Below are 57,671 nucleotides of genomic sequence, written 5' to 3' on the forward strand. Positions count from 1 at the left end.
GGCGGGCCGCGTGATCGGCGGCAGCCCAGGGATGTTGATGACGTTCGGCGGCGGCACCGGCGGAAGTCCAGCATCGGGTGGCGGCGGCGGCGCGTCCGGCGGGGGGACGTACACCGGCTCCGGGACCACTCCGGTGCTGGTGTTGATCGTGATGATCGATCCGGGAATGGTCTTGCCATTCGGGGTGGTGCCCACCACCGATCCCTTGGAGGCGTAACTGTTGACCGGCGTCGGCTGATCGGCGACGCGGAACCCGGCGTCCTCCAACTTCTTACGCGCCGCGTCGAGTTTCAGCCCGGTCACCGACGGCACCTCGCCGCCCGGCCCGCCGTCGACGTAACGCGGATCGGTGGGCGGCATCGTGACCTCACCGAAGTCCTCGGCGATCGGCTCCATCGCCAGAAACCAGGTCTGGGCGGGCCCCTGACCGCCGTACAGCGTGCCGGAACCGCACTTTCGCAGCGGGTACGAACACAGGCCCGACGGCGAGGAGGAGTCGTCGAAGATGTAGTTGGCCGCCGCGTACTGGTTGGTGAATCCGAGGAATGCCGACGACCGGTGCGACTCGGTGGTGCCGGTCTTGCCCGACATGGGCAGGGTCCAACCGACCGAACCGGCCGCCGCGGCGGCCGTGCCGCTGGTGTGGTCCTTGCCCAGCGCGTTGGCCAGGGTGTTCGCCAAACCTTCGGGCACGGCCTGCTCACACTTGGGCGTATCCAGCGCCACCTCGCGACCGTTGCGATCGAAGATCTTGTCGATCGGTGTCGGCGGGCACCACACCCCACCGGAGGCCAGCGTCGCCGCCACATTCGACAGTTCAAGCGGGTTGAGCTCCAGCGGCCCCAGCGTGAAGGAACCGAGGTTCTGCTTCTTGACGTAGTCGGCGATGCTGTCGTTGCTGTCGGGATCATAGGCGCGCGCGGTGCCCGGTTCGGCGTAGGACCGCAGCCCCAACCGCACCGCCATGTCGACCGCGCGCGGTACGCCGATCTGCGCGATCAGATTCGCGAACGCCGTGTTGGGGGACTTCGCGAGAGCGTCGGTGACGTTCATCTTGCCGGCATAACCAGCTCCCGCGTTCCTCACACACCACGTCTCAGCCGGGCAGCCGTCGGTGTCGCTGCTGCCCAGACCCTTGCCGCGGAACGTCTGCGGCACGTCGAGTTGGGCGTTGATGCCCATGCCCATCTCCAGGGCGGCCGCGGTGGTGAAGATCTTGAAGATCGACCCGGCCCCGTCGCCGACGAGGGAGAACGGCTGCGGCTGCACGGTCTCGTTGGCGTCGAGGTTCAGACCGAACGTGCGGTTGTCGCCCATCGCGACCACGCGGTGCGCGTCCTTCCCCGGCTTGATGACACTCATGACGCTCGCGACGCCGTCGGCCTCGGGGTCAGCGACGGTGTCGATCGCGTTCTTCACGCTGTCCTGCACCTTCGGGTCGAGCGTGGTGCGGATCAGGTAACCGTTGCGGGCGACCTCCTCCTTGGAGAGCCCGGCGCGGGCGAGGTACTGCAGCGCGTACTCGCAGAAGAACGCACGGTCGCCCGCGGCGATGCAGCCCTGCGGCAGCGGCTTGGCCTTGGGCAGCACCCCCAACGGCTGCGCCTTGGCGGCGCGCAGTTCATCGGCTTTCTCGGGCAGGTTGTCGATCAAGGTGTCCAGCACGACGTTGCGCCGCGCCAGCGCGCCCTCGGGATTGGTGTACGGGTTGAGCGCACTGGTCGACTGCACGATGCCGGCCAGCATCGCGGCCTGCTGCCAGTTCAGGTCGCCGGCGTTGACCCCGAAGTAGGTCTTGGCCGCGTCCTGCACGCCGAAGGAGCCGTTGCCGAAGGACACCAGATTCAGATAGCGGGTCAGGATCTCGGGCTTGGACAGCTCCGTGTCCAGGGCCAGGGCCATCCGTATCTCGCGCAGCTTGCGGGCCGGGCTGGCCTCGATGGCGGCCCGGCGTTCGGCATCGGTCTGGGCGGTGACCAGCAGGTTGTAGTTCTTGATGTACTGCTGCTCGATGGTCGAGCCGCCCCGGGTTTCGGTGTTGCCCTTCAGGTAGCCGACGAGACCGGTCAGAGTGCCCTGGACGTCCACACCGCTGTGTTCGCTGAAGCGCTTGTCCTCGATGGACACGATCGCGAGCTTCATGGTGTCGGCGATGCGGTCGCCGGGCACCACCCAGCGGCGCTGCGCATACAGCCAGGCGATGGGCTGGCCGGCGGCGTCGACCATGGTGGTCACGATGGGCGCATCGCCCTTGAGCAGTTGCGTAGCGTCGTGCTCTGTGGTCGTGGAGACCCGCATGACGATGACGCCCGCCACGCCCGCCGCGGGAAACATCAGGGCCGCCGTGAGCACCCCGGCCAGTACGCAGTACAAGGCTAGGTGGGCTAACGTCCTCCGTTTGCCCGAGGGCTCCTCCGGCATGTCCACCAGCCTAGGACTCAACGCAAACCGCCTTTGCCGAATGGGTCAGGTCACCAGCGCCTCACAGGTGATCGGCAGGTCGCGGATCCGTACGCCCGTCGCGTGGTGGATCGCGTTGGCGACCGCGGCGGCCGATCCGACGATGCCGATCTCCCCGGCGCCGCGCGTACCCATCGGGTTGGCGTGCTGGTCGACACTGTCGAGCCAGCAGGCGTCGATGTTGGGGACGTCGGCGTGAGAGCTGAAGTGGTAGGTCGCCAGATCCTGCGTGACGACGTGGCCGAAGCGGTGGTCGCGCACGCTGTCCTCGTGCAGCGCCATGGACAGGCCCATGGTCATGCCGCCGATCAGCTGCGAGCGCAGGGTGGACGGATTGACGACCCTTCCGACGGAGAAGACGCCGAGCATCCGCGGGATTCGGATCTCGCCGGTGAACCAGTTGACGTGGGCTTCGGCGAACTGGGCGCCGAAGGAATACATGCCGTAGTTCTCGACGTCGGTGTTCTCGGGCGCCTCGGCCGTGGTGGCCGCCCCCGGTGCCGGATTGTCCCCGTGCTCGGCGCGGAAGGCCTGGGCCGCGGCGTGGATCGCCGATCCCCAGGAACTGATGCCCGACGACCCGCCCGCCACTGACGCCGATGGCAGCTCGGTGTCGCCGATGTGCAGGTCGACGGTGCCGGGGTCGCAGCCGAGGACGTCGGCCGCGACCTGCGTGAGCGCGGTCCAGGCGCCGGTGCCGATGTCGACCGCGCCGATCTGCACCGTGTAGTGGCCGGGCTTGGTGCATTCGATACGCGCGGCATTGCCGGGCATGTTCATCGCCGGGTACACGGAGGAGGCCACACCCGTGCCGATCAGCCATTCCCCGTTGCTGCGCACACCCGCATCGGGATTCCTGGGTTCCCAATCGAAGCGCTCCGCCCCGGTGCGCAGGCATTCGACGAGCCGGCGGTCCGACCACGGGTTGCCGGTCTCCGGGTCGGTCTCGGGCTCGTTACGGATGCGCAGCTCGATCGGGTCGAGGCCGCACGCTTCGGCCAGTTCGTCCATCGCGACCTCAAGGGCGAACATACCGGGGCATTCGCCGGGCGCGCGCATCCAGAATGGAACGGGCACATCGAGTTTCGCGAGACGGTGGGAGGTGCTGCGGGTTTCGGACCGGTACATCATCCGGGCCGGGACCGCGGTCTGCTCGGCGTACTCCTTGACGGTCGCGGTCTGCTCGACGACGTCGTGGCTGAGCGCGGTGAGCATGCCGTCCCGGCGGGCGCCGAGTCGGACGTGCTGGATGGTCGGCGTGCGGTAGCCGACGACGGCGAACATCTGCTGACGGGTCAGGGCCAGTTTGACCGGTCTGCCCGGAACGCGCTGGGCGGCCATCACCGCCAGGACGTTGTGCGAATGCGGCGCGCCCTTGGAGCCGAAGCCGCCGCCGACGTTCTTGGCAATGACCCGGATGTTCTCCTTGTCCAGGCCGAACAGGGTGGCCAACTGCTCACGCACCGCGTGCACGCCCTGGGTGGAGTCGTACAGCGTCAGGGCAGGTCCGTCGTTGTCCCACAAGGCGATACAGGCATGCGGTTCCATCGGGTTGTTGTGCTCGTGCGGCGTGGTGTAGGTCTGCTCGACCGTGATCTCGGCGTCGCGCAGGGCCTGTTCGACATCACCCTCGGCGGTGTCGGTGGGGTGCCCGGAGTTGACCTCCTCGGGCGCGTAGAGACCGGGGTGGTCACCGCGCAACTCCGTGTCGTGCGTCTCGGTGTCGTACTCCACGTCGATGAGACCCGCGGCGTGGCGCGCGATCTCGGGGCTCTCAGCGATGACCCCGCCGATGATCAGCCCGCGGTAGCTGACGATGTCGTCCTGCAGGATCGTGAGGTCACCGTCGTCGGTGTCCTCCAGGCGCGGCGCGTCGAAGACCGTGAGGATGTGGCGTACGCCGTCGACGGCGTCGGCCCGCGCGGTGTCCATGCGCGTCACGCGACCCTTGGCGATCGTCGCCTGAACCGGCTGCAGGTACAGCGGGGCGTCGAGTCGGTACTCGAACGCGTACGGGGCGGTTCCGGTGACCTTGGCGGGCCCGTCCAGGCGGGTCAGCGGGGTGCCCATCGCGCGCGGTGTCACGGCCGTCATCACTGGTGTCCCTCCACGAGGCGAAGCAGAGTGGCGACGATCGCGCGCCTGGTGAGCTCGACCTTGAATTCGTTGCCCGGCAGCGGGTTCGCCTGCTCCAGTTCCTTGTCGGCGGCCGCCCGGAACGTGTCTTCGCTGGCGGGTCTGCCCTGCAGCGACTGCTCTGCGCGGTGTGCGCGCCAGGGTTTGTGAGCGACGCCGCCGAGCGCCAGCCGCGCCGAGGTGATGGTGCCGTCCTCGGTGACCAGTTCGGCGGCGACCGAGGTCAGCGCGAAGGCATAGGACGCGCGGTCGCGGACCTTGCGGTAGGTGGAGCGTGCACCGTCGAGCGGTGTCGGAATCTCGACCGCCGTGATCAGGGCTCCCGCAGGCAGATTGGTGTCGCGGTCGGGGCGGTCCCCGGGGAGGCGATGGAAGTCGACGAGCGGCAGGCGGTGTTCGCCGGCGGTGTCTGCGTAGACGACGTCGGCGTCGAGCGCGGCCAGTGCGACGGCCACGTCGGAGGGGTGCACGGCCACGCAGTGTTCGGAGGCGCCGAGGATCGCGTGATAGCGGACATATCCGCCAATGGCGGAGCAGCCCTCGCCCGGCGTCCGCTTGTTGCAGGGTGTCGTCACGTCCTGGAAGTAGACGCAGCGGGTGCGCTGCAACAGATTTCCCGCGGTGGTGGCGAGGTTGCGCAGTTGTCCCGAGGCGCCCGCCAGCAGAGCGCGGGACAGCACCGGGTGTCGCGAGCGGACGATCGGGTGCGCGGCGAGGTCGCTGTTGCGGACGTCGGCCCCGATCCGCAGCGTGCCGTCGTCGAGTTGGTCGATGTCGGTCAGGGGCAGATGCCCGACGTCGACCACCAGACTGGGTTCGACGACGCCGAGTTTCATGTGATCGACGAGGTTGGTGCCTCCGGCCAGGAACACCGCATCGGGTCGGTCGGCGACGGTGGTGACGGCGTCCTCGACGCTGGTGGCGCGGTGATAGGCGAAGGGGATCATCGGGCCGCCTCATGGATCGCGGCGACGATGTTCGGGTAGGCCGCACAGCGACACAGGTTGCCGCTCATGCGTTCTCGAATCTCCTCGTCGGTCAGGTCCGGTGGGTTCTCCAGGTGTTCGGTGACGTGGCTGGGCGCACCGTCCTTGACCTCCTCGAGCATGCCCACGGCCGAGCAGATCTGGCCGGGCGTGCAGTAACCGCACTGAAATCCGTCGTGGTCGAGGAACGCCTGCGCGACGGGATGCAGCGCGGTCTGGTCACCGAGTCCGGCGGCGGTGAGGATCTCCGCACCGTCGTGGGCCACCGCCAGGGCCAGGCACGTGGTGGCTCGCCGGCCGTCGATGAGCACCGTGCACGATCCGCACTGACCGTGGTCGCAGCCCTTCTTGGGTGCCGTGACGCCGAGGTGTTCCCTGAGCAGGTCGAGCAGGGTGGTGCGGTTGTCGATCCGGGTCTGGTGTGTGGTGCCGTCTACGACGACCGAGACCTCAGTGAAGTGGGCTGACTCCATTGGTGGGGGTTACCCGGGGAGGGACTGCTGAAACGGTCAGCCGCCCGCTCGCCGCTCCCGCACGATCGCGGCGATCCGCTCGGCGGCCACCAAGGGATCTTCGTGCTCCCAGACCCGCACCACGGTCCAGCCCGCGGCGTCCATCAGTTCATCGGTGTTGCGGTCGCGTGCGCGGTTCCCCTCGACCTTGTTGCGCCAGAACTCGGAATTGGCCCGCGGCGCGGTGTAGTGCTCGGGACAGCCATGCCAGAAGCACCCGTCGACGTAGACCGCGATGCGCAGCGGCCGGAAGACGATGTCGGCGGTCCGTCGAAGACCCGGGATCGGCCGGGCCGCGACCCGGAACCGCAGACCCATCGCGTGCAGCGCCGAGCGCAGCGCCTTCTCCGGGCCGGTGTCGCGGCTGCGGTTGGCGCGCATGGTCTCGCGTGCGATGTGCGACGAGGCCCACGACTCGCCGGTGCTCATAAGGGCCACGGTAACGGTCGGGTGCCCGTCGCCGCATCGTCGCGCACTGCGAGAATCAGGGCATGCCGGCCCAAGACGACGCCCGGGAAACCCAGATGGTCTGGATGTTCAATCTCTCGGTGCCGCCGGACCGGCGACGGGCCGACATCGACGCCTATCTGGAGCTCGACGAGTCGGCCGACCCCATCCCGTTCGAGCTGAAGTCCACGACCGGCAATTCGGTGTCCACGGTGCGCGACTTCGGGCCCGAGCACATCGAGAAGTGGGCACACCTGCACTGGCTGTTCGCGTTCTACGCCAAGGACGCGACGACGCTGCGGCACTGCTACTACGCGTCACCGGCCGACATGGCCGACTGGATCGCCGAGAAGAAGCGCTACGTCCGGCCCGACTTCGTGCTGGCGCAGCGCGCCCCGGGCCGGATCACCGACGACGATCTGACCGAGGTGATCGGTACCGGCAGCGACTTCTCGCTGGCCGACGCCCGGCGCATCATGAAGAACCAGTGGAGCGCGCAGCAGTACCGCGCCGGCGCTGACCTGCCCGGTTCGCGCTACTCGCGGGCCAAGATGCTGGAGCTCCTGCAGGACCGGCTCAGCTACGTGATCCGTCGCGGCGCGACGCTGAACAATCCGCACATCCCCGAGAGCTACCTGATCGAGCACGGCCTGACGCCGATCACCAAGGACCATGCGCTGCACCTGCGGGACCTGGTGCGCGGCTATCTGGCCAACCGGTCGGCGAAGCTCGAGCAGGGTGTGCTGCCGCTTGAGGATCTGGTGGACCCGGTGATCGCCGCTCAGGCCAAGGCGTCTGCCACGGACGACGCCAACGCGTAGGCCATGGGTGGCGGCACGGCGTTGCCGATCTGGCCCAGCCGCATGTAGGTGGCACCGGCGAGCGGCCAGTCCTGCGGAAAGCCCTGCAGCACGGCCACATCGGGCACCGACAACCGGAAATGGCCGTTGGCTGGGACGAAGGCCCTGGCCTCCTCGCGTGTGGGTGCGACACCGTTCGGCCAGATCTGCAGCTGCTCGAACACCCTCTGCGCCGCGACGCTGTTGAGGATGCTGGTGGTGTGCCGCGGGCCGGTCAGGGTGCTGCGGATGGTGGGCGACAGGGTGTCGAACCCGATGTCGGACAGCCCCAGCGCCTCCCGGACGCCGAGGCAGCGCTCCAACCCGGCGGCGTCGGGATCGGTGTGACCGGGCCAGGCGTGTGTCGGCGCGGGCGGCACATACCGTTTGGCATCGGTCTTGCGCGCGAAGCCGACGAAGATGACTCGGCGGCGGATCTGCGGAACCCCGAAATCCTCGCCGCGCAGCGTGAGCATCTGAATGTGATACCGATCCTCGAGCGGTTCGAGGATGTGGGTGCGCACGTAGTCGGCGAACTTCTTCGAGGCCAGCGCGGGCACATTCTCTGCGACGAACGCCTTCGGTCGGACGGTGCGGACGCAGCGGACGAACTCGGGCCACATATCGCGGACGTCATTGGCTCCGGCCTGGCGGCCCGCGATGGAGAACGGTTGGCACGGCGGCCCGCCGTGCACCACGGCCACCTCGTTGCGCCACGGCGTCCACTTGGCCTTGGTGACGTCACCGTCCTGACCGCCGCGCACCTCCCAGTTGGGGCGCGCGCTGCGCAGTGTGTCGGCGGCGTGGGACAGGATCTCGAATGACGCGGCGTGGCTGTAGCCGGCCCGGTCGAAGCCCAGATCCAGCCCGCCGCCGCCACTGAACAGCGACAACGTCGGCAGACCGTTGGCCTCCCGCTGGGGCATCAGGTCCAGTGGGTCGAGCTTCGGGACGTTGATGGCGTGCACCGGCTTGGTCAGGCCGCGCTGCGCGTCGAGCTTGGCGCGCCGGGATTTGACCGCGATGGCGCGGAAGCGGGCCCGCTGGCGGGCGGTCAGATCACGCGGCTGGTGGTGCTGGTTGGTCGACTTGATCCGTGAAGGCACGACGAAATCGGCTGGATCGTCCGGGTCCAGGGCCGATTCTGTCAACGGGAACACTCCTTGGCTGCCATCTGGTCAACACGGTGATCGTAATGCGGGGGACCGACACGTCCCCTGAGGCGAGCCGACGCGCGCCGTCCTTCCTCTAGGAAGCGACCCTGCGGGCCAGGAAGTCGTCGATCAACCCGGCCACCTCGTCGGCCGCGGTCTCCAGCAGGAAATGGCCGCCGTCGAGCAGATGCACTTCGGCGTCCCTGGCGTCGTCGGCGAATGCGCGAGCACCGTCGGGACCGAAGATGGGGTCGTGTCGGCCCCACACCGCGAGCACTGGGACACCGCTTTCGCGCAGGTACTCGTGCAGCGCCGGGTAGAGCGGCGGGTTGGTCGCGTAATCGCGGAACAACGCGAGCTGGACCTCGTCGTTGCCGGGGCGGGCGAGTGCCGCGGCGTCGAGTGTCCAGGTGTCGGGGCTGACCAGGCTCTCGTCGGGAGCGCCCGTGAGGTACTGCCATTTGACGGACTCCAGATCGAGTGCGCCGCGGATCGCCGCCTCGGTCTCCGGGGTCTCCTCGCGGTGGAACTCCCACACCGTCTTCCAGAAGCCCTCCAGGAAGCCGGCCTCGTAACCGTTGCCGTTCTGCGTGACGATCGCCGTGATGGCCTTGGGATGCCGCAATGCCAGACGCCAGCCGATCGGGGCGCCGTAGTCCTGGACATAGATCGCGTACTCGGTGATGCCCAGGTGGTTGATCAGCCCCTCGGTGAGATCCGTGAGTGCGTCGAAGGTGTAGGTGAACTCCTGTGTCGACGGCGCAGCGGACTGTCCGAAGCCCAGATGGTCGGGGGCCACGACGTGGTAGCGACCAGCCAGCCGGGGGATCAGGTCCCGGAACATGAACGAGCTGGTGGGGTAGCCGTGCAGGAGCACAAGCGTGGGGGAGTTCGGATCCCCGGCCTCGCGGTAGAAGAGCCGCTGGCCGTCGACGGTGGCGAAGCGGTGGTGAGTGCGGACGGTCATAACTAACCCCTTTGACGACGTTTATCGGTTAGTAGTCAGTGAAGCACCGTGGGTGTAACCTGTCAAGAATCTTTAGGAGGTTAGTCATGGAGGTGCGTGCCGCCGGTTCTGCCGACGAGGAACTGCTGCTGGACCTGCTCAACACCACGCCTGTCATCGACGGCGTGACCCACGACGGCCTCTCGGAGCTGAAGGTGGCCAGTGCGTGGATGCGCGCGCGGGGTATCGAGCCGTCCGAGCAGGAGCGTGCGGCGCTGGTGTCGGCGCGCGACGCGCTTCAGGCCGTGGTGCGCGGTGTGGCTGCGCCGAGTTCGCTGGCAGCGCTCGTCGGCGGCGTTGCCCTGCGCCCCGTCGCCACCGACGGCGGTCTCGACTGGCACGTTGACGTCGCGGGCTCGGTCGGCGGTGCGGTGCGCGCGGTGCTGGCCTGGGACGCCCTGCGCATCACCAGCCCGGGTCGGCTGCGGCCCTGCGCGAACACCGAATGTCAGCTGTTCCTCATCGACCGCAGCAAGCCCAACACCGCGCGCTGGTGTTCGATGGCGATCTGCGGGAACCGGATGAAGGCGCGGCGGCATTATCGGCGCACGCACGCGTCCGAGTAGTGCTGTGGGGCGACCGGCCATCAACGGCTCTTCGCGCTGATCTCTGGGCGTGTGGACGGGCGACTGGGAGGCCGAGGGGCGCCCTTTGAAATGCCCGCCTAGGAGCGAAATTCGCGAGGTGGTCGCGCCCAGCGCGCACGTGGGTACAGATTTCGGGGCTGGAACTGTACGTAGGTGCGCGCTGGGCGATCTGCGCCGCCATGGGTGCGCGCACGCGGGTGGGGGACGCAGATCCGCGCTCGCGGCGGCCGAGCGTCCGCCGTTGTACGCAGATCGCGGCGTGTCGGCGTGCAGACACGGGCGCTCGCGGAAATGTGGAGGGCCGGTTTGATTCACCGCGATCCGTAACCTGTGCACCGCGGGCCTGCCTCAGTACCGTCATTGTGCGATTCCCCGGCAGTCGATGCCGACACCAAACAGACGGAGCAGCAGGGCTTTCCGCCGGAGACGGCGATGACGCAGAACCGGAGGCGGCAGGCATGAGCGGGTTGAAGTTCCACTGGTTCCTGCCGACCAACGGCGGCGACAGCCGCAACATCGTCGGCACCGGGCAGGGTGTCATGGACGCCGGCGTGACGGAGCGCCCGTCGAGCGTGGCCTACCTCGGGCAGATCGCCCGCAGCGCCGAGCAGCTCGGCTTCGAGGCCGCACTGACACCCACGGGTCAGGACTGCCCGGACGCCTGGGTCACCACCGCGATGATCAGCTCGGTCTCGGAGAGGCTGAAGTTCCTGGTGGCGTTCCGGCCCGGACTGCTGTCACCGTTTCTGGCCGCGCAGATGGCCGCCACCTTCCAGAACCACTCGGGCGGCCGCCTGCTGCTCAATGTCGTCACCGGGGGAGAGGACGACGAGCAGCGCCGGTTCGGCGACTTCACCACCAAGGAGCAGCGCTACGCGCGCACCGACGAATTCCTCGAGATCGTCCGGCTGCTGTGGAGCGGTGAGACCATCACCTACCGCGGTGAGCATCTGTCCGTCGAGGACGCGACGCTGCGCCAGCTGCCGACGCCGGTGCCGCAGATCTACTTCGGCGGATCGTCGGCGCCCGCCGTTCAGGTCGCCGCCAAACGCGCCGACGTCTATCTGACCTGGGGTGAACCACCCGAGCAGGTGGCCGAGAAGATCAACCGGGTGCGGGCGGCGGCAGCCGAGGTCGGCCGCACGCTGCGGTTCGGGGTCCGGTTGCACACCATCGCGCGTGACACCTCCGCGGCCGCGTGGGCTGAGGCCCAGAGGATGCTGGACAGCATCAGCGACGAGCGGATCGCGCAGAACCAGGCCGCGATGAAGCGCTCGGAGTCCGAAGGTCAGCGTCGAATGCTGGCACTCAACAACGGATCACGCGAGGATCTCGAGATCCATCCCAACCTGTGGGCGGGAATCGGCCTGGTGCGCGGCGGAGCGGGCACGGCGATGGTCGGGTCCTTCAGCGAGATCGCCGATCTGGTAGAGGCCTACCGGGCCGTGGGCATCGAAGAGTTCGTCCTCTCGGGGTATCCGCACCTGGAGGAGGCCTACTGGTTCGGCGAAGGCGTGCTGCCGGAACTCGCACGGCGAGGACTGTGGACGCCACCGGGAACACCGGCCCCGAGCGCCGGGACGCTGAGCCAGACCGCGCCGCAGGTGCGTGTCGCCGAACCCACGGCAGCGTCGTAGGCTGGTCGCCCCTCACCCCGGGAATCGAACGGTGGTGCCGGGCATCAGTTGAACCACCTCGCCGCGGCACTCGACCTCAACCCCGGCCGCGTCACGCGGGTCCACGCTGATGATCACGCCCTTGCCGCTGACCCGCAGGTGCAGGTGAAGGCCGCGGTAGTGAATCGGGATTGCCAGCACACCAAGCGATTCCGGCCAGTGTGGGGCAAGGATCAGCCGGCCCGACCGAGTCTCCAGGCCGGTGAAGCAGCGCTGCATGAGGTCGACGGTGCCGGCCATCGCGGCCAGGTGAACGCCCTCGGACGTGGTGCCGCCCTGGATGTCGGCGACATCGGACTTCAGTGCCTGCTGGAAGAACTCCAGCGCGTGGTCACGGTTGGCCCTGGCCAACACCCAGGTGTGCACGACACCGCTGAGCGTGGACCCGTGTGACGTGCGTGCCAGGTAGTAGTCGACCATCTTCGGGACCTGCTCGGGCAGGAAGTGGTAGCCGAGACGGTCCAGCAGTTCACGCAGTTCGGTGGCCGACATCAGGTACAGCAGCATCAGGGCGTCCGCCTGTTTGGACGCCTTGTATCGGTTGACGTCGTCGTCCTCGGCCTCCAGGATGCGGTCCAGCCGTTGGATGTTGCCGTACTGCCGATGAAGGCGGTCCCAATCCAGTTCCGCCAGCTCGCCGTAACCTTCGAACTGGCTGATGACTCCGTCGTGGAACGGGACGAACATCCTGCGGCTGACCTCGTCCCAGTGGGCCAGTTCCGCACTGCGCAACCCGAGTGACTCCAGCAGGTCCAGACGGTTGGGCAGCGGCAGCAGGCTCAGGGCGTCGAGCGCCCGCATGATCACCCAGACCGCCATGATGTTGGTGTAGGCGTTGTTGTCGATACCGTCATACGGCGCATGCGGATAGCCGGAATGGAATTCGTCGGGTCCGATGACCCCCTTGATCTCGAAGCGTCCACGCTGTTCGTCAAAGGTGGCCAGGCTGACGAAGAATCGCGCGACCTCGATGATCAGCTCTGCGCCGCAGTCGATCAGGTACGCCAGGTCACCGGTCGACTGGTAGAACTTCCAGGCGCTGTAGGCGACGGCGATCCCGATGTGGTGGGCGCGGGCGCTCGCATCGGGATTCCACCGCCCACTGCGGGGATTGAGGTGCAGCCGCTGACTCTCCTCGCGGCCATCACTTCCGGACTGCCACGGGAACATCGCCCCCGAGTGACCGGCCGCGCGTGCGGCCTCCCGTGCCTCGTCCAGGCGCCGGTAGCGGTAGTCCAGCAGGGACCGGGTGATCCGCGGGAACCGCAGGTTCAGGACGGGGAAGATGAACAGTTCATCCCAGAAGATGTGACCGCGGTAGGCCTCGCCGTGCAGCCCGCGCGCGGGCACCCCGACGTCAAGGTCGATGGTGTTCGGCGACACGGTCTGCAGAAGGTGCAGCAGGTGCAGCCGCAGGATCCGCACCTCGTCGGTCAAGTCGTCGAAATCGATCGACATCCGCTCCCACAGATGCGTCCATTCGGTGAGGTGCCCGTCGAGCAGTTCCTCGAAGCGGCCGAGCCTGCCGATCCAGCGCTGCGCGGCCGTGCCGGGCTCTGATATCGCGCTGTCGCGGCCGGTGTAGACCGTGACCACCTTCTCGACGGTCGCGGTGTCGCCGACGGAGAGCCGCACCGAGATGTCGTGACCGATCTCGGCGTCCTGCTGGAACCGGGAAAACGTCGCGGCCGCTGGAACACCGTTGCGCCACAGCCGGTTCCGGGCGGCCATCGCGATGGGGATCGCGGACTGCGTGGTCCGCACGGTCAGCAGCACCGCGTCGTCGGAGATGTCGTGCGTGTACACCGAACCGAGGTGCTCGCTGCTCAGATCCCGATAGCGCTCGACCAGTGAGTTCGTCACGTTGCCGTCCAGTGTGGAGCGGAATTCGACCGTCCCGGACCAGTCCTCGGCGCAGACCGTGGTCTCCAGAGCGGCGACGTGGGGTTGGTGCATCGCGACGAACCGCCGTTGCCGAAGCGAACTCGTCCGGCCCGCGGCGTCTCGGAACCGGACCTCGCGGGTCAGCACCGCGCCGCGCAGGTCGAGGTTCTGCCGGTACGACAGGATGCTGACGGCATCGATGTCGAACCAGTCGCCGTCGTCGATGCGGAAGGTCAATGCGAGCCAGTTCGGCAGGTTGACCAGGCTCTCGTTGTCGATCTCGGTGCCGGACACGTTGTCGACGAGGCGGTTGTACACCCCGGCCGCGTAGGTGCCTGGGTAGTGCACCTGCCCGGCCTTCGACTCCGGTGCGGCGCCGCGAGTGGCGAAGTGGCCGTTGCCGACGGTGCACAACGCCTCGCGCAGCTTCTCCTCCTGCGGCTCATACCCCTCGAAGGTGTAATCCCATGCCGTGCTGGACATCTCCTTCTTGTAGGCCAGCCAGTCGGACCCGCGCCGAATGAACTCACAGACATGATCGGGGCTCAGCAGACGGAAGCGGGCCGCAGTCCTGCGGTCACCGTCCTCCTCGTGCTCGACGACGATTCCGACACCCCCGTAGGCGATCGCGTCGAAGGCGTCCTCGTCGGTGAGGTCGTCACCGATGTAGATCGGCATCATCTGGCCGGCTGGGTCGATGCGGTCGCGGATCCAGTTCAGGGTGGTGCCCTTGTCCCAGTCGAGGTCGGGGCGCAGTTCGACGAGCATTCGCCCGCCGGTCACGCGCAGGCCGCGCTGCACACCGAGGTGGTGGGTGACCGACACGACCTCGGCGATGCGCGCTGGGTCGGCGTCGCGGTAGTGCACCGCGACGGCGAACCGCTTGTGCTCCACATGCACCCCCGGGATCGCCGACAGGGCTTGGCGCAGGGTGTCGGCGGCCGCGGCGAGCACGGGGATGAACTCCGCGGCGGCGTCGTTGCGGTGATAGGTGCCGTCCGGGCCCGTCAACTCGAACCCGTGGCTGCCCGCGTACCAGAGGCCGGGTATGCCGACCCGGCCGCTGATGTCGGCGAGGTCCCGGCCGCTCAGGATGGCGACCGGGCACACCTCGGAGACGAGTTTCAGCGCGTCGGCGGCGCCGTCGACGAGTCCGGCGGCGTCGGGTTCGGAGACGATGGGGGACAGGGTCCCGTCGTAGTCGAGGAACAGGATCGACTCACGGGCGCTGGTGATTCCGACCCACTGCCCGTAGGCGGTCAGCGCATTGGGCAGTTCGGAGATCCGCTTGTCCCCAAGGCGGACGGCGATATCGGCGAAATCGTCGAGGACGACGTCCGCGCCGTGCCGGATCAGCTCCTCGGCGCCGCCGGTGCCGTCGATGCCGATGACCAGAGCGAACCCGGCGTCACGTCCGGCCGCCACGCCGGCCGCGGAGTTCTCGATCACCACGCAGCGCTGCGGCCGTGCCCCGAGTTTCCGGGTGACCTCGAGAAGAGCTGCGGGGTCCGGGTTCTCGGCGGTGCCGCGCCCTCCTTGGGCGCCGTCGACGCATTCTGCGAACAGGCCGTCGACGCCGGCGGTGCGCAGGGCCTGCCGGCACTGCGGATTCGACGAGCAGGCCGCCGCCGCGACCCCTGCGCTCGCAAGCTTGCGGGCCAGTTCGACGGTGGATTCGAACGCGGGCGTGCCGAGGGCCAGGGCGCCGTCGAGGTCGACCAGCACCGCGTCGTGATGACGTGGGTCGATCGTCACCGGAAGTCTCATGCCGGCGTCAGCTGGTGTTCGAGTTCGAGGACCGCCCTGGTGGTCCTGACGACGGTGTCGGGGTTCAGGCTGATCGAATCGATGCCGAGCCGGACCAGGAACTCGGCCATGTCGGGATAGTCCGAAGGTGCCTGTCCGCACAGGCCGGAGTGGATTGCGTTCCGGCGACACCCCGCAACGGCCAACCGGATCATCTCCTTGACCCCCTCGTCCCGCTCGTCGTAGTCGAACGCGACGATCTCGCTGTCCCGATCGACGCCCAGCGTCAGCTGCGTGAGGTCGTTGGAACCGATGGAGAACCCGTCGAAACGCTTGGCGAATTCGTCGATCAGGATCACGTTGTTGGGGATCTCGCACATCGCGTACACCTTGAGGCCGTTCTCACCCCGGCGCAGTCCGAGGTCGGACATCGTCTGCAGCACGCGGTCGGCCTCCGCCACCCGGCGGACGAACGGCAGCATCACGACGACGTTGGTCAGGCCCATCTCGTCGCGCACGCGCCGCATGGCCCGGCACTCGAGTGCGAATCCCTCGGCGTAGGCGGGGTGGGCGTATCGGGACGCGCCCCGGAACCCGATCATCGGGTTGGCCTCGGTGGGCTCGAAGCTCTGGCCTCCGAGCAGGCTGGCGTACTCGTTGGTCTTGAAGTCCGACATCCGCACCACCACGGGTTTGGGCCAGAACGCCGCGGCGATGGTGCCGATTCCCTCGGAGAGGCTCTGCACGAAGTACTCACCGCCGTCGGCGTGGCCGCGGATCAGACCCTCGATGGTGCGGCGCGCCTCGGCGTCGTCGACGCGGTCCGGATGCAGCAGGGCCATCGGGTGGACCTTGATGTACTCGCTGATGACGAACTCCATCCGGGCGAGTCCGACGCCGTCGTTGGGAAGGAACGACGACTTGAACGCGAGATCCGGGTTGCCCAGGTTGAGCATGATCTGCGTGCGGGGGCGGGGCAGGTCGCCGATGTCGGTGCGATCGACGTGGAAGCCCACTTCGCCGCGGTACACCCGGCCCGAATCACCTTCGGCGCACGACACCGTCACCGTCGTGCCGTTGGGCACGCGGACGGTCGCGTCACCGGCTCCCACGACCGCCGGGATGCCGAGTTCACGCGCGATGATCGACGCGTGGCAGGTGCGCCCACCGCGGTCGGTGACGATCGCCGCGGCGGTCTTCATCACCGGCTCCCAGTCGGGTGTGGTGGTGTCCGCGATCAGGACTTCGCCCGGCTGGAACTCCGCCAACTGCTCCAGGTTCTCGATCCGCCGGACGGTGCCCGCGGCGATCTTCTCACCGACCGCCCGCCCCTCGGCGAGGATCTCGCCTCGACCCTCCAGCACGTAGGACTCCAGCGTGGTCGCGCTCTGCTGCGAGACCACGGTCTCGGGCCGGGCCTGCACGATGTAGAGCTGCCCGTCGAGGCCGTCCTTGGCCCACTCCATGTCCATCGGCCGCCCGTAGTGGGCCTCGATGGTGCACGCGTAGCCCGCGAGTTCCAGCACATCGGCGTCGGAGAGGCAGTACCGGGCGCGGTCGGGGTTCGGCGTGGGGATGTTGCGGGTCGTGTTCTTGGTCTCGCCCTCGACGAGGACCATCTTGACGGCCTTGGCTCCGAGCCGGCGGCGCAGCACGGCACGATGGCCGGCCAGGAAAGTCGGCTTGTGCACATAGAACTCGTCGGGATCGACCGCGCCCTGCACGACGTTTTCGCCCAAGCCGTAGGCGCCCGTGATGAACACGGCGTCGCGGAAACCGGATTCGGTGTCCAGGGAGAACATCACCCCCGACGACGAGATGTCGGAGCGCACCATCTTCATCACCGCGATCGACAACGACACCTGGAACTGATCGAAGCCCTGGTCGATGCGGTAGTGAATGGCGCGGTCGGTGAACAGGCTGGCGAAACACCGCCGGCAGGTGTCGAGCAGGCTCTGCTCGCCCCTGATGTTCAGGAAGGAATCCTGCTGGCCGGCGAAGCTGGCGGTCGGCAGGTCCTCGGCGGTGGCCGAACTGCGGACCGCGAGGCTGACGTCCTCGCCGTACTCCTGCTGCAGCGCGCGGTAACCCTGCAGGATCTCGGTGGCCAGGTCGGCCGGCAGCCCGGCTCCGTAGACGATCTCTCTGGCGCGCTTGGCCCTGCGCGACAGCGAGGCGACATCTTCGGGATCGAGGTCGTCGAGTTCGGCGTGAAGACGATCCCAGGCCCCGGCCTCGTCGAGCATGTGTCGATAGGCGGCCGCGGTGATGGCGAACCCGTGCGGAACGCGAACACCGCGTGCGGAGAGCTTCTGGAACATCTCGCCCAGCGAGGCATTCTTGCCGCCGACCAGCGCAACATCGTCGATACCGAAGTCCTCGAAGAATCGAACGTAGCTCGGTCGGCTCATGGAGTGTCCCCTTTCAATTCCTCACCCACGCCAACTCTGCACCTCATTCGTGCTGCCATCCAGGGCCAAATGTCATTTCGGGGTGCCGATCGGCGCGGTGATCGGTCTGCCATAAGGGACTTGCGGCACTGTTGCCGAACCGCGAGCAGGTCCATCGTAGGGATATGGAGCAGTTGTCACCGTTGGACGCGGGCTTCCTGGAGGCCGAGGACTCCGACCCCCATGTCAGCCTGGCGGTGGGTGGGGTGTCCGTTCTGGCCGGTCCGGCGCCGGAGTTCGCTGAACTGCTCGCCGAGATCGCCGACCGCGCGCACGGCATCTCGCGGTTCACCCAGCGAGTGCGCATGCACCCGCTGGACCTCGAACCGCCGGAGTGGGTGCCGGATCCCTGCTTCGACATCGCGCATCACGTGCACCGGGCCGCCCTGCCTGCGCCGGGGGACGACGCCGAGTTCTTCGCGCTGGTCGCAAGGCTCATGGAGGGCAGGCTGGACCGAGAGCGGCCCCTGTGGCGGTGCTGGATCATCGAGGGACTGACCGACGGCCGCTGGGCCGTGCTGGTCAAGATCCATCACTGCATCGCCGACGGCATCGCCACGTCGCAGCTGCTGGGCCGGCTCTTCGACGACGACGGCGGCCCGCGGAGCACATTCGTCAGCGAGATCCGCGCCGCCAAGACACCCGATCCGCCGGCACCGACGTTTCCCCGCCCGAGCCTGAACCCGCTGAAGTGGGCGGGCGAGTTGTGGCAGGTGACCACGTCCGCCGCGGATGCGGTCGAACGCGCCGTGGTGGGCGCCGCGGAGTTGACCGTCGGTGTCCTGTCCGGCGCGCCGGACACCTCGCTGCGCGGTTCGGTCTCCAGGATGCGACGCTTCAGCGCGGCCCGGGTGGCGTTGGCCGATCTCGATCAGGTGTGCACGGGTTTCGGCGTGACGCTCAACGACGTGGCACTCGCGGCCATCACCGCCAGCTACCGGTCGATGCTGCTGGATCGAGGCGAGGTGCCGAGCGCGGCCGCGTTGCGGACGCTCGTCCCGGTTTCGGTGCGGGCCATGGGAGACCTGGGTGTGGCCGACAACCGCGTGGCCGTGATGTTGCCGCTGCTGCCGGTCGATGAGCCTGACCCGGTCACCCGGTTGACGATCGTGCACGAACGACTGACGAGGGTGAAGGGCAGCGGGCAGCGCGAGGGTGTGAGTGCCTTGGTGAAGGCGGCGCAGAACATTCCGTTCGCGTTGACGGCCTGGGCGGTTCGACTGTTGATCAGATTTCCCCAGCGGTCGGTGACCGCGTTGGCGACCAACGTGCCCGGACCCCGCACTCGGCAGCGTCTGATGGGGCGCGAGGTGCTTGAGATGATCCCGATACCGCCGCTCGCACTGCAACTGCGCACGGGCATCGCGATGCTCAGCTATGCCGATCAGTTCTTCTTCGGCGTCCTCGCGGACTACGACAGTGCTCCCGACGTCGACGTGTTGGCTGAAGGGATCGAGGCCGAGGTGGCCAACCTCGCCGGCCTGAGTCGGCAACGAACCAAGCGGCGCGAGCCATCCGGGCGTCCGCCGGCGAGCGCGAGTTGAGCACCGCGCCGAAGATCAGTAGGGGGTCTGTCATGTCTGTCTCGACCGAACACGTTGTCCTCGTCGGTGTCGACGGGTCGCCGTCGTCGAACGCCGCCGTCGAATGGGCCGCCAGGGATGCGGGTCTGCGCGGGGTTCCGCTGGTGCTGACGCACATCACCCCGGAACCTCGAGTGACCCTCGGTGTGGAGATCATCCGGCCGCCCGAGGCGTGGCGCAGGCTCGAGGACGACGCACAGCGCGTCCTGGCGCAGAGCCGTGCCATCGCCGAGCGCGCGGTCGAGGGCGCCAAGCCGATCAAGATCGAGGAGCTCGCGCTCTCCGATGGTGTGGTGTCCGGGTTGGTGGCACTGTCCGAGGACGCCGACATGGTCGTGGTCGGCTGCCGCGGCCTGGGCTCGATCACTGGACGGCTGCTGGGTTCGGTCAGCTCCGCCCTGGTGCGTCACGCCCTGTGCCCCGTCACGATCGTCCACGACGAGCGGCGGGGTTCGGCCGAGAACATGGCCAGGCTGCCCGTGGTGCTGGGCGTGGACGGCTCGCCCGCGTCGACGTCCGCCACGGCGGTGGCGTTCGACGAGGCGTCGCGCCGCGGCGTCGAACTGATCGCCGTGCACGCGTGGGCCGACAACGTCAGCCTCGAATTCGCCGGCACGGAATGGGATGTGCTGCACGAACGGGCCGCGGCGGCCCTGGCCGAACGGTTGGCGGGATGGCGCGAACGGTATCCCGACGTCACCGTGCGGCGCATCGTGGTCCCCGACCGTGCGGCGCGACATCTCATCACGCATTCCCATGACGCCCAGCTGGTTGTCGTCGGCAACCGCGGTCGTGGCGGCTTCGCCGGGATGCTGCTGGGTTCGGTCAGCTCCGCGGTCGTGGAGGCGGCACACTCTCCGGTGATCGTGGTCCGACCGTCCTGATCGCGAGATCCGGTTCGGTCGGTTCCGCGATCTGCGCGAAAAGGTCTTGGACGTGGCCGAATTCGCACACCGCGGTGCCTGGAGTCAGCAGCATGGCGGCCCCGGTCGCCATACCCAGTCGCACCGCCCGGTCCAGGGGCCACCCGCGAACCAGGCCGACCGTGACGCCGGCGACCATGGCGTCGCCCGCACCCACTCCGCTGCCCAGACCGATGTCGGGCGCCTCGAATCGCAGACTGAGGTCAGCGGAGGCGAGCATCGCTCCGCGTGCGCCCAACGACACCAGGACGTGGTCTGTGACCCCGCGGTCGATGAGTCCACGGGCGGCGTCCCACCGCTCGGTCTCGCTCGACAGGTCGCGGTCCATGTAATCCCGGAGTTCGCTGATGCTGGGCTTGAGCAGAAACACCCCAGAGCGGACGTGGCGCAGGCCGGCGCCTGAACCGTCCAGGATCAGCGGCGTGCCCAGATCGCGGCACAGGTCGGCGACCTGCTGGTAGAAGTCGGGCGGGGTGCCGGGCGGGAGACTGCCGCTGGCGACGACGAACCGGGCGCCCTGAGCCACCGATGCCAACCGGCTCAGGCACCGCTGCTGGTCGGCGTCGGACAGTGCCGGACCGGGCAGCACGAATCGGTACTGCAGACCGGTCTCCTGTTCGTCCACGGTGAAGCTCTCGCGGGTGGTCGCGCTGATCGGAATGCGGTCGTGGGGTACCCCCGCCGCGCTGAGGAGCTCACAGATCAACTCCCCGGTCGCGCCTCCGGCGGGGAACACCGCGGTGGCCGCGGTGCCGAGCACTGTCGCGACTCGAGCCACGTTGATGCCACCCCCGCCGGCGTCATAACGGGCGGTGCCGCAACGCAGCTTGTGGGTGGGGCGGACGCGCGCGACGCCGGTCGTGATGTCCACCGCGGGGTTCATCGTCAGGGTGACGATGCGGTCCCGCGCCGCCGTGGTCACGCGGTGACCGTCAGGACGTCGGCCAGGGGACGCCGCCGCGTCAGCGGCGGGGACTCCTCGCCGGCGGGTGCCTGGCCGATCCGAACCAGGACCTGTGGCCACTCCCGGCCGGTCAGCTGCGACACGATGTGGCGGCCCGTGGCCATCTCGGTCAAGTGGGTCAGCGGACAGCTGGCCAGCCCGGCCAGGGTCGCCTCCAGCAGCACCGTCGACAGGGCTGATCCGCACGCCAGGATGTCGCGCCGGGTGTCGTCGTGCGCCGAGAGCACCACGATGGTCGAGCGATCCTCCGGGATCTGCTCACGCCGGTTCGAGTGGATGGTCACGGGAAAGGTGCGTCCCACCCCGACACGGTCGTCCTCGGCGGCGGAGATGAGCGCGCTGTACGGAACCCCCTCCCCGGCGTCGTACGGCGAGGTCCACCACTGCAGGGTGTGGAAGTACTGCGAGTCGTACAGGCGCAGCGCATCGACGAATTCCGTTGCGGCAGTGAGCTGCGGACGATTCGCGTCGTCGATGACGTCGAGCAGTGCGATCGACGTCTCGATCCGGCTGCGAAGCCGTGCCTCGAACCCGTCCCAGTCCTGCACCGGACCGAACGGAAGCCGGTCGCTGCGGCGACGGCGGATGGCCTCTGCGAGCAGTCGTTGGCCGTCGGTCACCGCCACCAGTTCGGTGAATCCGAGCCTCGCGAGGTGATCGAGGTTGTTGGGGTTGGGCAGCAGTTCGACGTGGGCCCGCCATCCCTGCGCGGCCATCGAAACCTGGATGTGGTCCAGTACCGCACCGCAACTGAGCAGCGCCTGACGTCCGCCGTGGTCGGTCTCCACCACGCGGCCGGGGTCTAAGAACAACTGCAGTTCCGTGCCGTCGGCGACCCAGTGCCAGGGCTGACTGTTGTGGTACGACGGGGCGCGGCAGGCCAAGTCCACTGCGTCGCGCAGCACATCGGCGGTCAGTGTCTTCGATGCCATGCGGTGTCCTCCCCCAAGAGGTTCGCCATCGACGATGCCCGACCGCAACGATGCAGGCCAGGGTCCTTGGTCCCCGATCGTCGAGCCTGAGGGCTTTCGTCCCCGAGGCGGAGGACTTTGGCGGACCGAATGGGGTCCGCCGACCGACTGTGGGGCAGCGCCCCGGTGCGTCATGATCGAGGGGTACGCGCGCGTCAACCGCTGGGAGATGAGATGTCCGACCACACAAAACCCATCGTGGTGGGGATCGACGGGAGCGAGGGCAGCCTCGCCGCCGCGCGGTGGGCCGCGGCGCTGGCCGCACGGTTCGATGCACCGCTGCGACTCCTGCATGCGCGTCCGGACACCGGTCACGCCTTGACCGACGCCGCCGCGGCACTTCGCGCCGCGGTGATGGACTATCACGAGGAGCGCGTCGCGCAGACCCTCGCCGAGGCGGCCGACGCGGCCCTGGCGGAGTCCCCAGGGTTGACCGTGACCACCGCGGCGCTCGAGTGCCCGGCCGCCGAAGGCCTGATCGACGCCAGTTGGTACGCACGATTCGTGGTGCTGGGCACCAAGCCGGTCAAACCCATGGCGGCTCTGCTGTTGGGGTCGACGTCACTGGCCGTGGCCACCGGCGCAGGCTGTCCGGTCATCATGGCTCGGGCGGCGGACACGGCCGCGACGGACGCGCCCGTCGTGGTGGGAGTCGACTACTCCGAGACCGGGTCCGTTGCGCTCGAGTACGCGTTCGAGATGGCCGCCCGGTGGGGTGTGGGACTTGAGGCGGTGCACGCCTGGACGCCCCTGGTGCCGGTGGGGGAGGCGGTCCTGTCGACGCTGATCGACTGGGACGCAGTCGAATCCGCTGAACTTCTGCGGTTGACCGAGACCGTCGACAAGGTCGCCCAAAAGTATCCAGAAGTCAAGGCTCAGTGCTTCATGGAGTCCCACCGGCCCGCTGAGGCGCTGATCCGGCACAGCTTCGGCGCGCGGATGGTGGTGGTCGGGTCGCGGGGACGCGGACCGCTGACCGGCACGGTGTTCGGCTCGACCGGCCTGAACATGCTGCAGCACTGCCGGACTCCGTTGATGATCTGCCATGCGGGCCACGCGATGCGGTGACGCCCGCGCCCTGATGACGGAATTGGGCGGGTGCGCGAAATGTCCGCTGCTCGCGAGGTTGCCGTCCTATCATCAGCTATGGTCCGCCCAGCCCTGGCCCTGTCGGCGGCCGTCGGCTCGGCGTGTGCCGTGGCTTTCGGCCCGCCCTCTGCCGTGAACGTCGCGCACGCCGGGCCGCCGCCGCCGTGCACGTTCACTCTGTCGGCGCCACAGGTGGTGCCCTCCGGTGACGGCTCCGTGGTGACCGCCACCGTGTCACCCGACGCCTGCGGACCGCCAGCCGAGCCGGTGATGAGCGTGGCGTGCCTGCAGGCGGCCGGCGTGACCACGTGCGCACCCCACCGCGGCCCGGGGGAGGCGCACATCAGCACCCCGTATGTGGCCGGTTCCACCTACACCGCCACCGGTCGCGGCTGCGGCGCGTGGATCGGTCAGCTGCTGGCGCCGGACTGCCAGCTGCTGGGTCCCCTGACGTTCACGCCGTAGCGGGGATCCCGGACTATCGGCCCAGCTTCTCCCGCACCGCGCCGACGAAAGTCTGAACCGCCGACACCGGCTTGAACGCCCGCGCGGCAGCGGTCAGGGACGCCTGTGCCTCCGGCGTCAGTTCGATATCGGCTGCGGCAACGTTGAATTCGAGCTGCTCGACGCTGGATGCCCCGGGAATGGCGACCACACCGGGCAGCGTGAGCAGCCATGCCAGCGCGACCTGCGCGGGTTTCGCGTCGACGGTGGTCGCGACATCGCGCAGCACATCCAGCAGCGGTTCGATGCGTCGCAGGTTCTCGGTGCCGAACAGGGGATTGGCCGCGCGCACCCCGCCGGGCCGGTGGTGCACGCCGTAGTTGCCGCCCAGCAGGCCCTGCGCCAGCGGGCTGTACGCGATGACGAGGCGGTTGTGCTGCTCGGCGAACGGCACCAGATCGTCGAGCGCGCCGGGCCGCGCCAGCGAGAACTCCACCTGATTGCTGATCACCGGGCGGCCCAGTGCGGCATCGGCCTTGCGCCACCGCTCCAACGAGTAGTTCGACACGCCCGCCGCCCCGATCCGGCCGCTGTCGAGCAGGTCCCGCATGCCCGGCATGATCACCGAATCCGGGACCACCGGGTTGGGCTGGTGGATCTGATACAGCGGAATGCGGTCGACGCCCAACCGCTTGGCGCTCAGCTGTGCGCGCTGCTTGACCACGGCCGGGAACGGCGCGACCGGGAACACCTTGCTGGCCAGCACCACGTCGGCACGCTCGTCGCCGAGTGCTTCGCCGAGGATGCGCTCGCTTCGGCCCAGCCCGTAGATCTCGGCGGTGTCGAACAGCGTGACGCCCAGTTCGCGGGCGCGTTTGACGATGTCACCGGCCGCGCCCGAGGCGTAACTGTCACCGTAGCCCCACTCCCGGGACCCGAACTGCCACGTGCCGAGGCCGATGCGGCTGACCTCGCCCAATCCATCCACGTTGAGGAACTTCATTCTCCCCACCGTACGCGGGTCAGCCGCGGCCGAGCTCGCTGTGCACCAGATCGACTGCACGGGAGGCGCTTTGGGCCGCGCCCTCCATCGTGGTCGGCCAGTCATTGTGGGTCCAGTCGCCGGCCAGCACCAGATTGGGCAGTGCGGTCCGGTTGCCGGGCCGAATGGTGGACATGCCGACGCGTGATGAGAACGTCGCCTTGGGCCAGGGCACCACCGTGAGTTCGACGACGTTCGCGTCGCGGGCCGCGGGGTAGCTGGCGCGCAGGGCCGCGAGCAGTCGATCGCCCACCTCGGCGTTGCCGAGCTCCATCAGGTCATAGCTGGCGCACGTGGTCAACGCGTACAGGTGGTTGCCGTCGTCGCGGGGCCCGTGCATGTGGTCGCGATCGAACACCCATCCGATGTCGCTGTCCAGCAGGGACTCCCACGGCGCGGCCGTCCCCAGTGGGCGGTCCAGCAGCACGTAGGCGTTCATGATCGGGATCGGCTCCAGCTGCTTGGCGGCCAGGCGGACGTCCTCGGATCCGGGCACCTCGTCGAGCAGGGAGCGCAGGTTCCACGACGGCACCGCGAGCACGACGGCGTCGGCGTCGATCGTCGTCCCGTCGGACAGTTCGATGCCCGACGCACGGCCGTCGGTGACGGTGACCCGTGCGGCCCGCGTGCGCAGTCGCACGTCGACACCGCGCTCGGCCATGACGCGACGGGCACCCTCGAGGTAGAGCGCGTCGAGATCGACCGTGGGATAGCCGATCCGCACCGCGGACGGCCCGTGCCGTCGCGCGCGGTCGGCCCCGGTGCGCAGCAGCGCGGCGAAGGCGTGCGCGGACGCCAGCTGCGGCAGCTCATTGAGCAGGCCGATCACCATGGAGTTCAGCAGTATTCGGCGCACCTGTGCGGGGAAGCCCAGGCGGTCGAACCACTCGTCGACCGTGATCTGGTCCAGCGCGTCGTCGAAGCGCACGACATCGCGCACCAGCCGAGCCCAGGCCGGCGCGGCCCGAAGCTGCGTGGCGATGCTCAGCCCCTCCACGCGGCCCGAGGCCATCTTGACGAGGTTGCGGGGATGCAGGCCGAATGTCTCGACATGCCCACCCGGATAGCGCACCCCGAACTGATCGGGGAAGGACAGCAGATGCCGCGTGCCGATCGAATCCAGGAACCGGAAGATGCTCTCGTAGGAGCCGGCGAACACATGCTGGCCGTTCTCGATGGCGTCACCGTGTTTGGTGCTCAGGCCGATCGTGCGCCCGCCGAGCGTGCCGTTGCTCTCCAGCAGTGTGACCCGATAGCCCAGCTCGGCGAGCCAGACCGTGGTCGCCATGCCGGCCAGTCCGCCACCGACCACCGCCACGTGCTGCGCTTCGCCCATGCGCTGATGTTAACCGGCGTTCCTGGATCGTGGGTCAGTAGCTGATCGAGCCGAGGGCGCGGGCCGTGTCGCGCAGCGAGGTGTGCACACCTCCGTACGCACTGGCCGCGGGTAACAGGCGCTTGTCGATCTTGGTGACGGCGGTGTAGTTGACGTCGACGACGTTGGCGATCGGATTCTGCGAGATCTGCGTCAGCAGTTGGTAGGCGTCCAGCCGGTCGAGCCCGTACAGCTCGCCGAGCCAGGTGATCATCTCGACCTGCCCGGCCCGCCAGGCCTCCTCCAGTGGGCGACCCGAACCCACGGCCATCAGGTGGGTGTCGGTCTCGAGGCGGGGCCAGGCCGGCCCGCCGCCCTTGATGAGTTCGACGATCGCGGTGACGTTCATGGCACCCTCCACCGCGGTGCCGCACGATTCACCCTCGCCCTGCCGGTAATGCCCGTCGCCGAGGGAGAACAGCGCGCCGTCGACGTTGACGCGCAGATAGCAGGTCGCGCCCGCGGCCATCTCCGGGGTGTCCATGTTCCCGCCGAAGGCGTCCGGCACCAGCGAGGTGCGGACCTCACGGCGCGCGGGGGCCACGCCGACGGTGCCGAGCATCGGGTTGGCCGGCAGCGCGACCTCGAAATCGCTGCCGCGTGCCGAGAAGCCCAGGGTTCGGGCCGCCGAGTCGTACTCGTAGATCCAGGTGCGCTCCGGCAGCGGGTCCTGCAGCGTGGGGCTGGCCGGGAAACTCGTCAGGCCGCCGAAGAACGGGATCAACGACGACGCACCCCAACTGCGGGCGGGCGTGAGGTCCACGAGGTGCACGGCCAGAGTGTCACCGGGTTCGGCGCCCTCGATCCAGAACGGTCCCGTCTGGGGGTTGAGGTCCTCGGTGTCCAACGCCACGCTCGCGACGTCGTCGACGGAGGTGATGCGCCCGCCGAAGGCGTCCTCGGCCCACAATGTCAGCACCGTGCCGGGTTTGATGCGCATGACGGGTTCGGCGCCGCCGAACGTGAACGCCATCTGCTCGACGGTGGGAACGAAGGTGATGTGGTCCATGTGGCCATCCTGAACCGCATTGTGCCCGCGCGCGACTGGAGCCGGTGCGTCGCGCCGGCCGGGATCGATCAGGGTTGCAGGAACCGCGACAGGCTGTCGTCCATCTCCTCCCACCACGGCGTGTGCGGTTCGGGTCCGACGGTCCCGGTGCACGGGGAGGAGAACGATCGATCGCGGTAGCCGGTGATGCTCTCGTCCTTGAGGTGCTCCCAGGTGGCGAAGTGCTGGCGCACCAGGTCCAGGTCGAAGGTCGGGTAATCGGTGCGCGCCATCAGGTCGCGGACGTAGTCGGTCTGGAAGTCGATCTGCGCCATCACCCCCGACACCGCGCCGAGTCTGGTGCGCCAGGCGGCGATGTCGGCGGCCATCTGGTCGGCGGCCGGTACGGCGGCGCGGCCCAACACGATGTCACGCGCGAAGAACGCCTGCGGATCGAACATGTTGAACGTGTAGTACTGGTCCTGCATGCCCAGATACAGCAGCTTCGGGTTGGCCGCCCACACCACACCCTTGTACAGGCCGTCCGGGTACAGGTTGTTGTCGGTGGTCAGGCGCAGGTCGGGGTCGATGAACGGGAAGTGGTGTTGGTAGCCGGTGCACAGGATCACGGCATCGACGTCGCGGGACGTGCCGTCGGCGAACACCGCGCTGCGGCCGTCGAGGTGACTCAGGGCGGGCACCTCGGTGATGCCCGCGGGCCACCCGAATCCCATCGGGGCATGTCGATACGCGATGGTCACCGACCTCGCCCCGTATTTGAGCGTCTGCAGCGCGATGTCCTCGGCGGAGTAGCTGCTGCCCAGTATCAGCAGGTCCCGGCCGGTGAACTCCGCGGCGTCCCGGAAGTCGTGGGAATGCAGGATCCGGCCCGGAAACGTCTGGAAACCAGGATATTCCGGCATGTTCGGCGTGGAGAAGTGTCCCGTGGCGACCACCACGTGATCGAAGGTCTCGGTGGTGAGGCGACGATCTGTGAGGAACTCCGTGGTGACCGCGAATGTGTCGGTGCGGGGGTCGAAGCTCACGCCGCGCACCGCGGTGTCGAACCGGATGGCCTCGCGCACGCCGCTCTTCTTGGCGCGTCCGACGATGTAGTCGTAGAGCACTTCCCGTGGCGGGAAGGACGGGATCGGCGTGCCGAAGTGCTCGTCGAACGTGTAGTCGGCGAATTCCAGGCACTCCTTGGGGCCGTTGGACCACAGGTAGCGGTACATGCTGCCGTGCACGGGATCTCCATGCGCGTCGAGGCCCGTGCGCCAGGTGTAGTTCCACAGCCCACCCCAGTCGCTCTGCTTCTCGAAACAGACCACGTCGCCGATGTCGGCCCCATCGAGGCGGGCCTGTTCGAACGCATGCAGCAGAGCCAGGCCGCACGGGCCGGCGCCGATGATCGCGGTACGGGTCATGGATTCCTCCTCAGGAACGTGGGCGGGTCTTCTCCGGGTCGTAGAACGGGATGGGGACGACGACGGCGGGCAGTCGTTTGCGGTGGCCGTCGAGCCGGCCCACCTCGACGGCGGTGCCGATCGCGCTGTGCGCAACGGCGATGCGGCACAACGCGATGCTGGCGCCGAGAATGGGGGAGCGTACTGCGCTGGTGATCACCCCGACCTGGGTGCGGCCGATGTGCACGCAGTCACCGTGACCGGCCACCTCGTTGCCCTCGAGGCGCAGCCCCACCAGGACGCGCTGGGGATTCGCCCTGCGATCGACCAGCGCGGCGCGTCCGACGAAGTCGTCGGCCTTGGTCTTCAGCGGCACCGTGAAGCCGATGCCGGCCTCGAACGGATCGGTCTGCTGGTCGAATTCGTGGCCCGCGGCCACCAGTGCGGATTCGACGCGCAGCATCTCCAGTGCCTCGAGTCCCAGCGGCGCAAGGCCGTGCGGCTCACCCGTGGTCCACACTGCGTCCCAGAGGGTTTCGGCGTCGATGGGGTGCACCCACACCTCGTAACCGAGTTCACCCGAATACCCGGTGCGCGACACCACCAGTGGCGGGCCGTCCGGCCCCCCGAGGCGTCCGATCAGGAAGCGGAACCAGCCCAGGCCGCGCAGAGTGGGCTGGGCTGCGGGCGACCAGATGAGGTCGTCGAGCAGATCACGGCTGGCGGGACCCTGGATGGCGATGTTGTGCAGCTGGTCGGAGGAGTCCTTGATCCACACGTTCTCGAGTCCGAGTCGGCGCGCCTGGGTGCGCAGATGCTCACCGTCGTAAGGATCGCCACCGATGAAGCGGAAGTTGTTGTCCCCGAGGCGGAACACGGTGCCGTCGTCGATCACCCCGCCGGTGTCGGTGCACATCGCGGTGTAGACCACCTGGCCGCGAGCCAGCCTGCGGATGTCGCGGGTGACGGTGGACTGCAGCAGGGTTTCGGCGTCGGGTCCGAGCACCTCGAACTTCCGCAGCGCCGAGAGGTCCATGACTGCCACCCGTTCTCGGCAGGCCCAATACTCCTGGTGGGGACCGTGGTTGTCGAAGCTCGCGGGCAGCCAGTACCCCTGATACTCCGCGAACTGGCGCGTCAGTGCCGAGGTGCGCCCGGCGAATCCGCTCTGCTTGGTCAGAACGGGCTCGTCGTCGGGAGTGAGCCGGTGTCCCACCGCCACGGAGAACCTCCTCGTCGAGTCGTACACGCGCACGTGGACATCCGTCGGCACCCAGCCGTTGGACGGGTCGATGTCGTCGGGGCACGCCGAGGAGGCGCACACCAGGTCCGCCGAGGCCCGCAGCAGCACGTAATCGCCGGCCCGTGACCAGGGCTCATCGGAGATCAGCTGGTGGTCGGCGTCGAAGGCGGTGTTGTAGAACAGATTCAGTGCCGCCCACCCGACGCGAGGTGCGACGCCGTAGGGGGCCAACGCGGCATTGAAGTTGTCGGTGCAGTTCACATGTCCCGGATAGCCCATGTCGGCGTAGTACTTCGCGGTGCAGGCGAGCGCGAAGGTGTCGTGGCGGCCCACGGTGTCACGCACCACCTCGAGCAGTGGCCGGGCCCGGCCGTCGTAGAACTTCCCCGTCAGTCCGGGCCGCGGCGTTGCGGCACCGATCAGGGTGCGCGTCATGGTCGCGTCCAGGCCGAACTCGTGGCCGTCGCCCAGTGCCCGGGCGTCGAAGGCCAGCAGGTCCGAACACTGCCGGCCAGCCACATCGAGGATCTGGACGAATTGCCCAGCCCGCACCTCGTAGGACGCCGCGGTGCAGGCGTCGATCCGCGCCTCCCACAGGGGTTCTGCCAGCGGACCCGGCAACTCGGGATGCTCGCGCACGGTGTCGGTGCCGCGCTGGACCTCCACGAACAGGTCCGACGGAGGATTCGGATACTCGGTGTGCACGAGCATCGGCGCCGCCGGGGCCGCGACGAGGACAACCGCGTCGGCGGCGGCGGTGAAGCTCTCCCGCGCGCCGGCGGGGGAGTCGTCACCGAACAAATGGGTGGCCGTCGCCTTGTCCTGGTCCACCCCGTGCTCCGACAGCAGGCCCAGGATCTGTGCGGCGATGTAGCCGTCCTCGTCCTTGCCGCCGACGAGTCCGCGCAACACCGTGGCCGCGGTGTCGGGACGGGCGTCGGCCACCGCGCGCGGGTCCTCGGCCAGCACGGTGAGTTCGGCGCATTGGCGACCGAAGTGGTCGATGACGTCGAAGCGGTCACCACCGCAGACCTTCACCGCGGTGACTCCGCCGGGGCGGACTCGGTACCGTTCGACGTTGTCGCGCAACGGCATCAGGGCGCGAAGGAGCGGTACCCGACGTAGAACGCCAGGGCATGGTCTGGCGTCGAGAACAGGATGCGGGAACCTTTGGGGAAGAAGATCGCGTCCTTGGCGCGGGCGATCTCGACCTGGCCGGTGTCGACGTTCTCCAGCCGGAACTCGCCTTCGAGAACGACCTTCATCTCGTCGTAGTCGTAGTAGTAGTCCAGGGGCGCTTCGGTGTTCTTCAACTCGAAGTACCCCGAACACATCGGCACTTGGTTCGGGTTGGAGTAGACGTCGTCGATATAGCCCAGGGTGCCCGGGTACCGCTCCAGCGGCATCTGCGGAAGTCCCTGCCAGAAGCCGGAAGTCACCAAGAACGGGGGAACCGATACCGTCGTCATACACCCTCCACTAGAGACTCTCAGGATGAAACGGAGTCTGCCGTGGGGAAACTCTCCGTGGGTTTCCTGGAGATTAATCTTGGTAGCGAGCAGGTGTCGGAGGTGGGCCGGGCCACGGCTGGAAGAGGCGCGGTGGGTGCCTGCGGCGCGCGCCAGTTGAGGGGGAGGTCGAGCGCCGCAGGCACGTCTCAGGCGCGGGTGTAGACCACCTTCCCCGCGAACATCGTGAGATCGACCTGAGCCGACGAGAGTTCGTGCGGCGGCAGCCCGAACACGTCTGAGTCCAGCACGACGATGTCTGCCGCGCGGCCCACGGTGAGTGCGCCGGTGACGGCGTCGAGGCCAGCCGCATAGGCGGCTTCGCGGGTGAAGCCCAGCAGGCAGGTCTGAAGGTCCAGGGCCTGCGAAGGCCCCAGCGGACCGGTCGTGGTGTCACCGGGCGGCCGGCGGGTGATGGCCACCTCCATCTGAGGAAGCGGGTTCGGTGTGCTCACCCGCCAGTCACTGCCGAAGGCCAGGCGTGCGCCCGCGCGGGCCAGGTCGCCGAATGGATACTGGCGCTCGAATCGTGCTGTGCCGAGTGCGGGTTGGCACAGCGCCACATTCTGCTCGTCGCGGCACGCCCACAGGGCCTGGGCGTTGGCGATCACCCCGAGTTGGTGGAACCGGGGAATGTCGGACTCTCGAATCACCTGAAGGTGGCAGATCTGATGGCGCAGCCCGTCGGACAGATGGTGAGCGGCCTCGAACGCGTCCAGGGCCGACGTCGTCGCGGCGTCGCCGATCGAATGGACGTGGACACTGAACCCGGCCTCGGCGCAGGTGCGCACGGCGGCTCGAAGCGCTGCATCGTCGAACAGCGCCTTACCGTGTGAATGTGCGCATGAGTACGGCTCATGCAGTGCGGCGGTGAGGTTCTCGACGACTCCGTCGACGAAGATCTTCACCATCGTCGCCTGAACCAGGGGCCCGCCGGCCAGTTCTCGGGCCTCGAGCAGGCCCGCGACCTGTTCGACTCCTCGGTCGGGATCCCAGTGCATGGCCGCGACGACCCGAGACGACAGAGTCCCGGCGGCCTCGGCCTCGACGTAGGCGCGCAGCATCGGTGTCGACAGGCGCGCGTCCTGCCAGCTCACAACCCCCAGCGAGTGCAGGTGGCGCTCGCCGATCCGCAGCGCACCCGCCCACTCGTCTCCGGTGATCTCCGGCAGGTGCCGTTTGACCAGGTTCATCGCAGTCTCGTGGACGGTGCCACTGGGGTTCCCGCCGGCGTCGCGGTCGATCACTCCACCCGCGGGATCCGGTGTGGTCGCGTCGATTCCGGCGATCCTCAGCGCGGCGCTGCTCACCCAGGCGCTGTGGCCGTCGCGGGCGGTCAGGTATGCCGGGCGCCCGCCGACGACGGCGTCGAGTGTCGTGTGGCTGGGGCTGGCACCGGGGAAGGCCGACATGTTCCAGCCGCCACCGCGCACCCACGCATCCGGGGGCAGTGTGTTCGCGGCCGCGGCGATCGCCGGCTCGTAGTCGCCCGGCGCGACATCGTGGAGGTTCACCCACAAGTCGAACAGTGACCCCTCCAGCAGGTGGATGTGGGCGTCGTGGAAGGCGGGGGAGATCAGGCCCGCCGCATCGATCACCTCGGTTCGCGGCGTGCGATGCTGCAGAACCTCCTCGCGGGTGCCGATGGAGGTGATGGTGCCGGCCCGCACCGCGACCCCCTGCGCCCACGGCCGGGCGGGGTCGGCGGTGAACACCTTCCCCAGCAGGATGACGTCGGCGGTCATCCGGCGCGCATTACGTCGAGGGGCAGGGCTGACAACGTCCGTGCGCCGTCGGCCCCGAACACCACGGTGTCGATCATCGGATACAGCACAATGCTTTCGTAGTTGGTCACGGTGCCGGCCTCGAATCTGTCCTGGCTGGCCTCGCCGACAGTGAAGGTCCACTCACCGACCCAGTCGGGCGGGAACGACAGGCCCATCTCGTATCCGCCGTTCCAGTCGTGCAGACCCCACAGGCCAGCGTCGCGCAGATGCTGCTCGATGTGGCCCGTCACCTCGTCCACCCGGACCCCGTCGGCCGCATGCGCGCAGAGGATCCGGAACGCCTCCGCCTCGATCTCGGCGAGCCGGTAGAGTTCGTCGTTGGGCTCCGCGCCGACGACGAACCAGCGTTCGATGTTGGCGTGGTAGCGGCTGACCACCCCGCAGGGATCGGCGCACAGGACGTCCCCGCGCACCAGGGTGCGGTCCGACGAGTAGGCGTGGCCCAGTTCGATGGGGCCGACCACCACTGATTCGTGCAGGGCCGCGGGCTCGCCGCCGGCCGCCGCCATGGCGGCGACCATCACACCCCAGGCATGCTTCTCCGTCATCCCCGGGCGCACCTCGGCCTGCAGCGCGCGCAACCCGACGTCGCAGACCTCGGCGGCACGTTCGATCATGGCGATCTCCGCGGCGGACTTCACCTTTCGGACCGACCGCACGGCCGCACTGGCGTCGACCACGCGACAGCCCTCGAATTCGAGAGCGGCCTGGACCATCTCGCTGGTGGCCCGGTTGGGCACGTGACTGTGGAACTCCAAACCGGCGCGCCCCGTCAGCCACCCGCGTGCTCTCAGATCGGCGATCGCGAAGTCCAGCACCGCCTCGCCGTCGTCGCGACCGGTGAGACGGATGTCGGTGGCCACCGACGTGCGGCGCAGCAGGTAGTCATGGTGCTCGACGTCGTAGACCACGTATTCACCGCTGTCCACGCGCATCACGGTGCACTGATACGGAGGCCACCGCGTCGACGACTGCGCCCGATACCAGCGCGACTGATACCCGTGCAACCAGCACATCGCCTCGGGGGAGCTGAGCACCAACAGGTCCAGCCCAGCGGCCGCGGCGGCCAGCTGAAGCCGCATCCTGCGGGCCTCGTACTCCGCCCGGTCGAACGCATGCTGCGGGGGTTGCGCGTCCTCGCTGGCGTAGGCGGCGGAGATGAACTCCCGCAGTGGAATGTCGGCATCCTCCAGTGGACTCATGCCGACGCTTTGACGCGCGTCCAGGCCTGGTTCCAAGCCGTCAACTGAGTGTCCTGCAGCGAAGCCAGCCAGATCGCCGGATCGGTCAGCACCGACTCGTCGTAGTTGAGGAACGGGTACTTCGAGACCAGCCCGGAGTAGGCCTTCAGGCCCGTCGTGGTGGCGATGGGATAGCCCACGAAATCGACGATCTTCTTCATGTTGTCCGGCCGCAGCAGGTAATCGGCGAAGACCAGGCCGGTCCCGGGATGCTTGGCCGCCGCGGGGATCGCCATGCAGTCGGAGTTGAACGCCAAGGTCTCGCGGCAGAACTCGAATCCGATGTCCTCGGAGAACGGGGTTTCGTTGAGGGCGGTGAAGGTCGCGCCGGTGTAGTTCATCAGCAGGTCGGCTTCACCGTTGGTGAGCTTCTCGCCCGCCGAACTGCCGAAACCGCCGAGGCTTCGGCGCAACTCGATCAGTGAGTCCGCGGCCTTGTTCAGGTCCTCAGGGCTGTCGGTGTCGGTGGGCAGGCCCAGCCGGGCCAGTGCCATGGTCATCGACACCGTCACGTCATCGAAGATGAAGGCGCGTCGATTGAGGGCGGGAGACAGGTCCCACAGGTCATTCCAGGATCCGGTCAAGCCGTCGACCCTGCTCTTGCGGTAGGCCAGACCGATCCCGCCCATCGCGTACGGGCCGGCGAGGTGTTCGGCCTTCGGTTCGAAGGGCGGATCGTTGAACAGTTCGGTGACCTCACCCCAGTTCTTCATGACACCGTGGTCGATGGGGGCCAGCAGATTCGCCTTGGTGGCGCGCGCGAAGAAGTTCGAGGGCATGAAGGTGATGTCGTATGCCGCACCCGCACCGAGCTTCTGGATCATCTCGTCGACGGTCGAGAAGTACGTCTGGTTGATCTTGACGCCGTATTCCTTCTCGAAACCGGCCAGGACATCGTCGGGGACATATCCCGTCGGGGCGTAATAGGCCAGGTCGCCGTCGATCTCGAGTTTCGGGGGCTGCAGGTCGGCAGCCGCAGACCCGCCCTGCCCGCGGGAACAGGCCGCCAGTGTGAGTGCGGCGGCGGCACCGGCGCTCATGAAGAGGAAGTTGCGCCTGCTGGTGGGATTCATCGACTGCTCCTGACGGGGTTGGGGTTGGACGAAGCGGAGACTCGGGTGCGCTGCAGATAGATGCCGATGAGGCCGAGCGCCACGGTGATGCCGACCATGGTGGTGCCGACGGCGTTGATCTCCGGGGTGAGGCCGAACCGGAGCATGCCGTAGATGCGCACCGGCAGCGGTGCGACCTCGGTGCCGGACAGGAACACCGATGTCACGAAGTCACCGAAGGACAGCACGAAGGCCAAGGCCGCGGCGCCGGCCACTGCGGAGCGAAGCTGCGGCACAACGATGCTCACGAACACCCGGACCCGGCCGGCGCCGAGGTCTGCGGCCGCCTCCTCGAGGCGGGGGTCCAATGTGCGCAACCGGTTGCCCACCAGCAGCGTCACGTACACCAGCGTGAAGGTGGCGTGCCCGGCGATGAGGGTGGCCGTCGACAGTGGGATCTGCAGGGTGACGAACAGCGTCATCAGGCCGACAGCCGTCGCCAGCTCCGGGGTGATGAGTGTCGAAAGCGTGACGGCCTCAATAGGTCTGGTGACGCAGCGGGAGCCGTGGACGAACGCATAGGACAGTGCGGTGCCCAGGCACACCGCGATGACGGTGGCCGAGGACGCGACGAGCACGCTGAGTCCCAGTGCCGACATCACCTCGGGATTGCCGAACGCCTGCTCATACCAGCGCAGGCTGAAGCCGGCCAGATCGGACAGCGATTTCGAGGAGTTGAACGAGAACAGGACGATCACCAGCAGCGGCAGATCCAGGAAGACCAGCGTCAACCCGAGCAGCACCGCCAGCCCGAGGGGCATCCGCAGGCGGTCACGCATGGCGACCCCGTTCGCGTCGAACCCGCAGCAGGCCACGCGCACCCGCGGCCAGCAGCCAGCCGAGGCCGATGAACGCCAGCATTCCGGACAGCAGGGTGACCGTCAGTGCCGCGCCGAACGGCAGCGACCCCGCGGTGGCCAGCTGGTCGCGGATCAGGTTGCCCATCATGTAGGTCGAACCGCCCAGGAACTGAGCCACCGCGAAATCGCCGAGGCTGAGCAGGAATACGAGCTGACAACCCGCCACGATGCCGCCGAGGGTGCGGGGGATCACGATGGTGGCGAATGCCCGTGCCGCCGTCGCGTGCAGATCGTGTGCGGCCTCGACCAGGCGCCAGTCGAGACGCTCGACGGCCAGGAACACCGCCAGGATCATGAAGGGCGCGAAGCTGTAGACCAGGCCGAGGTTGAGGGCGTAGGGGTTGCCGATCAGGTTCATCGGCTCCAGGCCGAGCGCGGTCAGCAGCCGGTTGACGGGGCCCTCCCGGCCCAGCAGTTGGACCCAGGCGTAGATCCGGATGAGGTAATCGGCGAGGAAGGGTACGAGCACGGCCAGCAGCAGGGCTGCCTTGTACCGGCCGCCGTAACGCGAGATGGCGTACGCGCAGGGGTAGCCGATCAGCAGGCACAGCACCGTCGCGATGCTCGCGTAGGCGAAGGTCCGCAGCACCACGGGCAGGTACGTGGGCTGGAAGACCATGGCGAAGTTGGAGATGTCGAACCCGAATATCGGCCGCCCGATGATGTCGGGTGTCGCGACGGAGGCGGCGATGATGAGTGCCAACGGAGCCACGTAGAAGCAGGCGATCCACGCCGTGCCCGGCAGCAGGCTCAGCCGCCAACCCGATTTCATCCGCGCTCCCTCGACAAGTCCGACCCAGCGTGCCCGGGAAATGTTTTCCGTATGTTTCCGGCGCGAAAACTTACGGATTCCGTCATTGGATCACGGAATCCGTCGCAATAGGCGCTATTCTGAGAAGATCCATGACCTAGCTTGGGGGAAATGAGGCTACGGTGACCGAACCCGTCGAAGGCTCACTGGACCGCATCTCGTCGGACATCGTCGACGCGCTGCGCTCGGACGGCCGCAAGTCCTACGCCGCGATAGCCAAGGAGATCGGAGTCTCCGAGGCGACCGTTCGTCAACGCTTGCAGCGGCTGGTGGAGCAGGGCCACATGCAGATCGTCGCCGTGACCAATCCCGTTGGACGGGGCCGGTACACGTCGATGCTCCTGGTGAAGACCACGGGCGACGTCGAACGCGTGGCGGCCGCGCTGCGCGAGCTTCCCGAGGTGACGTTCGCGGTCGCGACCGCGGGCACCTACGACCTGGTGGTCGAGGTGATGTGCCGCGACGGCGAACACCTGCTGACCGTGATCAACGGTTCGATCCGCACGATCGACGAGGTGGTGGCGGTCGAGACGCTGGTGTACCTCAAACTGCTCAAGCTGTCGTATCAGTCCGGGGTGTGGCCCACCACGAGCTAGTCGTGCAGGGCGCTCGACCGGAAAACAAGAACAAGGGTCAGTCACGATCACGACAGGGTCGCTGATCGACACACACCGCTGTCCGGTTCGCATAGATTCACCCGGGACCCTCTTGGGAAGGACGCGATGAGCGCACGATCCGACGCGTGGATCAGTGGAGGAAACCAGGTTCGCCACGGTGATCACCAGATCTTCGTCCATGACTCCGGCGCCGATGATCGGCGGACGGTGGTCATGGTGCACGGATACCCGGGGTCCTCGCTGGACTTCGCCGGCGTGGCGGACCTGCTGAAGGCCCGGGTGTTTGCGATGGACCTCCTCGGGTTCGGCCAGTCCGACAAACCCCTGGGCGCGACGTACTCGCTGTTCGCCCAGGCGGATCTCGTGGAGGCACTGCTGCAGCAGGCGGGTATCCGCCGATGCGTGCTGGTCGGCCACGATATGGGCACCAGCGTCGTGGCCGAACTGGTGGCGCGGCACAACCGCGGGGAGTTGTCGTTCGACGTCGAGCAGGTGGTCCTGACCAATGGGTCGATCTTCATCGACATGGCGCAGCTGACCGCGGGCCAGCGCCGGGCCGAGAAGCTCAACGGCAGACCGCTGCCGTTCGGGATGCCCCGTCGGATGATCCGGCGCGGCATACTCGAAAGTGTCGCTCCCGGAACGAATGTCAGCGACGAGGACGTGGACGATCTGGTGAACCAGATCCGCGTGAAGAACGGCTCGCGAGTCCTGACCGCGATCATCGCCTACCTCGGCGAACGGCGACGGCACCAAGAGCAGTGGACCGCCGCATTCGTCGAGTACCCCGGGCCCATGTTGGCGATCTGGGGTACGCGCGATCCTGTCTCGGTGACCGCCATGCCCGTACGGCTGCGCGCACTGCGGCCGCAGACCAGGCTGGTCCTGCTCGACGACGTCGGCCACTGGCCGACACTGGAGTCCCCGCGGCGAGTGGCCGAGGAGATCACAGCGTTCTGTGAACTGGCTTAGCCCACGGAATCGTCATCGGGACACACCCGATCAGTGAGAGTCCCGCTCCAACACGCGCGCCACCACTCCCTGCGGGGGCCGCTGGCGCACGAACTGCGGCCACCAGAACCACCGGCCCATCAGCGCGGCGATCGACGGTGTCATGAACGACCGGATGACCAGGGTGTCGAACAACAGGCCCAGACCGATGGTCGTGCCGACCTGAGCCACCACGGTCATCTCACTGACCATCATCGCCATCATCGTGAACGCGAACACCAGGCCCGCGGCCGTCACCACCGAACCGGTGCCGCCCATCGCACGGATGATGCCGGTGTTGATGCCGGCGTGCACCTCTTCACGAAGTCGCGCCACCAGCAGCAGGTTGTAGTCCGCGCCGACCGCCAGCAGGACGATCACCGCCATGGCCATCACCATGAAGTGCAGTTCGATGCCGATCAGGTGCTGCCACACCAACACCGAGAGCCCGAATGACGCGCCGAGCGACACCACCACGGTGCCGACGATCACCGCCGCGGCCACCAGGGCTCGGGTGATGAGCAGCATGATGATGAAGATCAGGCACAGTGCGGAGATCCCGGCGATCAGCAGGTCCCAGTTGTTGCCCTCCTGCATGTCCTTGAACGCCGCCGCGGTGCCGGCCATGTAGATCTTCGAGCCCTCCAGCGGGGTGCCCTTCATGGCCTCCTTGGCGGCCTGCTTGATCTTGTCGATCAGCTTGATGCCGTCGGGGGTGAGCGGGTCGCCCGCATGGGAGATGATGAACCGCACGGACTTTCCGTCCGGCGAGATGAAGCTGTCCATACCGCGCTTGAAGTCCGGGTTGTTGAAGATCTCCGGCGGCAGATAGAACGTGTCGTCGTTCTTGGCGTCGTTGAACGCCTCACCCATCGCGGTCTGACCGTGCTGCATCTCGGCCATCTGGTCATACAGACTCTTCTGGCTCTGATACATCGTCAGCATCATGGTGCGCATGCGCTGCATGGTCTCGATCTGACTGGGCAACAGCGCGGCCATCTGCGGCATCAGCTCGGCGAGTCGATCCATGTCCGGCAGCACCTGCTGGAACTGGTCGGTCATGGTGTCGAGGCCGTCGAGGGCGTCGAAGATTGACCGCATCGACGAGCACATCGGAATGTTGTAGCAGTGCGGTTCCCAGTACAGGTAGTTGCGCAGCGGACGGACGAAATCGTCGAAATCGGCGATGTGGTCCCGCAACTCGGTGATGTCGTCGGCCATGGTGTGGGTCTTGCCCACCATGCTCTGGGTGGTGGCCGTCATCTCCGTCATCAACTCGACCATGCGGGTCATGGTGTCGATGGTCTTCTGCATGTCCTCGGACTGCTTGAGCATGTCGTCGGTGCGGTCCATGAGGTACTTGCGGTTCATGGTCTGCATGGTTCCGCTCATGCTCATCTGCGCCGGGATGGTGCTGAACTCCAGCGGTTCACCCTGCGGGCGGGTGATGGCCTGCACCTCGCCGACGCCGGGCACGCGTAACACGGTCTTGGCGATCTTCTCGATGACCAGGAAGTCCGCGGAGTTCCGCAGATCGCGGTCGGTCTCGATGAGCAGCAGTTCGGGATTCATCCGGGCCGCCGAGAAGTGCCGTTCGGCCGCGGCGAACCCCTCCATCGCGGGCAGGTCCTTCGGCAGGTAATTGCGGTCGTTGTAGTTGGTGCGGTACCCGGGCAGCGTCAGCAGACCGACCAGCGACAGGGCGATCGTCGCCAACAGCACCGGCCCGGGCCAGCGCACGATGACCGTGCCGATCCGTCGCCAGCCCCGAATCCGCATGGCGCGTTTCGGCTCGAGGATGTTGCGGTAGCGGCTCGCGATCGTGATGATCGCCGGACCCAGGGTCAGCGCCGTCAGGACCACGACCGTCATGCCGAACGCCATCGGCACGCCGAGGGTCTGGAAGTACGGCAGGCGGGTGAAGTGCAGGCACAGCATGGCGCCGGCGATCGTCATGCCGGAGCCGAGTACGACGTGCGCGGTGCCGGCGAACATCGAGTAGTACGCGGTCTCGCGATCTTCGCCGACCGTGCGGGCCTCCTGATATCGCCCGATCAGGAAGATCGCGTAGTCCGTCGCCGACGCCACCGCCAGGGTCACCAGCAGCTGGGTCGCGAAGGTCGAGAGACCGATCAGGTCGTGGTAGCCGAGGAACGCGACGATCCCGCGCGCCGACGACAGCGAGAACACCACCATGACCAGCACGAGAATCGTCGTGATGATCGACCGGTACACCAGCAGCAGCATGGTGATGATGACCGCGAAGATGACGCCCTCGATGACCCGCACACTGCGGTCACCGGCGATCTGCTGATCTGCGGCCAGCGCCGACAGACCCGTCACGTAGACCTTCAGGCCCGGCGGCGGCGTCAAGCCTTCGACCAGCTGCTGGACCGCCTCGACGGACTCGTTGGCCAGGGCCTCGCCCATGTTGCCCGCGAGATACACCTGAACATAGGTGGCTCGGCCGTCCGGACTCTCCGCGCCGGCCTCGGTCAGCGGATCGCCCCAGAAGTCCTGGACATGCTCGACGTGCTGCTTGTCGGCCTCGAGCTTGTCGATCATGTCGTTGTAGAAGTAGTGCGCGGCGTCGTCGAGCGGTCCCTCGCTCTCCAGGACGATCATCGCCGAGGAGTCGGACTTGAACTCGTCGAAGACGTCGCCGACCCGCTTCATCGCGATCACCGACGGGGCGTCGTCGGGGCTCATCGAGACCGAGCGCATCGCGCCGACCTCTTCGAGCGGCGGCACGGTCATGCTGGCCGCACCGATGATCGCGATCCAGCCCAGGATCACCAGCCAGGCGAACTTGCGAATGAACTTCGCGATCGGACTGCGTTTGTGGGTGTCGGTCATGCTCGATCCGCCCAGGTCACAGCCGCCTGCACGGCGCCGTCGGTCGGTCGGAAAAGCGCGTGGCGCGAGTCCGGCACTACTGCGACACCTCCCAGCTACTACGTGACGTCGTGTTCAGTGAACCAGACGCTCGTTCCATTTGGGGACCCACGGTCGCGTAAACGGGGTCAGGGCGTCTCGTCGGAGCAGTCCGGCTTGTGTGTCGAACGCCAGCTTCGGACGCCGTGGCGGGCCACGAACACTCCCACGATCGCCGTCACACACCAGACCGCGATCGCGGTGTAGGCCAACGGCGCCGAGAGGTCGCCGATCGAGGCGCCCAGGGCGGTGTAGACGAACGCGCGGGGCACCGACCCGATGAACGCACCGACGGCCATCTGCCACAGCGGGACCCCGAACGCCCCGAACGCGTAGGACGCCAGGGCGTCGGAGATGCCCGGTACGAAGCGCTGCCCGACGACCGCCCACAGCCCGCCGCGGTCGATCAGCGCGTCGAGGCGATCGGCCCGTTGCGCACCGAGCAGTGCGCGGGCGCTGTCGCGACCGGCCCGGCGGCCGGCGAGGCTGGCCACGATGGCCGTCCCGACGGTCGCGCCGAGCGTGACGAACGTGCCCAGCACCGGACCGAACAGCAGACCGCTGCCCGCGGCCAGAATCGGACCCGGCACGAACAGGGAGCCCAGGATCGCCGACACCACGATGTAGACCAGCGGTGCGGCCGGTCCGGTGGACCGGATCGCGTCGCGGACGGGCTCGACGTCGATCACCCTGGCGATGGCCACCAGATAGAACATCAGCAGCAGGAACCCGACGAACAGCGCGAGGCGCAGGATGTGCGGTCGTCGCGACGGGGCGGGCTCGGTCTGGTCGTCGGTCATGTTGCAGCCATACTGCCGAACTGCCAGCGGCCTTCGCCGAGCAGTTCGAGGTGCTTGCCGTGGTGACGGTTGACGGTGCTGCGGTGCGTCACGCTGACGAAGATCGTGTCGGGCAGTTCGCGCCGGACCAGTTGATAGATCATGAACTCCAGTGGTTCGTCGAGCGCCGAGGTGGCCTCGTCGAGGAACACGGCCTTGGGTCTGGTCAGCAGCACGCGGGCGAATGCGATGCGCTGCTGCTCACCGGGGGAGAGCACCTTGGCCCAGTCGGCGACCTCGTCGAGCCGGTCGGCGTACTTGGGCAGCGCCACCGCGACCAGGGCCTCCTGCAGGGCGTCGTCGGGGATCGCGCCGGGCGCCTGAGGGTAGGACACCACCGCACGCAGATCGCCGAGCGGGACGTAGGGCAGCTGCGAGAGGAACAACGTCTCGTGCTCACCCTGCGGGCAGCGCACGGTGCCGGAGGCGTAGGGCCACAGTTCGGCGAGGCTGCGCAGCAGCGTGGACTTTCCGGTGCCGGACTTGCCCGTGATGATCATCGCGTCACCGGGCCGCAGGTCCAGGTTGAGTGCGTCGATCAGCTGCTCCCCGGCGGGGCTGCGCACCTCGATGTCGTCGAAGACCACACCGTCGGAGATGGATTCGACGTCGAGCTTGGGCAGTTGGCGGCTCTGCTCATTGGCCGTCACCAGGCCGTGCAGACGGATGATCGACGCGCGGTAACCGGCGAACCTGTCATAGGCGTTGCGGAAGAACGACAACGCCTCCTGAATCGCGCCGAACGCCGCGGCCGTCTGCGTGACCGCGCCGAGTTGGATCTGACCGGCGAACATCCGTGGCGCCTGCAGCACCCACGGCAACGGGATGATCACGTGGTTCATCGAGTAGTTCCACCCGGTGAAGATCATGGTCTTGTTGATGAAGCGCCGGTAGTTGGACACCACGGGCGCGAACCGTTCGCGCAGATGCAGACGTTCGGGTTGCTCGCCGCGGTAGAGCGCGACGGCCTCCGCCGCGTCGCGCAGGCGGACCAGGCCGTAGCGGAATGCGGCGTTGAACTTCTCGTTGTCGAACGACAACCGGATCAGCGGACGGCCCAGCCAGAACGCGACGACGGTGGCGAAGGCGACATAGAGGAACACCGCCCACAGCATCGCGTGGGGGATGGTCACCCCGAACATCGTCAGGTCCCCGGAGAGGTCCCACAGGATCTGGGTGAACGAGATGACCGCGATGATCGACGAAATGGCCCCGAAGGGCAGGGTGCCGTTGCTGGTCTGATGCGGGGTGTTGGGCTGCGGACCCGACAGTGCGGTGAACACGTCGATGTCCGACTGGATGCGCTGGTCCGGGTTGTCGATGGTGTTGTCGATGAACCGGCCCCGGTAGTACGCGCGCCCGTCGAGCCAGTCGCCGGTGAGCCGGTCGGTCAGCCATTCGCGCCACCGCAGCATGAAGCGCTGCGTGATGAACAGATCGACCATCACACGGGTGACCAGCAGCGCAGCCAGCACCGCGAACAACACCAGTGACAACCAGAACCCGCGGATCCCGGACTCCCTGATTGCCTCATCACCCAGCGCCAGTCCCTGCACCGCGACCTGGGCCGAGGAGTACAGGTCGTTGCCCTGATAGGTGAAGAGCACACTCAGTCGCACACCGACGATGATCGACAGCAGCATCGCGGCCAGCGACAGCCACGGCCGCACGCTGTGCGGGCCGGTGAAGTAGGCGCCGGTGACCCGCCAGAACTGCCGGCCCCAGGTGGTGTACCGCGCGATAATCGTCAGGACCAGCATGGTCACCGCGGCGGCGATGGCCCACGTTCGGCCGATCCACAGCAACGAGTCGACGAGTGCTGTGCTCCAGTCGATCGAAGGCTGGAACGGCGTGAGATCGTTCACCGGCCGAAATTACCGCAGTGCGGTGCCGGGCCCGGTGGAATACGTCGGCGCGGGGGATCGGTTGTGCGCTGCATGGCGACGATGACGTCCGACGAGCGACAGCAGTTCCTGGCCGACGTGCACGTGGGGGTGATCGCCGTCGAGCGACCCGACCGTGCGCCGTTGACCGTGCCGATCTGGTACGGCTACGAACCCGGCGGCGAGGTGCTGCTGTGGACCGAGGCGTCCTCGATCAAACACAGGCTCATCACCGCCGCCGGACGGTTTGCGATCAGCGTGCAGGACGAGCGGCCGCCCTACAAATACGTGACGGCCGAGGGTGACGTGGCGGGCGTCGATCCCGCGACCGACGACGTGGTGCGGGCGATCGCGGTGCGTTATCTCGGTGAGGAGGCCGGCAACCAGTTCACCGACGAGAACCTGACATCGTCGTCGGTGGTGATCCGCATGAAACCCTCGCGGTGGTTGAGCACCGACTACTCCAAGGAGTGAGCACCGGAGCCTGCCGGGGGTGAATCCCGACGGGTTCCGGGAGTGGGTGATTGAAATGCCCGCCTCTGAGCGAATTTCGAGTGCCTGCACCGCATGAAGTCGACGCAGTGGGAGCGACCCACGAAAATTCGCTCGTAGTCGGGCATTTCGAACAGGTGGGAGGTGCGGGCGGCGGCGCGGCCCCCCCCGGCGTGCGGCCCCTACTTCTCTTCCATGTCGAGCACCGGCGTGGGCCGGCGGAATCCGCGGGTCACGCCGAGCAGCCAGATGAACCCGATGGCCAGCCAGCACAGTCCGATCACCAGGGTCAGCCCCGACAGACTCGTCCACAACCACACCGTGAGCAGGAAGCCGATCAGCGGCAGCACCAGGTTCAGCACCACGTTGGAGCGCTCGCGCAGGTCGAGGTAGAAGTGCTTGATCACCGTGAGGTTGACCACCGAGAAGGCCACCAGCGCACCGAAACTGATCAGCGACGCCAGGGTGGCCAGATCGATGACGATCGCCAGCAGTGACACCACACTGACCACGCCGATCGCGTACACCGGGGTGCTGAACCGAGGTGACACGTACCCGAACACGCGACGGGGCAGGACGCCGTCGCGGCCCATCGCGAACAGGATTCGGGCCACCGAGGCCTGCGAGGTCAGCGCCGACCCCAGCGCGCCGGCGACGTACGCCGCGGTGAAGAAGTTGTTCAGGAACTGCCCGCCCGCAGCCATCATGACGTCCAGCGATCCGGCGTCCACGTCGTCGAAGTTGTTCGACGGGAACACCAACTGCGACACATAGGACAGCAGGATGAAGATCAGACCCGACGCGATGGTCGCGATCATGATGGCCCGCGGGACACTGCGTTTGGGGTCCTTGGCCTCCTCAGACAGCGTGGAGACGGCGTCGAAGCCCAGGAACGACAGGCACAGGATGGCGGCACCGGCCAGCACGGGGCTCATCCCGCCCGCCGACCCGTCGCCGCTGAACGGGGCCGCCAGGTTGACGTCACCGCCGCCGAAGATCTTGCCGACCGCAAGCGCGATGAACACCACGATGAAGATCGCCTGCACCGCGATGATCAGGAAGTTGGTCCGCGCTACCGACACGATCCCGACGATGTTGAGCACGGTCACCACCGCGATCGCGATCACCACGATGACCCACTGGGGCAGTGCGGGCAGGGCGGCGTTGAGATACAGGCCGATGACGAGGTAGTTGATCATCGGCAGGAACAGGTAGTCCAGCAGCAGCGACCACCCGGCCAGAAAGCCGGGCGACGCGCCGAACGTCTTCTGCGTATAGGTGTATGCCGACCCGGCGACGGGGATCACGGCTGACATCCGGGCGTAGGACAGCGCGGTGAACACCATCGCGACAAGCGTCACGACGTAGGCCAACGGCAGGCGCCCGCCCGAGGTCTCGGTGACGATGCCGTAGGTGGTGAACACCGTCAGGGGCACCATGTACACCAGGCCGAACAGCACGAGCGACGGCACACCCAGCGCTCGTTTCAGGTGGCCCTCATGCGGGGTTGTCTGCACTGTCACGGGTGTCAGCCTTTCAGTTGTCGGCCCGGTGGACGGTCTCACCGCGGAGGTAGGTGGCCCGCACCGTCAGCTTCGGCAGCAGCTCCGCTGCAGTGGTGCGGGGGTCGCGGTCGAGCCAGACCAGATCGGCGCTGGCGCCGGGGACCGCGCGGCCCCAGATGTGCTCGGCGAAGGCCTGATTCGCGACGCCGGCGGTGTAGGCGGTCAGGGCCGCGTCGATCGGCAGGATCTCGTGCGGCGTCCACCCGCCCACGGGTTCGCCGTCGACCGTGCAGCGTGACACCGCGACGGCGATGCCGCGCAACGGCGCACCGGAGGACACCGGCCAGTCCGAACCGAATCCCAGTGGCGCACCGGACCGTTCGAGCGTGCGGATGGGGTACTGCTTGTCGGCGCGCTCGGTGCCCAGGCGAGGAATGGTCAGCACCGTCATCAGAGCATCCATCTGCGCCCACAGCGGCTGCATGTTGGGAATGACACCCAAGGCGGCGAACCGGCCCAGGTCGGCGTCGTCGACTAGCTGGCAGTGTGCGATCACCGGCCGCCGATCCCGCGGCGGATTGTGCTGTGTCACATACTCGATGGCGTCGAGCGCCTGGCGCACCGCGGCGTCACCGATCGCGTGGATGTGGATCTGCAGGCCCAGTTCATCGACGCGACGCGCGGCCTCGGCGAGCGACTGGTCCGCCCAGTTCTGCTGGCCGTGGCTGTGCATGCCCGTGCAGTAGGGCGCCAGCAGCGCGCCGGTCTCGTTCTCGACCACACCGTCGGCGAAGAACTTGACGGTGTTCGCGGTCAGCAGCGGCGAGCCGATGCCCTCGACCTCGTGGCGCTGGGCCGCGAACTGCTCCACCTGCGTGGCGAAGTGGCGCGGGTCGGCATACAGCGCGAGGTTGAACCGCATGCGCAGTGCGCCGCGGCGGGCCGCCTCGACATAGGTCGCGACGTCGGCGGGCTCCACCCAGGCGTCCTGCACCCACGTCACACCGCGGGCCAGGTAGTAGTCGGCGGCCGTGCCCAGCGCGTCGATGCGCACCTGCTCGTCACGCGGCGGCATCACGTTCATCACCAGATCGGTGGCACCCCACTCCCGCAATGTGCCCAGCACGGAACCGTCTGGGCGGTGCGGGATCTCACCGAGCACGGGATCGGGGGTGTCGGATGTGATCCCGGCGCGCTCGAGCGCCACCGAGTTGACCCACAGGGTGTGGTAGTCCCAGGCGCGCAGCACGACGGGCCGATCCGGCACGGCGGCGTCGAGCCAGCGGGCGTCGAACAGCCCGCCGGGGGACAGGCTGCCGTCATAGGAGGCCCCCACGATCCACTCCTGCTCGGGGTGCTCGTCGGCGTACCTCCTGACCGCGGCCACGATCTCGTCGACCGACGTGCAGGCGCGCACCGGCGGGCCGACGGCCTCGAGGCCGCCGTAGAGGGGGTGGGCGTGGCCGTCGCCGAAGGAGGCCATCAGAAACCCGCCGTCGAGGTCGACGGGCTCGACGTCGTCACCCCGGGCACGGGCCTCATCGCCGAGGGCGCGGGCCCGGTCGCCGAGGGCGGCGATCACGCCGTCGACCACGAGCAGTGCGTCGGTGTCCTCGGTGCCCGTCCACACGACGCCGTTGGTGAACAGGGTGGCGCTCACTTGACCACCGCCGTCGCGGCGTGCCCGACACCGTAGGGGAGCTGCGGGTCGACGGGCTCGGTCAACCGCCCGTACGTGTCCGGGCGACGGGTGAGCAGGAACGGGAACAGTTCGAGCCAGTCGCGCCGCTGGTCGAGGTCGAGATCGGCCACCAGCACGGCCTCCTCGTCGCGCGGCGCCTGCGCCAGCACCCGGCCGTACGGATCGGAGATGAACGACGACCCGTAGAAGTTCAGGGCGCCCTCGTCGCCCACACGGTTGGGCACCACCATGAACAGCCCGCTGTTGATGCCGTTGGCGACGATGACCTGCTGCCACAGCGGGCGGGTGTCGAAGTTGGGGAACACCGGTTCGGAACCGATGGCGGTGGGGTAGACCAGGATCTCCGCACCGCCGAGCGAGTATTCGCGCGCGACCTCCGGGAACCACTCGTCCCAACAGGTCGGCATCCCGATGCGGGCGTCCAGTCCCTCGGGTTCGTACACGGGGTAGGGGTCGGTGGCGGGGCCGGGCCGGAAGTAGGTGTCCTCGTAGTAGCCGGCCGAAATCGGGATGTGCAGCTTGCGGGTGCGGCCCACCAGTTCGCCGGCCGGGGACACCAGGATCGCGGTGTTGAACCCCAAGCCGTCGTCGCCAGGCACGCGTTCGTACAGCGAGGCGTGCACGAAGATGCCGTGGGTGCGGGCCGCTTCGGCGGCCAGGGCGAAGGTGGGTCCGCCGGTCAGGTCCTCCGCGAGGGCCGCGGCGTCGGCGCCGCCCGGCCGGTCGGCGGGGTAGCGCAGCAGCGTGATCTCGGGCAGGAACACCACCTGCGCGCCCTCGGCGGCGGCCTCGGCGATGCCTGAGCTCAGGACCGCGGCCAACTCATCGGCGTCGGGTCGCCACCGGTGCTGCACCAGCGCGACCCGCACCGGCGGTCGCGTCGACGCGGTGGTCCGTGCGGGCGGCGGCGCCGGGGGCGCGATCAGGGTGAGCACCAATCCTCCTAAAACGAATCAAGTTCGTTTATTGTGAGTGCAGTCACAAGAGCGCGCAAGGGGAACGTTGAAAAAATGGGTCGTCCGCGCACACCGCTGCTGTCCGCCGATCGCATCGCCGAGGCGGCGCTGAGCCTCGTGCTGACGACGGGCGGCTTCACCATTCCGGGCGTCGCGCAGAAATTGAAGGTCAGCCCCTCATCGCTGTACAACCACGTCAGCAGCCGCGACGAGATCGTCGAACTGCTGCGGGAACGGGCCATGTCAGAGGTCGAACTGCCCGCCGACGATCCAGACCGCCCGTGGCGTGACGTGGTCGCCGACATCATGCGGTCCTACCGTCGAAGCTTCGCCCGCTATCCGCAGTTGATCCCGCTGCTGACCGAGCACGCCGTCAACAGCACGCAGGCGATCACGATGTACAACGCGCTGGCGGTCACCCTGACGCGCGCGGGCTTCGACCCGGCAGACACCCTGCGGGCGATCACCCTGATGGACTCGTTCGTGCTGGGGGCGGCGCTGGATGTGGCCGCCCCCGACGAGCCCTGGCACTCCAGCGCGCAGGTCGGCCCGGAGCTCGCGGCGGCGCTGGCGACGGGGACACCCAAACCCCAGCGGGCCGATGACGCGTTCGAATTCGGGCTCGCGGTGCTCCTGCGGGGCCTGTGAGTCGGTTACGGACGCGCCTGCGCGGAGAACTCCACGGTGACGATGTCGGCGACCTTCATCGCGCCCATCGCCATCGAATAGGGCTTGATCTTGAACGCCTTGTGCGACACCGCAACCCGCGTCCCCAACTGCCAGACGCCGTCGACGTCGACCACGTCGACATCCACGTCGATGGTGTTGGTCACGCCGTGGATGGTCAGCGGCCCGCGCAGGTGGTACCCGGCAGGGGTGCCGGTGATCTGCTCGGCGCGGAACTCGATGGTCGGAAAACGCTTGGCGTTCAGCGTCTTGCATGCGTTGGCGCGCACGATCAGCTTCTCCGGACCGGTCAGCGGAGTCAGGCCGCCTTCGCCGCCCACCACCCGCAGTGAGTCGACGTCGACCGTCAGCTGCGCCGAGACCGGCTGCCCGCCGGACTCCTCGACGCTGATCCGCCACGAGTCCATGGCGATGGTCAGCCGATGGCCCATCCGCGCCGCGGTTCCCGTCACACCGGTCAGCAGGGTCAGGGTGCCGTCGGACTGATCGAGGTTCACAGGCTTCACCCTAAGTCGGCGTCAGAAGTACACCACCATCAGCTGGGCCAGGAACACCTTGATGATCATCGACACCGGGAACAGCACCGCGTATCCCAACGCGACCCGCTGGTCCGGCATCCGGGCCATGGCGTAGGCGTACGGTGCCGGGTTGAGCTGAGATCCGGTGAGGCCGCCCAACGCGCGGGCGGTGCCGTAGCGCAGCACGGTGCGCAGGCCCAGCACGCAGATCACGGCATGGGCCGCCGAGATCGTCACCCCGAGCACCACGAGCTGGACACCGTCGGCCGACAGTGCGGGTACCAGGTCGCCCCCGGCGCCCGTGCCGACCGCGACCAGAAACACCAGCAGCGAGAACTGGTTGAGCGTGTTGGCGACGTTGCCGGGCAGCGTCCACACCACCGGTCCGGTTCGCCCCAGCGCGCCCAGGACGACACCGACGACCAACGGGGCGGTCGCGGTGCCGAGCACCAGTGTCCCGCCGCCGGGCAGGGGAATCTCGAGGAACGCCAGCACCAGACCCAGCGCCAGTCCCAGACCCAGGCCGATGGCGTTGATGTCACCGGCGGTGCGCTCGGAATCACCAAGGGCCGTGCCGATCTCAGCCAGCCTGTCCCGGGGAGCGGTGACCCGGAGCCGGTCTCCGCTCTGCAACACCAGATCAGGAGTCGCGATGATGTCGATGTCTCCCCGGCGGACGCGGCTGACCACGGCGTCGAACCGCTCCTCCATCCGCAATTCCTGCAACGGCCGGCCCACGTACTCCGGGTTGGACAGCGTGATGCGGCGAAAGTCGATGGTGGAGCGGTCCATCCACGGTTCCTCGGTCGCCGGCCGGCCGAGGTCGGTGGTCATGCGCGCGACCTCGTCCTCCCGGGCGGTGATCGTCAGCAGGTCACCGGATATCAGGCGCTCGGCATCATGGGCGACCACGGTGTGCCCGCCGCGGGTCAGTCGCGACACGACCGCCTCGTACCGGCTCTCCAGACCGTGCACACTCAGGTTGGGGTCACCGACGAGTTCGAGGGTGCGGACCACGATCGGAGCCGGCTGTTCGCGGTCCTCGGCCGTGGGCCTGCGCCGTCCCACATTCACCAGGTACGCGCACGCGAGGATGGTCAGCAGCACCGTGATCGGGTAGGCGACGGCGTACCCGATGGCCGGTTCCGGGGGAATCGCACCGCCCTCGGCAAGCTGCTGCTGCACCGCACCCAGCGCCGCGGTGGCCGTGCCCGCGCCGGAGAACGCGCCGGCGATGGTCCCGGTGTCGAGGCCCAGCGCCGCACCCACCCCGAGGGCGGCCGCGGCCATGCCGGCGATCGCCACGACGGACACCACGACGGGCTGCCAACTGGTGCGCAGCGCGGTCACGAACGACGGGCCGGCGGCGATGCCGACGACATAGCAGAACACGCACAGCGACAGGCTCGTCACAATCGGCGGCAGACCGACGTCGGGTTCGACCGCCGCCAGTGCCAGCGCGACGAACAGCGCCCCGGCCGGGCCGAAGGACACCGGGCCGAACCGGATGCGTCCGAACAGGCTGCCGATGCCGACGCAGAAGAACAGCGTCAGCAGGGGACTGTCGACAAACCACTGCATGTCGGCTCCTCGCGAAGCTGGGCGACACAACGATCAGACCACAATCGGCGCTGCGCGATGCGAAAGTCCGGCAACTCCCGGAAAGTTTCGTGACCGGAGGTCAATAATGCGGTTTATGGCGACGCAGAAGCTGTTGAGTTCCCTGAGTGAGGCTGATTTCCTGTTGGTCCGAGAGACCGCGCCCGAGGAGTTGGACGGCCTCGATGAGGATGCCCTGCTCGACCTTCACGCGCGGGTCCGGCGCGCCCGCAACAAGCACGTCGGGGTCTACCGGCGGGACGCCGCGGTGCGGGTGAAGGCGAAAGGCGCTCGCGGTCAGGCGCGTCCGGCCAACGCGCGCAATGCGGCCCGGGCGGAGATCTTCGAGGAGTCGCTGGCCCGGGTGAGTCGGCAGGTCGCCGCGGCCGCGCGGCAGAGCGCCAAGGAACTCAAGGAGGAGCGCCTGGCCCAGGCCCGCCAGGAGGCGGCAGCACCCGCGTCCCCCGTGAAATCGCCTCGGACCTCAGGTGTCAAGCCCCGCGTGCTGACCGACAAGACTCGCCAGTCCCCGGGGCGCAAGAAACGCGAAGCCGGCTCGATCGCCTCCGGCGCGCGCCGGCAGGCCAAGCGCGACAGCCGCTGATCTACAACTCCACCGTCATCGGACCCACGTTCCAAATCTCGTCGCAGTACGAAGCGATCGCACGGTCCGAGGAGAACTTGCCGCTGCGTGCGGTGTTGAGTATCGACATGTGGCTCCACTTGTCGGGTTCGAGCCACGCGGCGTCGACTCGCGCCTGGGTGTCGACATAGGAGCGGTAGTCGGCCAGCGCCAGGAACGTGTCGTGGTGGATGAGGTTGTCCACCAACGGGCGCAACACCTCGGTGTCACCGTGGGTGAAGGTGCCCTCGGCGATCAGTTCCAGCACCGCCGCCAGTTCCGCGTCGCGCTCGATGAAGGTTCCGGGGGAGTAGCCGTCGCGTTTGGCGGCCTCCACCTGATCCTCGGTCAGGCCGAACAGGAAGAAGTTCTCCGGGCCGGCCTCCTCGCGGATCTCGACGTTGGCGCCGTCGAGCGTCCCGATGGTCAGCGCACCGTTGATCATGAACTTCATGTTCCCGGTGCCCGAGGCCTCCTTGCCGGCGGTGGAGATCTGCTCGGACAGATTGGCCGCCGGGTAGACCAGGTGCGCGTTCTTGACGTTGAAGTTGGGCAGGAACACCACCTTCAGGAAGCGGTTGACCTGGGGGTCGGCGTTCACCGTCTCGCCGACGGCGTTGATCAGCTTGATGATCCGCTTGGCCATGAAGTAACCGGGTGCGGCCTTGCCGCCGAAGATGAACACCCGCGGCGGAATCGTCAGGCCGGGGTTGAGTTTGAGCCTGCGGTACAGCGCGATGATGTGCAGCACCATGAGGTGCTGTCGCTTGTACTCGTGGATGCGCTTGACCTGAACGTCGAACATCCACGACGGGTCGAGTTCGATCCCGGTTGTGGCGTGCACGTACTCGGCGAGGCGGGCCTTGTTGGCGCGCTTGACTTCTCGCCAGCATTCCCGGAACGCGGGATCCTCGGCGTACGGTTCGAGCCCGCTGAGCAGGCTCAGGTCGGTCAACCAGCCGTCGCCGATGGTCTCGTCCAGCAGGCCGCGCAGGCCGGGGTTGGACAGCGCGAGGAACCTGCGGGGTGTCACACCGTTGGTGACGTTGCCGAAGCGCTCTGGCCACAGCTCGTAGAAGTCCTTGAGCACACTGGATTTCAGCAGTTCGGAGTGCAGGGCCGCGACGCCGTTGACGGCGTGACTGCCGACGGTGGCCAGGTGCGCCATCCGCACGCACTTGCCGTGGTCCTCACCGATCAGCGACATCCGCCGCACGCGATCCTCGTCGCCGGGGAAGCGGTCCCGGACCTCGTCGAGGAACCGTTCGTTGATCTCGTAGATGATCTCGAGGTGCCGTGGCAGCGCCTCACCGAACATCCCCAGCGGCCAGGTCTCCAGCGCCTCGGGCAGCAGGGTGTGGTTGGTGTAGCCGAACGTCCGCACGGTGATGGACCACGCCTCGTCCCAACTCAACTGGTGCTCGTCGATCAGCAGGCGCATCATCTCGGCGACCGCGATCGACGGGTGGGTGTCGTTGAGTTGGATCGCCCACTTCTCGGGCAGGGCCTCCAACGGCAGCAGCACGCGGTTGAGGTGGATGCTCAGGATGTCCTGCAGCGAGCACGTGACGAAGAAGTACTGCTGCAGAAGGCGAAGCCGCTTACCGGCCTCTGGTTCGTCGTTGGGGTAGAGCACTTTTGACACCGTCTCGGAGACGACCTCCTCATCGACGGCGCGGTAGAAGTCGCCGGTGTTGAACGCCTCGAGCGCGAACGACTCCACCGCGCGGGCGCTCCACAGCGTCAGCGTGTTGCAGGTGTTGACGCCGTAACCCTGCACCGGGGTGTCGTAGGACGTGCCCTTGAGGACGCGGTGCGGCACCCAGCGGACCCGGAACTTTCCCGTGACGTCCTCGTACTCCTCGGTGTGCCCGCCCCAGTTGACGATGTAGCTGGCGTCGGGTTTCTCGATCTCCCAGGGGTTTCCGTGTGCCAGCCAGTTGTCGGTCTTCTCGACCTGCCAGCCGTCGGCGATCTCCTGCTTGAAGATCCCGAACTCGTAGCGGATCCCGTAGCCGATGGAGGGCCGCTCCAGGGTGGCCAGCGAGTCCAGGTAGCAGGCCGCCAGCCGGCCCAGGCCGCCGTTGCCCAGCCCGGGCTCCTCCTCGCACGCCAGGATCTGGTCGAGGTCCTGGCCCAGTGCCGCCATCGCGTCGCGGGCCTGCTGCTCGATCCGCAGGTTGATCAGGTTGTTGCCCAGCTGCGGGCCCATCAGGAACTCCGCGGACAGGTAGCAGGTGACCTTGTTCGACAGGTCCAGCCAGTCCTGGGTGGTGGCCATCCAGCGCTTCTGCATGCGGTCGCGGACGGCCAGCGACAGGGCACGGTAGTAGTGGTCGGGAGTCAACGCGATGGACGGGCGGGCGATCGAGTACAGCAGGTGATCCGAGACCGCCGCGCACAGCGCCTCGGCCGTCATCCCGGAGCGGGTCTGCCCGGTCGGGGCTGGGGTCTGCGGCAGGCCGTCGTCGAGGTCCGCGGGTTCGTCGATCGGTTGGCGACTCTGCACTTCGGTCACGGGCCCTCCGTAATTCTGCTGGGAAAGACGGGTTAGTGTGGCACTCCTGTGTTACGGGAACCGCACGTGCGCCCGGACGAATGTGAACTCCGCTTTACGGTACTGCGCTTCGGCGAAGGCGGCCGAGTTCGCACCTGTGCCGACGGGGGCCGAGCCCCCGACGCTCAGATGCCGATCAGGGAGTCGATCCAGCCGCGCGCGAAGAACAGCGCGAAACCGGCCGCGACGATCCACAGCAGCACGCTGATCTCGCGGGCCCTGCCGGACGCCGCGCGCACCACCACCCAGGAGATGAAGCCGACACCGATGCCGTTGGCGATCGAATAGCTCAGCGGCATCACGGCCACGGTCAGCACGACGGGCAGCGCGATCGAGAAGTCGGTGAAGTCGATCTCCCGCAGGTGAGAGGCCATCATGGCGCCGACGATCACCAGCGCGGCCGCCGCGACCTCGGACGGCACGATGGCGGCCAGGGGGGTCAGGAACATCGCCGCCAGGAACAGCGTGCCCGTGACGAGGCTGGCCAGGCCGGTCCGCGCCCCCTCGCCGATGCCCGCACCCGACTCGATGAACACGGTGTTCGACGAGGCCGACGCCGCGCCGCCGACCACGGCGCCGGCACCCTCGACCACCAGCGCCGAGCGCAGCCGCGGGAAGTTGCCGTCGGCGTCGGCCAGGCCAGCCTGCCGGGACAGGCCCGTGAACGTGCCCATGGCGTCGAAGAAGTTGGTGAACACCAGCGTGAACACCCACATCACCGCCGCGAGGATGCCGATGCGGGCGAAGCTGTTGAGGCTGAACTCACCGACCAGCGACAGGTCCGGCACCGCGAACGGGGACCCGGACAGTGTCGGCACCGACAGGCCCCAGCCGCCGGGATTGTCCTGCGCCGAGCCCAGATGCCAGATCGCCTCGATCGTCACCGCGACGATCGTGCCCGCGACCAGGCCGATCAGGATCGCGCCGCGGACCTTGCGGGCGACCAGGATGCCGGTCACCAGCAGCGTCAGCACGAACACCACCGTCGGCACGCTGTCGATGGAGCCGGCGCCGTCACGGCCCAACCCCACGGGCGGGGACGGGAAGCCCGTCGACCCGATGAATCCCGCGTCCACCATGCCGATGAACAGGATGAACAGACCGATACCAGCGGTGATCGCGAGCTTCAGCTGCATGGGCACGGCGTCGAAGATCAGTTTGCGCAGACCAGTGACCGCCAGCGCCACGATGATCAGACCGTTGATCACCACCAGGCCCATGGCCTCGGGCCAGGTCAGCGAGCCCACCACCGAGGACGCCAGGAACGAGTTGATGCCCAGGCCTGCCGCGAACGCGAACGGCAGGCGCGCGATCACACCGAACACGATGGTCATCACGCCCGCGGCCAGCGACGTCACCGCCGAGACCTGGGTGAACCCCAACTCGTTGCCCGCGACGTCGGCCGTCCCGGACAGGATGATCGGGTTCAGCACGATGATGTAGGCCATCGCGATGAACGTGACGACACCGCCACGAAGTTCGGCGGCCACGGTCGAGCCGCGTTCGGTGATCTCGAAGAACGAGTCCAGTCTGGTCACGGGACGACCTTAAGGGGCGCGGTGGTCGTCGGCAGGGATTGTCACGCCGACTGGTGTGCCAACAGCGCCTGAAGCTCGGCGTGCGTCATCTTCTGCGCGCTGATCTCCGGCTCACCGAGGGCCGGGTCGACGTCCTGGAACCGGATCGACAGGGTGCCCTGGTTCAGTCCGCCGGTGGACACCCAGTTGGCCACGCCGGGATCGGTCGGGGAGATCACGACGATGTAGGTGCCGTCACCGTCCGGGTCGACCGCGTGGGCGCTGTTGAGGCTCGCGCCGGGGTCGTTGTCGGTGATGGTCCACACGTTGGTGACCGGCACGTTGAAGTAGCCGGCACCGTTGGGCGTCACCGTGACGACCAGGGCCTCGTCGTCGGCCAGTTGGAAGTAACCGGTGCTCTGGCGCTGGGTGGCCAGAAACTGCGCGTTGTGCGCGGGCTCCGACAGCGTATTCGGTTGGCGCAGTTGGCCTGTCGCGGGATCGCGGGTGGCCACGGCGATGTACTCGTCCTGCTTGGTGATGCCGAGGATCAACATCAGCAGGGAGGTCTCCACCGCCTGCAGCACCAGCGGGGGACCGGGCAGCGGCGGGATCAGCGAGACCAGTTTCACCAGCGTCGGATTCCTGGTGATCGCCGGCCCGATGCCGGGGATCAGGAATCCGCCGATCTGAGCGAACAGGCTGTCGGGCGGCCCGCTGGTCCGGGTGATCGTCAACCCCATGGCTTCCTCGGCCGCCTTGTCGGACAGCGTGTTCCGGGTGGTGATCAGAGTGGCTTCGGGCGTCAGGTAGAGGTAGTTGGGGTCATCTCTGCGGGTGGGGTCGGACCCGACGTAGATCTTGAAGGTGCCGGTGACCTCATCCTTCTCGATCTCGTCCCAGCTTCGGTTCACCGCGGTCTCACCGTTGAGTCCGGTGAGCACACTGAAATTGGTGTCGACCGGCACGGCGTCGGGGTTGTAGGTGCCCTCGATGACGTAGGTCGAGGCGGCGTTGACGGCG

45 protein-coding genes (1 of these 45 running past the window's edge) are annotated in these 57,671 nt (G+C 67.8%); 12 read left to right on the plus strand and 33 right to left on the minus strand.

Going from position 1 to position 57,671, the window contains the following annotated elements; all coding sequences use genetic code 11:
- The 5 genes from A5727_RS06875 to A5727_RS06895 all read right to left on the minus strand — a co-directional run.
- Window positions 1–2,421 (minus strand): penicillin-binding protein (locus A5727_RS06875; protein ID WP_068246778.1); only part of this gene is annotated, 2,421 nt, incomplete at its 3' end.
- Window positions 2,422–2,466: 45 nt separating this feature from the next.
- Window positions 2,467–4,554 carry a xanthine dehydrogenase family protein molybdopterin-binding subunit gene (locus tag A5727_RS06880; RefSeq protein WP_068246637.1) on the minus strand — a complete coding sequence of 696 codons (2,088 nt, stop codon included), beginning with the start codon at window positions 4,552–4,554 and terminating at the stop codon, window positions 2,467–2,469.
- On the minus strand, window positions 4,554–5,543 hold the full coding sequence (locus tag A5727_RS06885) for an FAD binding domain-containing protein (RefSeq protein WP_068246640.1): 990 nt from the start codon (window positions 5,541–5,543) through the stop codon (window positions 4,554–4,556). Before A5727_RS06885 ends, A5727_RS06880 begins: the two co-directional genes overlap by 1 nt.
- Window positions 5,540–6,055 carry a 2Fe-2S iron-sulfur cluster-binding protein gene (locus A5727_RS06890; protein WP_068246643.1) on the minus strand — a complete coding sequence of 172 codons (516 nt, stop codon included), beginning with the start codon at window positions 6,053–6,055 and terminating at the stop codon, window positions 5,540–5,542. Before A5727_RS06890 ends, A5727_RS06885 begins: the two co-directional genes overlap by 4 nt.
- A 36-nt stretch (window positions 6,056–6,091) precedes the next feature.
- On the minus strand, window positions 6,092–6,523 hold the full coding sequence (locus A5727_RS06895; RefSeq protein ID WP_068246646.1) for a very short patch repair endonuclease: 432 nt from the start codon (window positions 6,521–6,523) through the stop codon (window positions 6,092–6,094).
- A gap of 62 nt (window positions 6,524–6,585) precedes the next feature.
- Between A5727_RS06895 and A5727_RS06900 the strand changes: the two genes are divergently transcribed.
- Window positions 6,586–7,362, plus strand: a complete 777-nt coding sequence (locus A5727_RS06900; protein WP_068246649.1) for a hypothetical protein — start codon at window positions 6,586–6,588, stop codon at window positions 7,360–7,362.
- Here A5727_RS06900 and A5727_RS06905 read toward each other — a convergent pair.
- Together A5727_RS06905 and A5727_RS06910 are read right to left on the minus strand one after the other, a co-directional pair.
- The gene (locus A5727_RS06905) at window positions 7,323–8,531 is read right to left on the minus strand and encodes a DNA cytosine methyltransferase (protein WP_197507609.1); all 1,209 of its coding nucleotides are present in this window, start codon (window positions 8,529–8,531) and stop codon (window positions 7,323–7,325) included. The two genes, A5727_RS06900 and A5727_RS06905, sit on opposite strands and share 40 nt — an antisense overlap.
- Window positions 8,532–8,628: 97 nt before the next feature.
- A complete protein-coding gene (locus A5727_RS06910; protein ID WP_068246652.1) occupies window positions 8,629–9,501 on the minus strand; it encodes an alpha/beta fold hydrolase in 873 nt (290 codons plus the stop codon).
- A gap of 86 nt (window positions 9,502–9,587) precedes the next feature.
- On the opposite strand from A5727_RS06910, the gene A5727_RS06915 reads away from it, so the two are divergent.
- Both A5727_RS06915 and A5727_RS06920 read left to right on the plus strand, forming a co-directional pair.
- Entirely contained in the window at window positions 9,588–10,106 is a 519-nt protein-coding gene (locus tag A5727_RS06915; RefSeq protein ID WP_068246654.1) for a CGNR zinc finger domain-containing protein, read from the plus strand.
- Window positions 10,107–10,585: 479 nt separating this feature from the next.
- Entirely contained in the window at window positions 10,586–11,764 is a 1,179-nt protein-coding gene (locus tag A5727_RS06920; RefSeq protein ID WP_068246657.1) for an LLM class flavin-dependent oxidoreductase, read from the plus strand.
- A gap of 12 nt (window positions 11,765–11,776) precedes the next feature.
- Here the strand turns inward: A5727_RS06920 and otsB are convergent, their stop codons facing one another.
- Window positions 11,777–15,454, minus strand: coding sequence for a trehalose-phosphatase (gene otsB / locus A5727_RS06925; RefSeq protein WP_068246660.1), 3,678 nt, complete (start codon window positions 15,452–15,454; stop codon window positions 11,777–11,779).
- On the minus strand, window positions 15,451–17,844 hold the full coding sequence (ppsA, locus tag A5727_RS06930; protein WP_068246663.1) for a phosphoenolpyruvate synthase: 2,394 nt from the start codon (window positions 17,842–17,844) through the stop codon (window positions 15,451–15,453). Before ppsA ends, otsB begins: the two co-directional genes overlap by 4 nt.
- Window positions 17,845–18,008: 164 nt before the next feature.
- Here ppsA and A5727_RS06935 point away from each other — a divergent pair, with 164 nt between their 5' ends.
- Both A5727_RS06935 and A5727_RS06940 read left to right on the plus strand, forming a co-directional pair.
- The gene (locus tag A5727_RS06935) at window positions 18,009–19,427 is read left to right on the plus strand and encodes a WS/DGAT/MGAT family O-acyltransferase (protein WP_068246665.1); all 1,419 of its coding nucleotides are present in this window, start codon (window positions 18,009–18,011) and stop codon (window positions 19,425–19,427) included.
- Window positions 19,428–19,459: 32 nt separating this feature from the next.
- On the plus strand, window positions 19,460–20,350 hold the full coding sequence (locus tag A5727_RS06940) for a universal stress protein (protein WP_068246669.1): 891 nt from the start codon (window positions 19,460–19,462) through the stop codon (window positions 20,348–20,350).
- Here the strand turns inward: A5727_RS06940 and A5727_RS06945 are convergent.
- Window positions 20,292–21,311, minus strand: coding sequence for a 1-phosphofructokinase family hexose kinase (locus tag A5727_RS06945; RefSeq protein WP_286150028.1), 1,020 nt, complete (start codon window positions 21,309–21,311; stop codon window positions 20,292–20,294). The two genes, A5727_RS06940 and A5727_RS06945, sit on opposite strands and share 59 nt — an antisense overlap.
- Complete coding sequence (locus A5727_RS06950; RefSeq protein ID WP_068246676.1) at window positions 21,308–22,285, minus strand: Acg family FMN-binding oxidoreductase; 978 nt, start codon at window positions 22,283–22,285, stop codon at window positions 21,308–21,310. Before A5727_RS06950 ends, A5727_RS06945 begins: the two co-directional genes overlap by 4 nt.
- A 213-nt stretch (window positions 22,286–22,498) precedes the next feature.
- Between A5727_RS06950 and A5727_RS06955 the strand changes: the two genes are divergently transcribed.
- Window positions 22,499–23,392, plus strand: a complete 894-nt coding sequence (locus A5727_RS06955) for a universal stress protein (protein WP_068246679.1) — start codon at window positions 22,499–22,501, stop codon at window positions 23,390–23,392.
- Window positions 23,393–23,470: 78 nt separating this feature from the next.
- The gene (locus tag A5727_RS06960) at window positions 23,471–23,878 is read left to right on the plus strand and encodes a hypothetical protein (RefSeq protein WP_068246682.1); all 408 of its coding nucleotides are present in this window, start codon (window positions 23,471–23,473) and stop codon (window positions 23,876–23,878) included.
- Between the two features lie 13 nt (window positions 23,879–23,891).
- Here A5727_RS06960 and A5727_RS06965 read toward each other — a convergent pair whose 3' ends face one another.
- The 11 genes from A5727_RS06965 to A5727_RS07015 form a co-directional block, all read right to left on the minus strand.
- Complete coding sequence (locus A5727_RS06965) at window positions 23,892–24,860, minus strand: aldo/keto reductase (RefSeq protein WP_068246684.1); 969 nt, start codon at window positions 24,858–24,860, stop codon at window positions 23,892–23,894.
- 19 nt (window positions 24,861–24,879) lie between these two features.
- The gene (hpnE, locus tag A5727_RS06970; RefSeq protein ID WP_068246687.1) at window positions 24,880–26,235 is read right to left on the minus strand and encodes a hydroxysqualene dehydroxylase HpnE; all 1,356 of its coding nucleotides are present in this window, start codon (window positions 26,233–26,235) and stop codon (window positions 24,880–24,882) included.
- A 34-nt stretch (window positions 26,236–26,269) separates the two neighbouring features.
- Window positions 26,270–27,283: an acetamidase/formamidase family protein gene (locus tag A5727_RS06975; RefSeq protein ID WP_068246690.1), complete on the minus strand. Its 1,014-nt coding sequence runs from the start codon at window positions 27,281–27,283 to the stop codon at window positions 26,270–26,272.
- 68 nt (window positions 27,284–27,351) lie between these two features.
- Window positions 27,352–28,689, minus strand: coding sequence for a trimethylamine monooxygenase (locus A5727_RS06980; RefSeq protein ID WP_068246692.1), 1,338 nt, complete (start codon window positions 28,687–28,689; stop codon window positions 27,352–27,354).
- A gap of 10 nt (window positions 28,690–28,699) precedes the next feature.
- The gene (locus A5727_RS06985) at window positions 28,700–31,006 is read right to left on the minus strand and encodes a trimethylamine N-oxide demethylase (RefSeq protein ID WP_068246694.1); all 2,307 of its coding nucleotides are present in this window, start codon (window positions 31,004–31,006) and stop codon (window positions 28,700–28,702) included.
- Complete coding sequence (locus A5727_RS06990; RefSeq protein ID WP_068246697.1) at window positions 31,006–31,380, minus strand: cupin domain-containing protein; 375 nt, start codon at window positions 31,378–31,380, stop codon at window positions 31,006–31,008. Before A5727_RS06990 ends, A5727_RS06985 begins: the two co-directional genes overlap by 1 nt.
- A 188-nt stretch (window positions 31,381–31,568) precedes the next feature.
- Window positions 31,569–33,164 carry an amidohydrolase gene (locus A5727_RS06995; protein ID WP_068246699.1) on the minus strand — a complete coding sequence of 532 codons (1,596 nt, stop codon included), beginning with the start codon at window positions 33,162–33,164 and terminating at the stop codon, window positions 31,569–31,571.
- The gene (locus tag A5727_RS07000; RefSeq protein ID WP_068246702.1) at window positions 33,161–34,408 is read right to left on the minus strand and encodes a M24 family metallopeptidase; all 1,248 of its coding nucleotides are present in this window, start codon (window positions 34,406–34,408) and stop codon (window positions 33,161–33,163) included. The genes A5727_RS06995 and A5727_RS07000 overlap by 4 nt, the downstream gene beginning before the upstream one ends.
- Window positions 34,405–35,520, minus strand: a complete 1,116-nt coding sequence (locus A5727_RS07005; RefSeq protein WP_068246705.1) for a polyamine ABC transporter substrate-binding protein — start codon at window positions 35,518–35,520, stop codon at window positions 34,405–34,407. Before A5727_RS07005 ends, A5727_RS07000 begins: the two co-directional genes overlap by 4 nt.
- Complete coding sequence (locus A5727_RS07010) at window positions 35,517–36,338, minus strand: ABC transporter permease (RefSeq protein ID WP_231991977.1); 822 nt, start codon at window positions 36,336–36,338, stop codon at window positions 35,517–35,519. The genes A5727_RS07005 and A5727_RS07010 overlap by 4 nt, the downstream gene beginning before the upstream one ends.
- Window positions 36,331–37,191, minus strand: a complete 861-nt coding sequence (locus tag A5727_RS07015; protein ID WP_068246707.1) for an ABC transporter permease — start codon at window positions 37,189–37,191, stop codon at window positions 36,331–36,333. The genes A5727_RS07010 and A5727_RS07015 overlap by 8 nt, the downstream gene beginning before the upstream one ends.
- A 161-nt stretch (window positions 37,192–37,352) precedes the next feature.
- On the opposite strand from A5727_RS07015, the gene A5727_RS07020 reads away from it, so the two are divergent.
- Together A5727_RS07020 and A5727_RS07025 are read left to right on the plus strand one after the other, a co-directional pair.
- Window positions 37,353–37,826 (plus strand): Lrp/AsnC family transcriptional regulator, encoded by a 474-nt coding sequence (locus A5727_RS07020; protein ID WP_068246710.1) that lies wholly within the window; start codon window positions 37,353–37,355, stop codon window positions 37,824–37,826.
- 126 nt (window positions 37,827–37,952) lie between these two features.
- Window positions 37,953–38,819, plus strand: coding sequence for an alpha/beta fold hydrolase (locus A5727_RS07025; RefSeq protein ID WP_068246714.1), 867 nt, complete (start codon window positions 37,953–37,955; stop codon window positions 38,817–38,819).
- A gap of 30 nt (window positions 38,820–38,849) precedes the next feature.
- Here the strand turns inward: A5727_RS07025 and A5727_RS07030 are convergent, their stop codons facing one another.
- From A5727_RS07030 to A5727_RS07040, 3 genes are all read right to left on the minus strand, one after another.
- On the minus strand, window positions 38,850–41,693 hold the full coding sequence (locus A5727_RS07030) for an MMPL/RND family transporter (RefSeq protein ID WP_068246717.1): 2,844 nt from the start codon (window positions 41,691–41,693) through the stop codon (window positions 38,850–38,852).
- A gap of 167 nt (window positions 41,694–41,860) precedes the next feature.
- Window positions 41,861–42,571: a TVP38/TMEM64 family protein gene (locus A5727_RS07035; protein WP_068246719.1), complete on the minus strand. Its 711-nt coding sequence runs from the start codon at window positions 42,569–42,571 to the stop codon at window positions 41,861–41,863.
- Window positions 42,568–44,475: an ABC transporter ATP-binding protein/permease gene (locus tag A5727_RS07040; RefSeq protein WP_068246724.1), complete on the minus strand. Its 1,908-nt coding sequence runs from the start codon at window positions 44,473–44,475 to the stop codon at window positions 42,568–42,570. The genes A5727_RS07035 and A5727_RS07040 overlap by 4 nt, the downstream gene beginning before the upstream one ends.
- 72 nt (window positions 44,476–44,547) lie before the next feature.
- Here A5727_RS07040 and A5727_RS07045 point away from each other — a divergent pair, with 72 nt between their 5' ends.
- Window positions 44,548–44,967 carry a pyridoxamine 5'-phosphate oxidase family protein gene (locus A5727_RS07045; protein WP_197507610.1) on the plus strand — a complete coding sequence of 140 codons (420 nt, stop codon included), beginning with the start codon at window positions 44,548–44,550 and terminating at the stop codon, window positions 44,965–44,967.
- Between the two features lie 200 nt (window positions 44,968–45,167).
- On the opposite strand, the gene A5727_RS07050 is transcribed toward A5727_RS07045, so the two are convergent.
- Genes A5727_RS07050 through A5727_RS07060 form a run of 3 tightly spaced genes read right to left on the minus strand, consistent with a single transcriptional unit; the run spans window position 45,168 to window position 49,127 of the window.
- Complete coding sequence (locus tag A5727_RS07050) at window positions 45,168–46,508, minus strand: APC family permease (protein WP_068246727.1); 1,341 nt, start codon at window positions 46,506–46,508, stop codon at window positions 45,168–45,170.
- A 13-nt stretch (window positions 46,509–46,521) separates the two neighbouring features.
- Window positions 46,522–48,150: an amidohydrolase gene (locus A5727_RS07055; protein WP_068246733.1), complete on the minus strand. Its 1,629-nt coding sequence runs from the start codon at window positions 48,148–48,150 to the stop codon at window positions 46,522–46,524.
- Complete coding sequence (locus A5727_RS07060) at window positions 48,147–49,127, minus strand: nitrilase-related carbon-nitrogen hydrolase (RefSeq protein WP_068246736.1); 981 nt, start codon at window positions 49,125–49,127, stop codon at window positions 48,147–48,149. The genes A5727_RS07055 and A5727_RS07060 overlap by 4 nt, the downstream gene beginning before the upstream one ends.
- Window positions 49,128–49,202: 75 nt before the next feature.
- On the opposite strand from A5727_RS07060, the gene A5727_RS07065 reads away from it, so the two are divergent.
- A complete protein-coding gene (locus A5727_RS07065; RefSeq protein ID WP_068246738.1) occupies window positions 49,203–49,796 on the plus strand; it encodes a TetR/AcrR family transcriptional regulator C-terminal domain-containing protein in 594 nt (197 codons plus the stop codon).
- A gap of 5 nt (window positions 49,797–49,801) precedes the next feature.
- Here the strand turns inward: A5727_RS07065 and A5727_RS07070 are convergent, their stop codons facing one another.
- Both A5727_RS07070 and A5727_RS07075 read right to left on the minus strand, forming a co-directional pair.
- Window positions 49,802–50,341: a YceI family protein gene (locus A5727_RS07070; protein WP_068246740.1), complete on the minus strand. Its 540-nt coding sequence runs from the start codon at window positions 50,339–50,341 to the stop codon at window positions 49,802–49,804.
- 12 nt (window positions 50,342–50,353) lie between these two features.
- Complete coding sequence (locus A5727_RS07075; protein ID WP_068246743.1) at window positions 50,354–51,934, minus strand: aspartate-alanine antiporter-like transporter; 1,581 nt, start codon at window positions 51,932–51,934, stop codon at window positions 50,354–50,356.
- Between the two features lie 115 nt (window positions 51,935–52,049).
- On the opposite strand from A5727_RS07075, the gene A5727_RS07080 reads away from it, so the two are divergent.
- Entirely contained in the window at window positions 52,050–52,556 is a 507-nt protein-coding gene (locus A5727_RS07080; RefSeq protein WP_068246747.1) for a hypothetical protein, read from the plus strand.
- Between the two features lies 1 nt (window position 52,557).
- Here the strand turns inward: A5727_RS07080 and A5727_RS07085 are convergent, their stop codons facing one another.
- The 3 genes from A5727_RS07085 to A5727_RS07095 form a co-directional block, all read right to left on the minus strand.
- A complete protein-coding gene (locus A5727_RS07085) occupies window positions 52,558–54,993 on the minus strand; it encodes a glycogen/starch/alpha-glucan phosphorylase (RefSeq protein WP_157521267.1) in 2,436 nt (811 codons plus the stop codon).
- Between the two features lie 263 nt (window positions 54,994–55,256).
- Complete coding sequence (locus tag A5727_RS07090; protein WP_068246753.1) at window positions 55,257–56,669, minus strand: NCS2 family permease; 1,413 nt, start codon at window positions 56,667–56,669, stop codon at window positions 55,257–55,259.
- Between the two features lie 41 nt (window positions 56,670–56,710).
- Window positions 56,711–57,671, minus strand: partial view of a hypothetical protein gene (locus A5727_RS07095; protein WP_068246756.1) — the 3' portion only. The gene runs 770 nt beyond the window's last position; only the last 961 of its 1,731 coding nucleotides appear in the window; its start codon lies off the right edge, out of view — the gene reads right to left on this strand; the stop codon is at window positions 56,711–56,713.

Source organism: Mycobacterium sp. ACS4331, assembly GCF_001667265.1.
GTDB lineage: Bacteria > Actinomycetota > Actinomycetes > Mycobacteriales > Mycobacteriaceae > Mycobacterium.

Excerpts from the sequence above, each read along its gene's own strand:
- A5727_RS06880 (WP_068246637.1), bottom strand. The coding sequence starts at position 4,554 with ATGACGGCCGTGACACCGCGCGCGATGGGCACCCCGCTGACCCGCCTG.
- A5727_RS06885 (WP_068246640.1), bottom strand. The coding sequence starts at position 5,543 with ATGATCCCCTTCGCCTATCACCGCGCCACCAGCGTCGAGGACGCCGTC.
- A5727_RS06890 (WP_068246643.1), bottom strand. The coding sequence starts at position 6,055 with ATGGAGTCAGCCCACTTCACTGAGGTCTCGGTCGTCGTAGACGGCACC.
- A5727_RS06895 (WP_068246646.1), bottom strand. The coding sequence starts at position 6,523 with ATGAGCACCGGCGAGTCGTGGGCCTCGTCGCACATCGCACGCGAGACC.
- A5727_RS06900 (WP_068246649.1), top strand. The coding sequence starts at position 6,586 with ATGCCGGCCCAAGACGACGCCCGGGAAACCCAGATGGTCTGGATGTTC.
- A5727_RS06910 (WP_068246652.1), bottom strand. The coding sequence starts at position 9,501 with ATGACCGTCCGCACTCACCACCGCTTCGCCACCGTCGACGGCCAGCGG.
- A5727_RS06915 (WP_068246654.1), top strand. The coding sequence starts at position 9,588 with ATGGAGGTGCGTGCCGCCGGTTCTGCCGACGAGGAACTGCTGCTGGAC.
- A5727_RS06920 (WP_068246657.1), top strand. The coding sequence starts at position 10,586 with ATGAGCGGGTTGAAGTTCCACTGGTTCCTGCCGACCAACGGCGGCGAC.
- otsB (WP_068246660.1), bottom strand. The coding sequence starts at position 15,454 with ATGAGACTTCCGGTGACGATCGACCCACGTCATCACGACGCGGTGCTG.
- ppsA (WP_068246663.1), bottom strand. The coding sequence starts at position 17,844 with ATGAGCCGACCGAGCTACGTTCGATTCTTCGAGGACTTCGGTATCGAC.
- A5727_RS06935 (WP_068246665.1), top strand. The coding sequence starts at position 18,009 with ATGGAGCAGTTGTCACCGTTGGACGCGGGCTTCCTGGAGGCCGAGGAC.
- A5727_RS06940 (WP_068246669.1), top strand. The coding sequence starts at position 19,460 with ATGTCTGTCTCGACCGAACACGTTGTCCTCGTCGGTGTCGACGGGTCG.
- A5727_RS06950 (WP_068246676.1), bottom strand. The coding sequence starts at position 22,285 with ATGGCATCGAAGACACTGACCGCCGATGTGCTGCGCGACGCAGTGGAC.
- A5727_RS06955 (WP_068246679.1), top strand. The coding sequence starts at position 22,499 with ATGTCCGACCACACAAAACCCATCGTGGTGGGGATCGACGGGAGCGAG.
- A5727_RS06960 (WP_068246682.1), top strand. The coding sequence starts at position 23,471 with ATGGTCCGCCCAGCCCTGGCCCTGTCGGCGGCCGTCGGCTCGGCGTGT.
- A5727_RS06965 (WP_068246684.1), bottom strand. The coding sequence starts at position 24,860 with ATGAAGTTCCTCAACGTGGATGGATTGGGCGAGGTCAGCCGCATCGGC.
- hpnE (WP_068246687.1), bottom strand. The coding sequence starts at position 26,235 with ATGGGCGAAGCGCAGCACGTGGCGGTGGTCGGTGGCGGACTGGCCGGC.
- A5727_RS06975 (WP_068246690.1), bottom strand. The coding sequence starts at position 27,283 with ATGGACCACATCACCTTCGTTCCCACCGTCGAGCAGATGGCGTTCACG.
- A5727_RS06980 (WP_068246692.1), bottom strand. The coding sequence starts at position 28,689 with ATGACCCGTACCGCGATCATCGGCGCCGGCCCGTGCGGCCTGGCTCTG.
- A5727_RS06985 (WP_068246694.1), bottom strand. The coding sequence starts at position 31,006 with ATGCCGTTGCGCGACAACGTCGAACGGTACCGAGTCCGCCCCGGCGGA.
- A5727_RS06990 (WP_068246697.1), bottom strand. The coding sequence starts at position 31,380 with ATGACGACGGTATCGGTTCCCCCGTTCTTGGTGACTTCCGGCTTCTGG.
- A5727_RS06995 (WP_068246699.1), bottom strand. The coding sequence starts at position 33,164 with ATGACCGCCGACGTCATCCTGCTGGGGAAGGTGTTCACCGCCGACCCC.
- A5727_RS07000 (WP_068246702.1), bottom strand. The coding sequence starts at position 34,408 with ATGAGTCCACTGGAGGATGCCGACATTCCACTGCGGGAGTTCATCTCC.
- A5727_RS07005 (WP_068246705.1), bottom strand. The coding sequence starts at position 35,520 with ATGAATCCCACCAGCAGGCGCAACTTCCTCTTCATGAGCGCCGGTGCC.
- A5727_RS07010 (WP_231991977.1), bottom strand. The coding sequence starts at position 36,338 with ATGCGTGACCGCCTGCGGATGCCCCTCGGGCTGGCGGTGCTGCTCGGG.
- A5727_RS07015 (WP_068246707.1), bottom strand. The coding sequence starts at position 37,191 with ATGAAATCGGGTTGGCGGCTGAGCCTGCTGCCGGGCACGGCGTGGATC.
- A5727_RS07025 (WP_068246714.1), top strand. The coding sequence starts at position 37,953 with ATGAGCGCACGATCCGACGCGTGGATCAGTGGAGGAAACCAGGTTCGC.
- A5727_RS07030 (WP_068246717.1), bottom strand. The coding sequence starts at position 41,693 with ATGACCGACACCCACAAACGCAGTCCGATCGCGAAGTTCATTCGCAAG.
- A5727_RS07035 (WP_068246719.1), bottom strand. The coding sequence starts at position 42,571 with ATGACCGACGACCAGACCGAGCCCGCCCCGTCGCGACGACCGCACATC.
- A5727_RS07045 (WP_197507610.1), top strand. The coding sequence starts at position 44,548 with ATGGCGACGATGACGTCCGACGAGCGACAGCAGTTCCTGGCCGACGTG.
- A5727_RS07065 (WP_068246738.1), top strand. The coding sequence starts at position 49,203 with ATGGGTCGTCCGCGCACACCGCTGCTGTCCGCCGATCGCATCGCCGAG.
- A5727_RS07075 (WP_068246743.1), bottom strand. The coding sequence starts at position 51,934 with ATGCAGTGGTTTGTCGACAGTCCCCTGCTGACGCTGTTCTTCTGCGTC.
- A5727_RS07080 (WP_068246747.1), top strand. The coding sequence starts at position 52,050 with ATGGCGACGCAGAAGCTGTTGAGTTCCCTGAGTGAGGCTGATTTCCTG.
- A5727_RS07085 (WP_157521267.1), bottom strand. The coding sequence starts at position 54,993 with ATGACGGCCGAGGCGCTGTGCGCGGCGGTCTCGGATCACCTGCTGTAC.